Below are 47,893 nucleotides of genomic sequence, written 5' to 3'. Positions count from 1 at the left end.
AAATTTTATCTATTTCTACGTTCCAGTCGTATTACCACCACTATCTTTCGTCACTAGTTATTGCCACTGTTAGCATCAACATCCATATCAGTCACGTCAGTTGTTGAGTGTTTTTTACTAAGAGGAACAACACCCACGGCAGGAGCAATTAAACTACTAATAAACAAACCATGCTCGGTCTCTATGGCGCCCGTTACAAAAGGATAAGCACCGCTTGGGTCTTGAAAAGATTGTTGCACTTCTCCACTTTCACTTATCCTTAAAAGATGCCCGTACGCTTGACCTTGTGGTCGCAGGAACTGTGGTAAACGTTGAATCATTTTGCGAACAAAAGGTTTGTCTGATAGCTCATCAACTGGGGCTGAACGGGGTGAAGCAAGACCTAGATAATACCCGCCACTGACAGCCCGACTGATATTGTCAGGAAAACCGGGTAAGTTATCTATCACCACGTCTACTTGGCCTTGCTTTGGCCCAATTAGCCAATAGCGCAATACACGATATTTACCGGTTTCGTTTACCAATACTGAATTCTGATCATGGCTTATTGCAACGCCATTGGCAAAAACTAAACCGTCCATCAATACCTTGCTCGAAAACGTTGATGGGTCGTACTCAATTAGCCTGCCATTTCCTTTGTGCTCTAAAATTTCTAGCAGGCTTGCCGAAAGCGTTCCACCGTGATCTTTTGCGGCAAACTTAGTTGTCGCATCGGTAAAATAAACCTTTCCATTTTTGGCAATATCAACATCATCGGCGTATACCACGGCCGCATTCGCTACTTGATCGACCAACGTTTTCAATTCGCCTTTCGCATTTGCAATTAACAACCCTAAATGCGCATCGGCAATAAGTAAATTTCCTTCGTTATCATATTCAAGACCAAGGGGGCGTCCGTTGGTATTAATCCATGGCGTAAATGACGTTTGCCCCTTTTTCATCAACAACACTGCGCCAGAATGGGTTGCTGTGGCGATGGTTCCGTCTTTATTTACCGCAAAATCTTCTGGCCCTTCATCCCCCTTTAAATCGATAAGCGTAAGCTCTGACAACAGCTGATTTTCTGTAAACTCTTTGGTAAACCCGCTATTGGTGGGTGCTTTCCAACTTACCGGGTCGATAGGTACCGGCCATAATAATAAATAAGCAAAAGCTAAAATAAGTGAACCCCAAAAAATTTTCATTCTCGCACTCCTTATGTCGTCATCCTCATATTTTTTAATTACCTTAGCAAGTAAACGCGACTTACACTGCTTTCGTTTTTAAATAGAACACTATTAGTCAAAGCTTCAAAAATTCGAATCAATCTATTTGAAATACCCAAACTAACGAGTATTACAAATACGTTAGATGGCATCCATTTACACCGCTCAATCGTTTTTTAGTAAAACGCCGTTGGAGTACGTCATGCCATTTTACGCAAAGTCACTTGGGGCTAATAATGCAAAGCAGGTAGATAAGGAACTACGTGCAAGTCATGCTGGCGAAACCGGTGCTGTTTGGATCTACCGGGGAGCAATGGTTGCTGAATTTGTTTCTAGTCTGTTTCACATCAACAACAGCAGGCACGATACAAAACGCTTTATAAGAGAGCATCTCGAAACAGAACGCCGGCACCTGGCTATTTTTGAAAGTGAGATGCCGTGCTTTCGAGGTAGTTTCATACTGCCACTATGGATAGCCGCAGGCTTTGTGACCGGCTTTTTGCCGCGTCTTTTTGGCCGAAACTGGTTTTTCTATACTATTTATAGCGTAGAACAATTTGTTGATGCGCATTACGACAGTCAATGTAAAAGTATGCTGGCACTGCCTTTGCCACCATCGAACGTGATAGAACGATTTAAACATTGTCAGGAAGAAGAGCAGCATCTTAGAGATGAAGCCTTATCGTTAATGACACAAGAGCCATCGTTACCCATGAGGTTGTGGGGGCGGGCCGTTGAAAAAGGGTCTTCCATTGCGGTTGCCATCGTAAGGCTTATTTAGCTTAAGCCTTAATTTTGATTGGACAACCTATGGTAGCAACTTAAGTAAATTTTGTACGATAGCCGAGTGACAAAAGGAAGTTTGCAACGTGGGAAAGAAAGCCAGACTGAGACCACCAAAGCCATGTGACAGTTGCGGTGTTGAAGATGACACGCAATTTCGTGTTCGCCGTAGTGACAAAGAAGACTGGCGTATTGTGTGTAAGGCATGCCAAGCACTGGTAAAGAGTCATGAAGACTACATGTATGGCGGGACGTGGAAAAGAAAAAAGCGTAACTAGTCAAAACAAACTAAGGAGCTAGTTACAGCCCCTTATTAGTTATCTTAAAAATTATGCGTTAACCCTGGTTCCTTGAGCACCTTGATTCACGTCACTACGACCATCCTCTCCATTATGTGCGCCAACCTTCTCAGTGCGTTTAATTAACGCAATTGCGCGATATAAACTCCAGGCCACATATACAGCCATTGGGATATTTAATTGAAGTGAAGCGATAGACATTGCAGCATCTTGGTGTACGGCAGCATAAGTGACTAATAGCACAAGTACACTTAAGCCAGATAAAAGCAACCATACGGGTTTTGTCAATGACTTAACTGCCACCGTCACAGCCGTATTAAATAACATAAGGCACCAAAATACGGCGATAAGAGAACCGGCAAAAAACATATCAACGGCTGCGGTTAAGGCCAGAGCGCTAACACTGCCCCAGACTACGGCGTACCAAAGCCTGCTCGCTAAAGGTGGGTGGGCTTTTTTAGACAGCCAAATTTCCATGCCAGAAACACAAAGCATGGTTAGCATGATGCCTAATACTAAGTAGAACCACTTGCTGGTTAAGCCAGCAAAATCGCCAAAATGCAGTCGATACATGGCCCATACAAGCTGCTTGCCCCATTCTCCATCTTCATAGCCAGCATTACCGATATAATTTCCGGCGGTATCGAAACGATACCCTTCTGCGTAAATCATGCGGTTTGGCGCTTTGGCATAAATCTCAATGAACTGCTCAGGCTCACCAACTTCGTGCACTGTTAAGAATATTGGCGACTTTTCAGGCGCAAGAGTTTCCATTTGCGCGAAGGCTTTTCCAATAGCGGGTTTACCTTCTTGGGGTGTTAATACGGGGTCAGGTGTGAAGATTTGTTCGATAACGGCATCCCGGTCGCCTCCATAGTTGAGCGAAGCAACAACCACTAAAATAATGCCCGCCATGCCAAAATAGGCACCAGTAATCCCAATGATTAGATGAAACGGCGCAGCCCACAGACCAAACCGATTGTGCAAGTCAATCTGAGCTTGCTGGCCATTGCCGCCTCTTCTCAGTTTGAATGCATCTTTGCCAATCCGTTTATGAGCGACGATGCCTGTGATAACCAAGGTGCAAATGATAGCGCCTAAGGCACTGACTAAAATCATTCCCCAACTATGCGGCAGGTTTAAATATAAATGTAGGTCCACTAGCATTTGCGTAAAAGAAACACTTTCTTCTTCCAGCAAATTACCCTCGCTATCAGCAAAATACGCTACATGGTCGTTTTCAACCACCAACCGTGGAATATCTGATGTAGGAAATACAACAAAGAGGTGGTGAGATTCTTCGGTATGTTGAGCTAAGAAGCTATCCATAGCTTTTTCAATTGCCTGTGGAGAAACATTTTTCATCTCTTCAATATGAGGCTGTTCCCACCTTTCAAATTCTAGGTGGAATACGGCAACCGTTCCTGAAAGGCATACTAAAAAAAGCAGTACACTTAAAAAGACACCAACCCAAGTATGTGCATTTAATGCATTTTGTTTTGTAACTTTATCCATTGATATTCACCTACATGGGTAAGAAAACAAGTATTGGTACGCAAGCCGCCGACAACACCGCGTAAGTACCAATTACTTTCAATTTGTGGGCGGTGGCAAGATAGTGATAAACGATAAGCCCCCACAAAATTGGCAGTAGAACAGTACCAGTAGCTAACTGGCCTGCGATTGAAAATGGAAGCAGCGCGCATACGCATAGCGTTATTAGAACACTGACAACCAATAGAACAACCAGTACAACGAAATAGTTTGCTACATTTGCCAATACTGTGCCTCGTGCAAAGTCAAAGCCCCTGGGCTGAGGTACGTTTTTAGGCTGTGGCAAAAACGTTTGATTTAATGCAATGAATGGCCAGACTAGAATTGCAGGAATACACAAAGCATATAACACGCCAAACTCCCAACCCTGCGCACTAGACCAGCACACAGCTGAAACCAGCCATACGGCTAATCCTAAATAAAGATAAGTTGACGCTTGGTCACGCCAACTTTTATAAACAACCCCTAAGGCCGCGAGTGTTAAACCACCTGCTGCAACTGAAAGCATGATCATTCCTTAAAACGAGTAGGTAAGCGATGCGTTCACTGTTCTACGAACACCAGGGAAACAGTCTCCTCTAAACAAGCAAGAGGTAAGATATTTTTTATCAGTTACGTTTCGTACATTCAGCTGCAAGTTCACATTATTCGATAGCTCGTACGCCACCATTAAATCACCCAACGTATAGCTAGGTGTTACATAGCGAATCGCGCCATTTTCGGAGACCGTTTCGCCAACATAGCGAACACCTGCACCTATGGTTAGCGCTTCAAGCTCAAGTGGAGAGTAATTTACCCAAAGCGACGCATTGCTATCTGGCTGAGCCGACAACGACAAACCGTTTGGATCCTCTGCATCCATGACAGACGCCGCAAACTGTGCAGTTATCTCGCCAAGGTTCAAGCGCCCTTCCAGCTCTACACCTTCGATGGACGTAACGCCCTGCTGCTGTGCGGCTTCATCTGGCAAACCATTTGGATTAGGAAGGTTAGACACTTCAATATCGTAATAGGCTAGCGTTATAAAACCTGGCACTGCCGACAGTTCATACTTAACCCCGGCCTCGTATTGGCGGCCTTCTTCGGGCTTAAGCTGATTATTGTCGTTATCTAATCCCACCACAGTTTCGAATGACTCCGCATAGCTAAGGTAGGGGGAGATGCCGTTATCGAAGCGGTATAACACGCCAGCGGAGTAAGAGGTCTGCGTATCATCTTGATCTGTCACGCCAGTATCGTTGTCTACTCTATCGTGACGTAAACCCAATGTCATTCGCCAGTTTTTATAAGCAATCTGGTCTGATAAATACAACCCTGTATCTGTTACAGTTTGCTCTGGCGCATCATTATAAATAGCGTCGAAAATAGCTTGATCTGGCGCGCCCGTATACACAGGATTAGCCAAATCTAAAATGTATCTAAAGTCACCTTGTAAAACCCCGCCACCTGCATAGTAAGCAGAGTTGGCGTCAGTTTTAACATCTTGGTATTGAACACCTGCCAGCAACTCGTGTTCGAAAGAACCTGTTGCAAAGCGCTTGTTTACTCGAATATCAATAGCGTGTTGATTAAACGTATTGTCTGCCTGATAAAACGTTCTCGGCACAAAGGTATCGGTAGGCGCTACCGGCGCTCCAACAAAAGCGTTTAGATAGCGGGTTCCACCTGTAAAGGTTGGCCAAGCTTGATGGTAGTCTGCTTCGCCATCTCTCCATAAGGCGGTAAATGAAACTGACGTGGTATCGTTAATCAAATGCTCACCAAGTAAAGTAACTTGATTGGACTTAGTGTCAAATTTATTGAAACCCGGCTCGCCTGCATAAACATCTTGATCTGGCAAAAATGTACCATCGGCTAAAGGCAGCAGCGTACCTTCGACTGGAGTAAACTGTGCCGCCGTATCGCTATCTGTATCTTGAAATAATCCAATAAGCGTTAACGTTGTATCATCTGAAGGCATAAAAGAAAGTGAAGGCATGAGTACTTGCGTGTCATCACTCACATAATCCACCTGAGAGTCAGCATTTCTATAAATACCCACAAAGCGTCCTACCCATTTATTATCCTCAGATAGGCTACCGTTCACATCCAACCCAACCTGTGCCCGGTCAAAACTTCCGTAAGACAATACGACTTCACTTCCTTTACCTAGAGTGGGCGTCTTTGAAACATAGTTCATGATGCCGCCTGGTGAGCCTTGCCCGTAAAGCACAGAGGCTGGCCCTTTGAGCAGCTCAACCTGTTCCATTGTGTAAATTTCAGCGCGCGTCGAATTGTAGCTGCCAAACAACTCTTGAATAGAGTCGCGATAGCGAGGAATACTTAGTCCTCTTGAAGATATTGAATCGACTCGGGTAGCGTATCCGAAAGACTCTCCCGTCACACCCGCCATGTAAGTAGCAGACTGAGAAAGATTCAACACACCCTTTTGCTTTAAATCTAATGCCGTTTCAATTGATATGGTACGTGCAAGTTCAACGATTGGCGTATTAGATTTAGTTGCACCGAAGGGGGAACGCGTGCCGAGTACCTCTATCTTTTCAACTGCTGTTTGCTCTGTCGGTGTTACCTCGCTACCGCTACCTTGCAAAGCCTGTGCAGCGTTAGTGTCACTTTCCTGAGCATTGGCATAAGACACCAATACAGCCGTTACCGCTAAACTAAGTAATTTTTTGTTCATGTCGAGTGTTGTCTTCTGAATATTTTGTTGTGTTTTGTCCGCTCACCCACTCTGAAAATAACGAATGCTGAGTGACTAACCAATACTTTGGTTTAATTTAACAAAATATCATGCAAATGATAACCACTTTCATTACCATTATTGAATACAAGTTCTCAGACATAAAAATAACAAAGCATCCCTGACAGAAAACAATCTATAAAAAAGCCGAACTAACAGGGTTAGTTCGGCTTATTCATACTTTTAATTTACCAACTGCTTACTATGCAGCTTCGCTCTCGTCTTCAGTCTCAACTACTTCATGGCTAAGCAAATATTCAAAGGCGGCTAGTGACGCTTTAGCTCCCTCGCCCATCGAAATAACGATTTGCTTATAGGGCACAGTCGTTACATCACCGGCGGCGAAGATACCCTGCTCAGAAGTGTGACACTTAGCATCAACGATGATTTCACCATACTGCGTCATCTCTACCGTGTCTTTCATGAACTGGCTGTTAGGCACTAGACCAATTTGAACGAATACACCAGCAAGTTCGCGAGTGTGAACTTCATTGGTTGAACGGTCTTGATATTCAATCGCGTTCACTTTGCCATTTTCGGCCGTAATTTGACGCGTTGCCGCATTTTTAATAATGGTGATGTTATCGCGCTTTTCAGCCTGATTGATAAGTACTTGGTCCGCCTTAAGCTCTGGCATAAACTCAAATACCGTTACTGATTTCACGATACCAGCTAAATCTAACGCAGCTTCAATACCCGAGTTGCCACCACCGATTACCGCAACGTCTTTTCCTTTGAAAAAAGGACCATCGCAGTGCGGGCAATATGCTACGCCGTTACCTACGTTCTCTCTTTCGCCTGGAACACCTAGTTCTCTCCAGCGTGCACCGGTTGCAACGATAACCGTGCGGGTGCGAATTTGCTCGCCCGAAGAAAGCGTAATAGTTTTGATATTACCTTTCTCGATACTATCTACGCGTACGTGCTCTTTCAGCGTGATGTCGTAATCGCGAACATGCTCCATTAGGTTACCTACAAGCTCAGGCCCTGTCGTTTTAGGCACAGAGATAAGGTTCTCAATCCCCATAGTATCTTTAACCTGACCACCGAAAGTTTCAGCAACGATGGCTACTTTAAGGCCTTTACGAGCACAGTAAATTGCTGACGCAACACCTGCAGGGCCGCCGCCAATAACAGTAACGTCTTGAAGCGGTAATGCGTCGCCCTTATTTGCCTCTTTGAGGCTAGGGTCGCGCTCGATAAGTTTATTGATAAGTACTGAACCATCAACTTTACCGTTCGCGAATAGCTCGCCATTAAGATACACACTTGGTACACCTTGAATGTCGCGCTCTTGAATTAGGTTTTGATATAGCCCACCGTCGATCATTTCGGTCTTGATGTTAGGGTTAATCAACGCGAATTGATTAAGTGCCTGAACGACTTCCGGGCAGTTGTGACAGCTTAAGCTGATAAACACTTCAAAGTTAAGTGGTTCTTTAACGGCTTTAACCAATGTTTGAACGCTATCATCTAGCTTAAGTTCAGTGCCTGATGCATGCAGCATGGCAAGAACAAGTGAGTTAAACTCATGACCGCCTGGGATGCCAGAGAAACGTATTCCCGTATCTTCTCCGTCAGCTTCTACTAGGAAACTAATAGAGCTGCGTAATTCGCCATTCGTTTCACGCTCTTCAACATTAAGTTTTTCGCTTACTGAAGCAATGTCGGACAGAAACTTCACAAGCTCTTCGCGCTTGCTATGTTCACCGGTCTGTACGACAAAGGTTACGTTTTTCTGCATTGACTCAGCATATGATTTCAATGCTTGTAAAATTTCTTTAGTTAACACGGTTATTCTGCCTTATTTTCGACACGCCGATCCCCGCCAACCTTTTGAGAGGTTAACAACATAAGCGGAAACTGGAAATTAAAATCAGGGAGTGGAGACCCACTCCCTACAAACTGTCTGCCTAACTCTTTTACTTACAGCTTATCCTGCTGAATTAGGCACTAAGCGGTGCTGCTTAGATTTTGCCTACTAGGTCAAGTGAAGGTGCTAGTGTTGCTTCGCCTTCTTTCCATTTAGCAGGGCAAACTTCACCTGGGTTGTTTGCCACGTACTGAGCAGCTTTAACTTTACGTACTAGGTCGTCTGCATCACGGCCGATACCTTCAGAAGTGATTTCCATCGCTTGGATGATACCTTCTGGGTCAACTACGAAAGTTGCACGGTCGGCAAGACCCATAGTTTCACGCATACAATCGAAGTTACGCGTGATTTCACCAGTTGGGTCGCCAATCATTGCAAACTTGATCTTGTTGATCGTGTCTGAAGAATCGTGCCATGCTTTGTGGGTGAAGTGTGTGTCAGTAGATACTGAGAATACTTCTACGCCACGAGACTGAAGCTCTTCGTACTTATCAGCGATGTCGCCAAGCTCAGTTGGGCAAACAAATGTGAAGTCAGCTGGGTAAAATACGAAAACTGCCCATTTACCTTTGATGTCTTCGCTGCTTACGTCTACGAACTCGCCGTCTTTAAATGCAGTCGCTTTAAAAGGTTTGATAGCAGTATTGATCAATGCCATGTTTTATTCTCCATTTGGTTTAAATTTTCCGCACGCTAAATACATACGGATACAAACTTTACGTTTATTGTGTCGACATGGTTTTACGCTTTTGTGAAGATAGTCACGCAGTGCGAAAATTTATGTCTCTTGAAACTGGTGATAAGGATAGCGCGCATTGTAAAAAAAAACTAATTGGTAAAAATGAATCGCTTAATCAGGTTATTGAATTGAACGATGAAAATAGCGACAAATTGAAAAATTAAAGCGCTGAATACGAGCTTTATAAGGTTTAATAAGCGCAACGAATAGGTAGTTAACGCTATGCAACAAAATCGACTTCAATACATTATCGAAGAAATAAACCGGGTTGACGGGCAATCACCGACTGTGAAATTACCTAAACATTTAAAAATGACTGCTAGCCCTTTTGTATTTTTCCGAGGTAGCGCCCAATTATTTTATGCCGATATTGAAAGTGGCGTTATAGAATTTCCAGCAGCGTGCGCACATATTCCTCTTACGAGTATTATGGGTGATTGCCACACTTCTAATTTTGGTTTTCTTACCGAAGAAGGGTCTCATGGCGATACGGTTGTATTCTCACCTAATGACTTTGACGATGCGTGCGTTGGCAAAGCGCAGTGGGACATAATTCGCTTCCTCACTTCATTACACCTCGCTCAACGACACTGCCATGGTGTGGTTAAAGGAAACTATATAAGTGATGACGTTGACATTTCAAAACCAGTTGTCAGCCATCAGCAAGTTATAAATGCGCAATACGCCTTTATTGAGCAATATGTAGAAACTTGTAACCGAGTAGTAGAAAATGGCAAAGTGCTTAACGAAGCAATTGATTATTGCCCAGATGCCATACCAAGTAAGTTAATTAAACTTTATAAAAAAGCGCGCGCTCGCAGCGCCGGCGGAGAAGACTTCGCATCTAAAAGCGCACTGGCTAAAGCGGTGTTTTTTAATAACAAAACACTCGGCTTTAAACCCGACAATGAGAAGTTTGCAACGTTAAGCAAAAAAGAATACAAAACGCTACATGAAGCGTTTGCCCCTTACATGGACGATACAGTGGTCGATATCGTTAAACGCCTAAACGCTGGAACCGGGTCAGTAAATATGGCGCGCTATTACTTTTTAGTCGGACCATCTAAACCACATAATGAAACGAGCTTTGCACATTGTCATATTGTAGAAGTTAAGCAGCAGCGTGTGGCGGCTCCCATACACTACTTCCCTAGTATCAATCCGGTTAACCGGTTGAATGCAGCCCACCTTACCGCTCGCTGCCAACGAAGAATGCAAAGAAAACCTGATCTTGTTCTCGATGAGGTAAAGTTTGAAAATGCACATTACTTAATCCGTTCTAGGCACCACGCGAAAGTGGGTATCGACCCTCAAGATATTGCTATGGGTACTAAAGCTGTAAATGGCGGCTTTGAATACTTTGCGAAACTGTGCGGATATAGTCTTGCTCTAGCTCACTGTCGCGGAGACAGAAGAAGTACACGATATGCTTATTCAGCATCTCATAACTTATCCCAGATAAAGTGCTTGCTTATAAAGATAGCAAATCTCTATGCGGAACAAGTAGTTGAAGATCACGCTTTATTTTCTGAGCATATCCAACTGAAAAAACTTGGCGGCAATCGCATAGCAAAAAGCGAAGCATCCTAATAAAAAAGAAGTAGTATTATTTGATGGTTACATTCATATTTAATTAGAAGTTAAAGGTATGAGTAAGTTTACTTAATCCTATTATGGGTTTGTTTTTATTGATTTATTTTAAAAACAGCTTGAATAATATTAAGTCATTTCTACTATTCAAAAATTTCCCTACGGTAGAACAAGCAATATTAAAATTGCGCGTCACAGCGTGCTCTGCTCTGGCAGATCTGTAAAACAAAAATATTAGAGTCTGTGATTTAAAAATAATGAATACTACAAAGGGAAATGACGTGAGAACATCATTAACATTACTATCTGCAGGGATCATATCTGCACTTTCATCTACCGCCATTCATGCCAACGATTTAGTTATTAGTGGTGTCATCGATGGGCCTTTGAGCGGCGGTGTTCCAAAAGCTGTAGAAATTTTTGTGGTCAACGACATTGCAGATTTATCTGCATACGGCATTGGTGCAGCGAACAACGGTGGTGGAACAGATGGAGAGGAATTCACCTTCCCAGCTGGCACGTCTGCAAGCGCTGGCTCTTATATCTACGTAGCATCAGAAATTGATGGGTTTACCGCGTTTTTCGGTTCTGCACCAGACTACGATACATCTGAGTTAGGAATTAATGGTGACGATGCTATTGAGCTTTTCAAAGATGGTAGCGTTATCGATACGTTTGGTGATATTAACACCGACGGCAGCGGCACCGCATGGGAATATTTAGATGGTTGGGCATACCGCACGTCTGGTCAATCGGCTAATGGCGGCAGTTTTGAAGTATCTAACTGGACTTACAGTGGCGTTGACGCGCTTGACGGTTCAACTACAAACACAGATGCAGAGACTCCCTTCCCTGCCGGTACATTTACCACCGAAGGTGGCGGTGACGACGTTGTTGACGTACCAGAAGAGCCTGCTGTTGAGCTTGGTATTTGTGGCACAGATGCAACACTTATTAGTGCTATTCAAGGTAGTGAAAGCAGTTCTGCTGAAGTAGGCAATAGCGTTATTATCGAAGCTATTGTAACAGGCACTCGCACTGACGGTTTCTTTGTTCAAGAAGAGGAATCTGATTACGACGCTGACGATGAAACCTCTGAAGGTTTGTTCGTAGACGGCAGTGTTGATGTTGCCACCGGTAACATCATTCGCCTTTATGGTGAAGTAAAAGAAAACTATGGCATGACGACCCTTGCCATGGATAGCGATGTTGCTGCACTTGATTGCGGCACCGCAGATGCTGTTGCGGTGGTAGAGATTGCTATGCCGTACGAGCTTGACCTTGAAACCGTTGAAGGTATGGTTGTTAGCGTGACTAACGCAACAGTAACAAGTACAAACAACCTTTGGCGCTTCGGCGAAATCGTATTCAGCGACAAGATTAAGCGTCAGCCAAGCGATGTGGCAGCGCCGTTGTCAGATGCTTACACAGCCGCTATAGAAGCAAGCGAGACAAGCCTGCTTACTATCGAAGATAACAGCAGTTCTCAGTACCCAGATGCACTGAGTTTCTTCCCTACTTTCAGCTACGCTAATGCTATTCGCATTGGTGATTCGGTTTCTGCTGCTGGCCCACTAAACTATAGCTTTGGTACTTACAGAATTAACCCTAGCGACATTATTGAAGTAACATCGACCCGTGAAGCAAACCCAGTGGTTACAGAAGGCAACCTATCAATTGCCACCTTTAACGTGCTTAATTACTTTAATGGCGAAGTAAACGAAAACGGCGATGTAACGTTTGATTATGACCAAAACCGCGGTGCAGATGACGCAGTAGCGTTTGAATTGCAACAAGGTCGTATCGTTGAAGCTATTGTTAACCTTAACGCTGACGTTGTTGGCCTAATGGAAATCGAAAACGATGGTTTCGGTGATGATAGCGCCATTCAATCACTGGTAAATGCCATTAATGCTGAACTAGGTGAAACCGAGCAATACACATTTGTTGCCACAAGTGACGGTAGCGAAATTGGCACAGATGCTATCACTGTAGGCCTGCTTTACAAGGCTTCAGTAATAGCGCCAGAAGGCGACGCTACAATTGTTGCAATGCCAGTACAACAAATCGATGAAGATAGTCTTGCACGCATGCGCCCTAGCCTTCTTCAATCTTTTGTACACACAGAAAGTGGCAAGTCGTTCTTAGTAGCAGTTAACCACTTTAAGTCTAAAGGTTCGCAGTGCGCTGAAGACATTGCCGAAGAGCCGTCTGAAATCACAACAATTCAAGGCAGCTGTAACGCGTTTCGCGTATCGGCAGCAGTTACATTAGGCAATGCTTTAAGCGATGATAATCTGCCAGAACGCAAGGTAATCTTGGGCGACTTGAACGCGTACAGTGCTGAAGATCCCGTGGCAGTACTCACCGATTATACACCTGAATCTCGTGGCTACACTATTACCACTGCGGTAAATACAGCTATGAACGATGGAGCTTCGGTTGAAATTGAATCTAGCTTCGGCTATCACAATTTAGCTGAAGAGTTTGATGAAGAAGGCTTTTCATATTGGTTCTACGGTACCGAACAAGTAGGTAGTTTAGACCACGTTTTAGCAAGTGAAGCTATGCTTGCAGACGCTATTGATGGCTCTCATTGGAATATCAACTCTGTTGAGGCTTACCAATTGCAATACGACCAAGCGCTTCGTTTCTATCCAGATGAAGAAGGCTATGCATTCACTGACGTTGGTCCCTTTAGAAGCTCTGACCATGACCCATTCATCGCGACATTCAATCTGCAAGCGGACGTAGTTGACGAGGAAGTGGGTAACAAAAGCTCAGGCGGAGCTATGGGAGGAATTTTTGCACTGCTAGCCGCAGTGATTGGCTTTCGCCGTCGTGCTACTGCTGTTAAAAAATAACAGAAGAAAGGATTAAACCCTTCTTAAAATAAAAAAGCTGCCTTGAATTCAAGGCAGCTTTTTTCGGTTTCCATTTTGACGTTGTGTATGCACGAGCAGCAGTATCTGCACTACCCTTAGCCCCTTTTTAGCCCGCTTTTTCAGCGCACCAAATAGTCCAAGTCACAAATCACACTTTAGCGACGACGACACCGACTAAGTCAGCAGCATTAGTAACATCCACTTCAATGCCAATTCTAGCGATATACTGGTCCCGCTTTTCCGCTTGGGTCGCCGATAACTCTTCAGCGCATAGCAATTTGGCAGCACGCTGCGCCGAATTCATTTGTTCTTCACTTAGTCCATTGTCTAGATGCATTTGAGTAATGACTTTGAGCAGACTTAACGCGATTTGCTTGTCTTTCGGTGATAGTGTCAACGCCTGTCGTAAGTTGTTATACGCTGGAATAAGACGGTTTTCCTTGTAGTTCACTGCCGCCATTTGTTTAAGTTCTTTTGTGGTAAATTGAATTTCGGTACGTTCAATCGACTCTTGATTGAGGTACTCGTTAACCACTTGAGAAGTAAAAGTATCACCTTCTATTTGTTTTCTAAGTTTATCTAGAATACTGACACAGTGCTCGCGCATGCCAAGTTCATGAAAGGCTTTCATTTTATCTAGGCTATCTTCCATAGACAGTCCTTCTGTAGAAGCAGAACAACCCTCCATCAACTTTTCTGCCTCGCGCTTGTCGTCTCTTAGGCATAGCACCCGAGACTTAACAACGTCTATCTGCTCTGAAAATTGGCTCTGCATGCCTTTCTGTTGTCTGAGTTCATCAAGCTCATGTTCTGCTCGCTTCAGGTATTTTTCCCCATCTGAATTACCTAAGCTTGTCGCCAAATCAATGGTAGAACGAATGACATTTAACGTGAGCTGCGGCGAGTCATGAATTGAGTTTTTGGCATACTTTGCCATATTTTGCACTGCAGATAATTGCCCGGCTTTGTCGTGATTAAGTCTCGCCAAATCCCATAGTCGTTTGTTGCGCTCAATATTGCGAGGCGCAAGACGACTTGCTTCTTTCATTTGTTCGTAAGCAATATCAAACTGCTCTTTCTCTATGAAGTACTGTGCGAGCAAGTCAAAGGTGAGAAACCGTGTATCAGGTCGCTGCAGCAAATCATCAACCAACAGCTGCGCTTCTTCTAGTTCATCTTGACGCAGTAACGAACGAGTTAAGCCAATATGAACCCAAGCATGATCCATACTCTGCAATAACTTTCTAAAGTAATCTTCGGCAGTTTCATAGTCGCGCAGTTGCAATAAACAATCGCCTATAAGACGTTTTATTTTAGTGTGATACTCACAAAGCGATGGGTCTTTTAACTGCCTCTCTGCATAATACATAGCGGTTGAATAGTCGCAAATTTGCATACAATGGAGCATTTTATGCAGCTTCAAACGAACTTGTATTAGGTATTCTAAGCGCGTTTCAATCTTATTAGCTGTAACGGCTTAACCCAGAAGTCGTCAGGCTGTAACTCAACAATACAGTTGACAAGTTCGGGGGAGGTTTCAGCACTTAAAAATATTACTGTCGTCGTGTCGTTGATGTGATTTAGATGCTTTAACTCTTCAAAAAGATGAAAGCCATCTTTGTCGTGACTTACGTTGAAAGCCAGCAATACAAAGTCATACTGCTTTGCCTCACATAACCTTTTGGCATGAAATGCATTAAAGGCACTGCTAACGTTTTCAATTCCAATTTGGTGTAATGCTGATGAGACAACATCGTGAACTAGCCCCTGATTATCGATAACCAGCACATGTAGCTCTTCTCTAGGGGTGGGGGCAGGTATTTTTTCCAGCATTAGTCAATCACTTCTTACTTCTTTTCCCTAAGCGGCACAATAGACGTCGACGTTTACTGTGAACAACTCACTATGCTATCGCTATGGCAATACTCAAACAGTAAAACTTTTACGCTTAAACTAGCGTTTCAGTCAGCTTACGTTCAAAGCATAGCGTTATTACATCAGATATATAGCACAATCGCATTATACATAAGTATAGCCTTTTAGATACTAACGTGGAGGGTCAATACTGTCATTCACGCTACCATTCACTCTAAACCAGCCTGCAACAGAATGGCGCGTTCGCGCAGCGGGTAATACTTCATGTGGGAAAGCTTCGCTAAGAAACACAACAAATGTTCCTTTCGCTGGTAGCACCCTTGTACCAATATGATCATTTTCATTGGCGTAAAGAACAAGTTCACCTCCGTCAGCTTTTTGCCAGTCGCTGTTTAAATACGCAACAAGCGATAGCACCCGATTGCCCTGGCCTTTAAACGCATCTACATGGCGTTTGTAAAATTTACCTTGCTCATAGCATGCGAAGTGACTTTCAAATGAAAATAGCGCCATAAATAACGCGCGATTAATGTACTGCTGCATTGTTTCGCACCAATTAAGCCACAAGGCACCTTCTTTCGACGTGCCCGTGATCCAGCAAATTTCATCACCTCTTATTTTGTCAGCTTTATGATAATTTTCTGCTCTGCCAATACCAGCCGTTTTATATTCAGTTTCAGAAATTGAACGCTGGCAAGCAAGAAGCGCTTGTGTAATAAAACCAGGTAGCCCATTCTCTGAATAGAAAAACCACTGGTGACTAAGTCGTCGACGATATTTTCAAATATGGCCTCGTCAAATACTCGAAGAGGCTGGTACAACGCAAGTTGGTCTCTATTCATTGGTGCATTGATGCTTTGTAAGCCCATAGCAAATTGTTCATCGCGACGAGCTTTTTACGTTAAGAAATTAGCGCACTTATACGCGGGGTTTGAAGTTGTTGCAATTGCCTCACGCTTAAAATTACGCGTTATTTTTTTATCGAGAGAAGAAAAAAACACTATCGTTTAGCATTTAATAGTTCGTCGATGTATTTCACGTGCATATGTCGCACGTTTCTTGCTTACTTATTGATTAATAAACGGTAAATCTTACGACCATTTATCTATAATAAAATAATGTGCAAACCCAAATTCTTAGCAAAAAGAGTAACCCATGAGTCAAGATCAAACACAAATAGAAGAAACGGAGCATCATCTAGACTTAAGAAACTTAAGACTGGACGACTACAACGACGTAAAAGCGTTAATGGATAAGGTGTATGCCAACGTTGGCGGCGCGTGGCCTTACTCTAATTACAAAGCACAGGTGACCACGTTTCCCGAAGGACAAATATGTATTGAAGATAAAGGCAAAGTGGTCGCCTTCGCGATATCTGTCATTGTTGATTACGACCAGTTTGGTGACAAGCATAGCTACGACGAAATAACTGGTGATGCTTATTTAACCACTCATGATCCAAACGGCGATGTGCTCTACGGCGTAGAAGTTATTGTTTGTCCTGAGTATCGCGGCCTTCGCTTGGGCCGTCGCCTTTACGAAGCTCGCAAGGAACTTTGCCGAAACTTAAATCTAAAATCGATAATGGCTGGGGGCCGCATCCCCAACTATAAAAATTATGCGAATGAGCTGTCGCCTTATGAATACATCGAACAGGTAAAACTAAAAGATATTTACGACCCAATACTGACGTTTCAATTGTCAAACGGCTTTGAAGTTAAGCAGGTAATGACAGCATACCTACCTGAAGATGAAGCTTCAAAAGGTTATGCCACATTACTTCAATGGCATAATATTTATTATGAGCCAGGTACTCCGTCGCTAATCGCTAGTCGAAAATTAAGCGCTCGGATAGGGTGTATCCAGTGGCAGATGCGCTATTTTAATAATGTAGAAGAACTCCTTCAGCAAGTTGAGTATTTTGTTGATGCACTATCGGACTACTCCTGCGATGTAGCTTTGTTCCCAGAATTTTTTAATGCGCCACTAATGGGTCTTAGCCCTTCAGAATCTTCCATTGACGCGATTTGGCATCTGGCTACCTATACCGACGAGATCTTGACCGCAGTGTCTCACTTAGCCGTGTCGTACAATATTACGATTATCGCGGGTTCTATGCCCGTGGTAGAGGAAGAAGAACTGTATAACGTAAGCTATATCTGCAAGCGAGACGGAACTATCGAGAGCCAGTATAAACTTCACCCAACGCCTCATGAAAAAGAGGATTGGATAATGAAAGGCGGAAACAGTCTCAAAACATTTGATACTGATTTTGGAAAAATTGGCGTTTTAATCTGTTATGACGTGGAATTCCCTGAGTTAGCACGAATTCTTTCTGACCAAGAAATGCAGATTTTATTTGTCCCGTTTTGGACTGACACAAAAAATGGCTACTTGCGGGTTCGCCGCTGTGCACAAGCAAGAGCAATTGAAAACGAGTGCTACGTTGCTATAGCAGGAAGTGTAGGAAACCTTCCTAAGGTAGATAACGTGGATATTCAATATGGACAGACTGCAGTGTTTTCACCCAGTGATTTCGCGTTCCCCCACGACGCTATCGTGTCTGAGACTACACCAAACACTGAAATGACGCTGATAGTTGATTTAGACCTAGACAAACTAACTAAGCTACAAAACGAGGGTTCTGTTCGAAACTATCTCGACCGGCGCCGTGATTTGTATCGTGTAGAGTGGATTGGCGATAAAAGCTAGCTCCATATTTTGTCGTGAAACGAATGACGAAATTGCTCAAAATTCAGGTTCTTTGGCTTATGGTTTATTGGCATTCTACATAAGCCATAGAATTTCCTTTAATTTAGCGATAACATGAATTCGTGCGCAAAGATAAATGTGCTCTTTTGAACTGACACAGAAGATGTCGACACCGTGAAGAGAGCACTACATAAAGAGATTACTAATTTACTATGGCAAATAATTCAAAAAACGATGAGTTTCCAACCATAAGATTGGATGAAGAAGACCGTCGAGACTACCAGACGAAAAGACAAGCTGCTCCAACTAAGACGACTACGCCCCCCTCCTCCTCTTCGGCTAACCGTCAGACATCAAATGGTGGAAGCAGCAACGGAATTTGGGTTGTATTAGTTGCTCTAATTGCTTTAGCGGCATGTGGCGGATGCTACTACTTGTACACCATGCTTGAGCAGCAGAAAGCTGTTGCTGAGCAAGCCGAGAAGCGCATTTTGCAGTTGGAAAACAAGCTATCAGCAACTGGCGAAGAAATTGGCGAATCTACCGTAGCACTTCAAGTTAAAGTCACAGAGTTGACGAATAAGACAAATGAGTTATGGGAACAAATGGACAAGTTATGGGCATCAGCATGGCGCCGTAATCAACAAGAGCTTGCTGATCTTGGAGATCGCGTAGGTAATGTTCAAACCGCAATAAACAAAAATGTAAGTGCGGTTTCTGACGACGTAAAAACGCAGGCTGCGGCTATTGGCTCAGTGAAAAATCAATTAGCTTCATTGGCTGATGAGCTGCTATCAGTTAATGTTCAATTAGAGCAATCTGCAAGCGACAAACAAAGCGCACAACAAAGTGTTCGCAACCTAACTGATAAGTTATCAGTGTTAGAACAGCGCAATACGACCTTGTCAGGACGTATTACCAGCTTGGAAAATGAGATCCGAGAAATAGCCACCAAAGTCGTTTCAAGCGGTTCGTCAACAGGCGGCAGTGGTTCCGCTCCCTCTCCTACTGGCAACTAATCATGCATAGGGTGCTTGTTGTGAAAGTATACGACCAAGTACATTAAGCAATAATTAACATATAAAAAAGAAAGGGGCGAATCGCCCCTTTCTTGTTGCCGTGATAGAATTACACTCTTTTTAGAAGCAATAGGATTTAATGCGCAATGAGTGACCAAGCGCCCAAACGTTTAAATAAATACATCAGCGACACTGGCCTGTGTTCTCGCCGTGAAGCTGATAAACTCATTGAGCAAAATCGCGTTACCGTTAATAACCAACCGCCTGAGCTGGGTACAAAGGTAGGATCCGGCGATACAGTAAAAGTAGACGGCAAGGTAGTGGGCGCGGTCGCAACAGACAAATCAGACCGCGTATATATTGTTTATAATAAGCCTATCGGTATCACCTGCACCACCGAACGTCATGTTAAAGGCAACATTATCGACGCCATACGTCACAGAGAACGTATATTCCCTGTAGGCCGACTAGATAAGCCTTCTGAAGGTCTGATTATTCTTACCAGCGATGGCGATATCGTGAACAAGATTCTTCGCGCTGAAAACGCACATGACAAAGAGTATGAAGTTACCGTAAACCAACCAATTAGTGAACGCTTTGTAAAACGAATGGCGCGTGGCGTTCCCATTTTAGGAACGGTGACAAAACCTTGCGTCGTTAAGCCTACCGGTAAGAACAAGTTTACTATCATTCTAACCCAAGGACTTAATCGTCAAATACGCAGAATGTGTGAATTTTTGGGGTATGAGGTTACTAAACTAAAACGCACGCGAATAATGCATCTACAGCTTGACTCATTAAAGCCGGGACAATGGCGAAACTTGAGCCAACGGGAGCTAGCCACTTTACAAAACGCGGTAAAAACTTCCTCTAAAACCGCAGCGTCAAGCTCATAGTTCAATGTAGGCTATTACTTTAAAAGCGCAAGACAAAACGTAGTTAAAAATGTTAGAGATTTTCAGCCTTTCTAAGCGCTTATCAACAGGAGGGATGCGCCACTTCAAGGCGTATTCATATACAGTCAGAAAACGAGCACAAAAAAAGCGCCCGTTGGGCGCTTTTCTTGAAACCTAGTCTTATCGACGTAGACCTAGACGCTTAATAAGGTCAAGGTAACGCTCAGCGTTCTTGCCTTTAAGGTAATCTAGAAGCTTACGACGTTGGCTAACCATACGTAGAAGACCACGACGAGAGTGGTGATCTTTCTTATGATCAGCAAAGTGACCTTGAAGCTTGTTGATGTTGTGAGTAAGCAAAGCTACTTGAACTTCTGGTGAACCAGTGTCGCCTTCTTTAACGCCGTACTCAGCAATGATTTTTGCGGTTTCTTCTTTAGTTAGTGACATGTCATTCTCCTAATATTAATGCTTCGCCGATCACTAATTCAGCAAAGCGGAATGAGCGCAGTATTATAATGACCTTTGTACAGTTAGCAAGGACCGAACAAGGTAATTTCATCAATTAGTCCGTTTAAGGCTCGATTCCACTTTTTTAATACGTTTAGCTAACTCGTTTTTGTATTCGAAACCGTTCAGAAAATCCTCTGCCCGCCGTTCACTTTTGTATCCGTAAGCGGAATACACCGAGTGAGCTAGGTTAATCTTAGCGTCACGATCTACGAGTAAGTCCAAATTTTCTTCTACAAATTCCGGTGATCTGTAAGCAGCACCTTGTAATAAGGTAGCCACGGCTTGCTCAGTATCGATATTTGTTTGACGTTGCGCCCAATTTAGCGCGGTGTCGGGTTCAAAAAATGCGATAGTTCTCGCAGCGTGTTCAACATCAGATTGATAGCTTTCACTACTACTATGTTTAACAAACCAAGAAGCAGCTTCACTGGGTGATTGGTTTACATAACTTTCAAAGACAGCGCGCTTTATCTCTTTTATTTGCTCATTGTCATCTAGCGTATCGAACCAAGATTTAGTACTTTCAACGTCTTTGCGTACCCACATACTTATTAAATCAGTTTCTAACTGCTTGTCATCCGAACGTTTTACTAACGATAAGGTGTCTCGAAACTGCTCTGGTGTTTCTAGGACACTAAAAATGCCGCTATAAGCCGCACTTTTTAAATTCTCTGACTTAACAAGAGCGATAGACTGAAAGGCGCTATCAATGTCCTGACTTGCCATTTCTCTAAAAATGAGCACAGGGTAAATGCTGTTTTCCAGCCTGCCTGAGGTAAGTGAAGCATTATCTATATACCAATCAAGGACCTCAAAAGGCGCTTGATTAGCCCAATTAACTATGACTGATAAGCGTAACTGCCGCTTCGTATCCAAGTTAACAATCATATTGTCAACAAGGTCCCATGCTTTTTGGGGGTTCAGTTCTACTAAACGAGAGACCATTGATGACAAAATTATGGCTGAATCTGGATCGTCAATAGATGTATCCACATTTGATAGCGAATCAATAATTGCTTGCTCGCCCATCGTGCTTATCGAGATAATGAAGGCGCCTATCTGTTTTAAACTAAGCTTGGGCTTGTCGGATAACCACAATTCTAGGCTAATATTGTTAGGTACACTTGCTGAATCTTTAGGTAACTGATCACGCTTATTATCCCCTTGCTGAGGGGGTGGCGCTCCTTGTAAGACGTCTTCATCTTTACCTTCGCCGACATTGGCTACGTGAACAGAAGTTGTTGACGACAATGTAGGGCGCTTATCACTGGCATAGTAGCCCGCAGCGAATACCACGCATAGTGAACAAAGCCATAAACCAATCCATTTGATCATCGAGTAATCCCTTAAATGAAACAATTCGCCCGTTTAGGACGTTTCGAAGAAAGTAAAAATCAGTATGAGTGATAAATAACCTATCACTAAATAGTGCGCCTTTTATACAACTTTATTTCTCAATAAAAAAAGCCTTGCGTTAACCGCAAGGCTTTAAACGAGTATTATCTGTTTGGTATAGAATTGCAAAGAACTAACTGTAAACAACTCGACGCTTTGGGTTAACGAAGAGTTCTTGCTTGGGTACACCCTGGTCTTTGGGGTCGAGTACACCTTCCCCTACACCTAAAAAAAGACCTCTGGTATCTTTGCCATGATAAACACGGTAAGACACGCCTTCGCGAAGCACTTCACTGCATGTACCTTTAACCGATTGGCCATTGTCGAAGCGATTTCTTTCGGCATCGTTAATTGTCACAAACGGAAGACGACTCACTGCTGTATCCATAGGAATGAGTAGGTCATCAAGGGCTTTAAAGTCACCCTCTTCCAGTGACTCCTGAATTGCAATCAACCTGTCTAGTGATACCATTTTATCCGTAGGGTAGTCAGCGACTTCCGTGCGATGTAAGCGGGTCACATACGCGCCGCAGCCGAGGTTCTGACCCAAGTCATCTACGATAGAGCGAATATAAGTACCTTTACTGCACTTAATACGCATATCGACAAAAGGCAGTTCGATTCGCAACACGTCCAGTTCATACACTTCAATATCACGTGGTTCACGCTCAATCTCTATACCTTGACGGGCATAGTGGTAAAGGGGCTTCCCCTGATGCTTAAGCGCTGAAAACATAGACGGAATTTGTTTGCTTTTACCTAAAAACGCTAAACATGCATCTCGTACTTGTTCTTCATTGACTTCAACAGGCTTTTCTTCAACCACTTCACCGTCGGCGTCAGAGGTGGTTGTGCGAACGCCAAGTTGCGCTGTTACCTCGTAGGTCTTTTCCGCGTCCAGAAGAAACTGAGAAAACTTGGTAGCTTCCCCCAAACACAACGGCAGCATACCGCTGGCAAGTGGGTCTAGCGCGCCCGTATGGCCAGCTTTGGCTGCCTTATACAGCCAGCGTACTTTCTGTAGTAGTTGATTTGACGAACCACCTAGCGGTTTATCAAGCAATACTATGCCGTTAATATCACGGCCTTTACGACGTCTCGCCATTTACTCCTGCTCTTGTGAATCGTCTTCATCGCGCTTTGACTCATCTTTAGCGATGGTCTGTGACACAAGATTAGAAATACGCATGCCCTCTATAATCGATTTATCTTCAAAGAAGTGAAGATCCGGCACTGAGCGCATGCGAAGGCGTTTAGCTAGAATACTACGAATAAATTTTTTGTATTCAGCTAACTGTTTAATTTGTATTTTGCCTTCTTCTTCAGTGCTGTTGTAGATAGTCACAAAGATTTTCGCGTGAGCTAGGTCGCGCGATACGTCTACATCAGAAACCGTGATTAAAGGCATATCACCTATGCGGTGTTTGTATTCGTTTTGCAGAATGCTCGCTACTTCTTTATGAACTTGCTGAGCCACTCTGTCGGTACGTGAAAATTCACGAGCCATTGTACTCTCCTTTCCTTATTTAACGTAGGGCATGCTTGAGGCCGTTTGCTTTACACAGACAAAAACGGGAGCACTCGGCCCCCGTTTTTCACATGCCGAATTAACTAAGGCAATTAAATTTCGCGTTTAACCTCAACGATTTCGAAGACCTCGATTTGGTCGCCTACTTTCACATCGTTATAGTTTTTAACGCCGATACCACATTCCATACCGTTACGTACTTCTTGTACGTCGTCTTTAAAGCGACGCAGTGATTCTAGCTCACCTTCGTAAATTACTACGTTTTCGCGAAGTACACGGATTGGGTTGCTACGCTTAACATTACCTTCTGTAACCATACAGCCTGCAATTGCACCCAGTTTCGGTGACTTGAACACATCACGTACTTCAGCAAGACCAATGATTTCCTGCTTGAACTCTGGCGCAAGCATACCACTCATGGCCGCTTTCACTTCGTCAATTAGGTGGTAGATAACACTGTAGTAACGCAGGTCGATTTCTTCAGCTTCCAATACGCGACGTGCTGTTGCATCGGCACGAACGTTAAAGCCTAGTACGATAGCACCTGATGCAGCCGCAAGGGTTGCGTCAGTTTCGGTAATTCCACCTACACCACTACCTACAATATTCACTTTAACTTCAGAAGTAGAAAGCTTAACCAGTGACTCAGAAATCGCTTCAACAGAGCCCTGTACGTCAGCCTTAAGAACGATGTTAAGTTCACTAACGTCGCCTGATTCCATGTTCGCAAACATGTTTTCAAGTTTCGCTTTTTGCTGACGAGCAAGTTTAAGTTCACGTTTCTTCTGATGGCGCTTAGCTGCTACTTCACGCGCTTTACGCTCGTCTTTAACAACTGCTGCATCTTCACCCGCTACTGGAACACCTGAAAGACCAAGTACTTCCACCGGCGTTGAAGGTCCTGCAACCTTAATCTCGTTGCCATTTTCGTCGCGCATTGCACGAACACGTCCGTACTCTTCACCACAAAGTAGGATGTCACCAGCAAGTAGTTGGCCTTCCTGAACGAGTACTGACGCTACCGGACCACGACCTTTATCAAGACGAGATTCGATAACAATACCGCGACCAGAGCCTTCAGCTACCGCTTTAAGATCAAGTAGTTCTGCTTGAAGAACGATAGCATCAAGAAGCTCATCTACGCCCATACCCGTTTTAGCAGAAACGTTACAGAACTGGTGTTCACCGCCCCACTCTTCTGAGATAACTTCTAGTTGAGATAACTCAGTTTTAACGCGGTCTGGATCAGCAGATTCTTTATCCATTTTATTCACTGCAACGATAAGAGGTACACCAGCAGCACGGGCGTGCTGTACCGCTTCTTTCGTTTGCGGCATTACGCCGTCATCTGCAGCAACTACAAGGATAACGATATCCGTCGCCGTAGCACCACGAGCACGCATTGCAGTAAACGCGGCGTGTCCTGGTGTATCTAGGAAGGTGATTTCGCCATTACCCGTTTGTACTTTGTAAGCACCGATGTGCTGAGTAATACCACCGGCTTCACCGTCCGCAACCTTCGCGCGACGAATGTAGTCAAGTAATGATGTTTTACCGTGGTCAACGTGACCCATAATGGTTACAACAGGTGCACGTGTTGATTTCTCACCACCCATGCCGTCTGCTAGCAATTCATCTTCAAGGGCGTTGTCGTTAACAAGCTCGTACTTATGACCCATTTCTTCAATTACTAGTACCGCAGTGTCTTGGTCTAGTACTTGATTGATAGTCGCCATTTCGCCCATCTTCATCATCGTTTTGATAACTTCGTTAGACTTGATTGCAAGCTTACTTGCAAGTTCGCCTACTGTGATGGTTGCGCCAAGCTTAACAACGCGCTCTACTGGAGCTGCAGGCTTGTTAAAGCCTTGCTTAAGATGCTCACCGGCGTTTTTCTTAGACTTGCGACGACGGCGTGAAGAACGCTCAACCTGCATGTCTTCTTCGTCTTCTGCTTCTTGAGCATAACGGTTAGAGTGCAAGTGAACTTCTTCAGCTTCTGCTTTCTTACGACGCTCTTCTTCTTCTTTCCAGCGACGCTCGTTTTCTTCAGCCAATTTACGCGCTTCGTCAGCCGCCTTTTTGGCGTCTTCTTCAAGTTTCTTCTGCGCTTCTTCTTCCTGCGCTTTACGCAGACGCTCTTCTTCTTGACGCGCCGCTTCTGCTTCTGCTTTTTCAGCATCAGTCAGCTCTGGTTCGTCTTTCTTACGAGCTTCAGCTTCTTTCTTGGCTTGTTCCGCACGACGTGCACGCTCTTCATCAGCGGCCTTCTTCGCTTCTTCGGCTTTACGTGCTTTTTCTTCAGCAGCTTTCTTAGCTTCAGCTGCTGCTTTCTCTTCTGCTTCGCGCTTCAAACGAGCCTCTTCTTCAAGACGCTTCGCTTCTTCTTCCGCTTGACGCTGTTGTTCTTCAACGTCGCTGCGCTTAACGTATGTGCGCTTCTTGCGTACTTCCACCTTCACTTCTTTAGACTTACCAACACTTAACGTGCTAGTTGTCTTACGTTTAAGTGTCATACGCGTTGGTTCAGCTGCGCTGCCGTGTTGCTTACTTAAATGATCCAATAGTTTTTGTTTCTCATCTTCGTTTACCTGATCGCCGGCATTCTTAGTAATACCCGCGTCTTTAAACTGGCCAACCAATCGGTCAACGGTTGTACCAATGTCGCTGGCGAGCTTTTCAATAGATACATCTGCCATTACGTAATTATCCCCCTGTTGACCTTACTCTTCTTCACTGAACCATACGATATTACGAGCCGCCATGATTAATGCACCGGCTTTCTCTTCGTCTAGTTCATCGATATCACTGATATCATCGGTACCTTGTTCTGCTAATTCTTCTAGGTCGGTAACGCCGCGGCTGGCCAACACATAAGCCACGTGTTTACTCATACCTTCAAGATTTAATAAGGCTTCTGTAGGTTCTGCACCTTCAAGCGACTCTTCGTTCGCCAGTGCACGCGTGGTTAGGAAAGCGCGCGCTCTGTTGCGCAGCTCTTCAACCATTTCTTCATCTAACCCTTCAACTGCTAAAAGTTCACTTGCAGGCACGTATGCCACTTCTTCCAGAGTTGTAAAGCCTTCATCTACCAAGACAGACGCAAACTCTTCGTCAATGTCCAAACCAGCAGTAAATAGATTAAGTACCTTCGCGTTTTCTTCTTCGTGCTTCTTGTTGAGGTCGTCAACCGTCATCACGTTAAGTTCCCAGCCTGAAAGCTGGCTTGCTAAGCGAACGTTTTGACCACTACGGCCAATCGCTTGTGCTAAGTTATCTGCTTCAACAGCTACGTCCATTGTGTTGCTATCTTCATCAACAACAATTGACGCAACTTCAGCAGGTGCCATTGCGTTGATAACGAATTGCGCTGGGTTTTCATCCCAAAGCACAATATCAACACGCTCGCCGCCAAGTTCACCCGATACCGCTTGTACACGTGAACCACGCATACCCACACACGCACCGACTGGGTCTAAGCGTTTGTCGTTAGTTTTAACGGCAATCTTTGCGCGAGAACCTGGGTCGCGAGCTGCAGATTTGATTTCTAGTGTTTCTTCCGCAATTTCTGGTACTTCCAGACGGAATAGTTCAACTAGCATGTCTGGGTGAGTACGGCTGATAAATAGCTGTGCACCACGAGCTTCTGGACGGATAACGTAAAGAAGACCACGTACACGGTCACCTGGGCGGAAAGTTTCACGAGGAAGCATGTCATCGCGGTAGATAACACCTTCAGCATTATTACCCAAATCGATGATGATGTTGTCGCGGTTAACTTTCTTAACCGTACCAGTAACCAACTCACCCACTTTGTCTTCGTACTCAGCAATCATTTGCTGACGCTCAGCTTCACGTACTTTTTGTACAATCACTTGCTTAGCGGTTTGCGTAGTTATGCGGTCGAATTTAATAGATTCAATCTGTTCTTCCACATAATCGCCAAGTTGTATCTCTGGCTCGTCGATTTGCGCAGCAGAAATCGTAATTTCAGCGAATGGATTTTCCTGCTCTTGATCATCAGGAATAACCATCCAGCGACGGAATGTATCAAAGTCACCAGACGTTCTGTCAATGCTTACACGAACTTCAATTTCGCCTTCGTTTTTCTTTTTTGTTGCACTAGCGATCGCAAACTCTAGCGCTTCAAAAATTTTCTCTCTAGGCACTTGTTTTTCATTTGAAACGGCTTCCGCCACTAACAAAATTTCTTTATTCATTTTCGCCTCTCTTATGCTTTCGTCGATGAAAGCAGAGCTGTTCCGTTAATCGAACGTGGGAACAACGTTACCTTTTTCGATATTCGCCACAGCTAACTGGAACTGCTGGCCATCCACTTCAATACTTACAATGCCGTTATCGCACGCAAGTACTTTGCCTTTAAAATTACGTCGGTCGTCCATTGGCATAGACAAACGAACTTGAACCACTTCACCCACAGACTCAATGTAATGCTTTTCTTTGAAAAGCGGTCTGTCCATACCTGGTGATGACACTTCAAGGTTATACTCAGTGCTAATTGGATCTTCAACGTCCAAAATTGCGCTAACCTGATGACTTACATCTGCACAATCATCTACGGTAATACCGTTCTCATGATCAATAAAAACGCGAAGAATCGAATGTTTCCCCGCTCGTACAAACTCGATACCAACCAGTTCAAAACCCAGTGCTTCTACACCTGGCTCTAGCATTTCGGTTAGTTTCTCTTCAAGTTTTGCCAATGCAAACCTCCAAAAACGAAAAAAGGGCCTAAAGCCCACCTGTCATCACCCGGCTCAGCGAGGCTGACTCCAGGTTTTAATACAACAAAAAGCCCCGGACTAGCGGGGCTTTTATTAAAATTCTGAACCCATACCTGCCAACGTGGGCAGTTGCAAACTTATGGGTAAAACACCGATAGGTGATAGCTTGCTAATGATAAGTGCGTTACTTTCCTTTAATGAGGGAGCCCGCTCTCATCACTTAATCCGCACATTATACGTATAGGCGGCGCATTAAGCAACAGCCAATAGACGTAGACTCTAGTCTTCGTCTTTAAATGTTGCCTTTATATCGAGAATTTTAGGCATAATTTCTATCATTAAATCGACAAGCCTAGGTTCAAAATGCTTTCCCTTTTGGCTTTGAAGAAATTCTACGGTTTTTTCAATACTCCACGCATCCTTGTAGGGACGTTTACTGGTGAGCGCATCAAATACATCAGCAATTGCACAAATACGTCCTTCAATCGGGATATCTTCCCCCACCAACCCTTTAGGATACCCCGTTCCATCCCATTTCTCGTGGTGAGTAAGTGACACCGACTTCGCCACTTTCAACAATAAAGAATCGCCGCAATCGCCGATTATCTCTGCACCTATTTCTGGATGATGCTTCATGGTCGCAAATTCTTCATCGGTAAGCTTACCTGGCTTAAGCATGATGCTATCAGCAATACCAATTTTGCCAATATCATGCATTGGTGCAGCGTGAAGCAGTATTTCTGCCTGCTTGGCTGACAGACCATAAGCCAATGCTAATTCTCTAGCAAAATGACTCATGCGCATGACGTGCATGCCCGTCTCATTGTCCTTGTACTCTGCCGCTCTACCCAAGCGCTGAACGATTTGTAATCGGCTATCGAGTAATTCGTCAGCCTGCACTAAACTAAGGTGAGTTTTTACTCGTGCTTTTACAATAGCAGGGGATATTGGCTTAGTTATGTAATCTACGGCGCCAGCATCAAACCCTTCGGTTTCCTCGTGTTCATCGGTCAAGGCCGTAACAAATATAACGGGAATCTGTTTGGTACTCGCTTTTTGCTTAAGTTGCCGACAGACTTCAAACCCTGTGAGTCCGGGCATCATGACATCGAGTAATATTAAGTTTGGCTGCCTTGTCTCGGCAAGTTTTAGTGCTTCTTCGCCGTTTCTTGCAAAAATAAGCTGGTAGTCCGACGATAATAGTTGCTTCAAAACCCTCAAATTTACAGGCTCATCATCAACGACTAGTAAAGTAGGTTTGTTTATTTCAATCTCTAACATGCCCTGTCTCTGGCTACTTTAATTCTTTGATCAGTGTAGAAATACGCTCATGCGCCAGTTCAAACTCAAAATCATCAATATCCAAGAGGATTTGGCTAATTTGCTCATTATGACTTGAACACCCTACTTCTCTTAAAAATGATAGCTCTGTTTCATCAACCATATTTTGGTTTACGCTTTCCAGCATAGCTTCAAGATGACTAAGCAGCAATGCATTATCAATACTTTCATTAATCGCATTTTCCGCATACAGGGGCGATTCATTCAACATTAATTCTATTTTGTCCAGCGCTTCGCGAAGACTGTTAATCTCTTCGATGTTAACAATTGATTTTTGCGCCTTCGCTTCTATCTCTTTGGTTGTATGGTAAAAGGTGGTCAAACAAAGGTTGCCCGACGTACCTTTCAAACCATGTGAAAACGATGTAACGGCTTCATAGTCTTCTCTAATAGCAGCCCCCATTAATTCATCGAGTTTTTCTCGGCATGCCATAGCGAACTTATCAACTTCCTGTAACACCGCATCTTCACTACCCCACAAATTCACTGCTTTACTTAAATCTAAAATGTTTTTATCAACCTTAAACGCAGTTTCTAGTTTAGTTTGAATTGTTGAGCCATGAGCCGCATTTACCACTTGCGCATCAAGATTGAGCACCCGCGCAACTTCTTCCATTAGCAACCGGAAGTCCACCGGCTTGTTGGCGAAGCCCTCCATACCCGCTCGCTGAGCAGCGTGCTTATCCTGAACTAATACGCTTGCCGTTAAAGCGATAATAGGCGTTGGAGGCAATCCGTGCTCTTTTTCATAATCACGGCGTTGTTTCGCTGCCTCCAAGCCGTCTAATTTGGGCATTTGTAAATCCATTAAAACAATGTCAAATGACCGTGACTGCATTTTTTCTAATGCCAGTAAGCCATCAGTTGCAGTATCTACCTGATGCCCCGCCCGTGTAAGAAGAAGAGACAGTAATTCTATATTCTGTTGTACATCATCAACCACTAATACGCTAAGCTTTGAGTCGATTAAAATTGACGCAGACTCCATACTATCTGTAACGTCTTCACTGACTTCAACGACCTCCAACGGCAGCCTGAAGGTAAACATGGTACCCTTGTCTTTCTCACTACTGACGCAAATATTTCCCCCCATTAACTCAACCAGCTGTTTAGAGATAGTGGTACCAAGGCCAGTGCCGCCATACTTCCTGCTCATCGATGCATCTGCTTGTGAGAAAGAGTCGAATACCCGCCCTACTTGCTCAGGCGTCATACCAATACCAGTATCTGACACTTCAAAATATACAAACCGCCCGTCACTTTTTACGTTAACTGTCACCTCACCCTCGTGGGTAAATTTAACGGCATTGCTAATAAGGTTGTTGAGAACTTGTCGCATGCGCTCTGGTACGCCTCGATAGCCATTGGCCACAGAAGAATCAACATTAAGCGCTAACCCAACCTTTTTGCGTTTTGCTTCTAACCAAAACGTAGAGATGACCAAGTCCAATTCTTCACGAATAAGAAAGTCCCGATAATCTAAATCGAGCTTGCCTTTATCCAACTTTGCACTGTCGAGAATATCGTTGAGAAGGTGTAACAAGGACCGTGCAGAACGGTTTATTGTAGTAAGGTGAGATTTCTGCTCTTCGCGTAGCGATTCTCCTAACATAAGATCGCTAAAGCCTATTATTGCATTCATAGGCGTACGAATTTCATGACTCATATTAGCAAGAAATGCAGTACGCGCAGCAGCGGCTTGTTCGGCTTTTTCTTTTGCCGCTTTTAACTCATTCTCCATAACCCGTCTTTGAGTTATATCGGAGATAAAACCGTCTACGTAGAGGATATTGCCTTCATCGTCTTTGACATGTACACCATGTTCAGTGACCCATTTCACATCCCCAGATTTTGCTATAATGCGGTATTCATACGAGAATGTACCTTCATCCGCGATAAGACTCGAAAGTCGCTCAACATCATCTGGATGGTAGAGATCAGCAAAAGAACGTTTTGGGTCTGGTAAAACAAACTCACTTGGAGTGTAGCCTGTAATTTCCAACACAGCATCGCTAATAAACACCATGGGCCACCCTGGCATGTTCAAACACCGATAAGCCATACCAGGTATATTGGAAATCAAACTTCTAAACTTGGCTTCACTTTCGCGCAAAGCATCTTCCATTTCTTTTCGCTTTCTAAGATCAGAAGCGAAAGTTACAAATACAGGCTTTCCGTCTATTTTGGTATAGCCAACACCTAAGCGAACAGGAATTCGTTCGCCACCTTTCCTAAGCACCTCAACTTCCCTGCCGGTGCCGATTATTTGTTCAGTTGGAACAACGCGCTGACTAAAAAAGTCATCACCATATAGGTGTCGTCTTTCTTGAGGGATTAGTTCTGCAGCGCGGATACCTACTATCTCTTGCTGGGTATAGCCATAAATTTGGTTTACAGCGGGGTTGGCGGTTTTAATAATGCCTTTATCGTCTACGGTGAGAATGGCGTCGACGGCTGTATCAGTGATTGCACTTTGAATTCGCTCGCTCTCTATAGCACGCATCATCACGTCGCGATATTTAAATAAAAGACTGACCCCCAACACCATGGTAATAAGCACAAGTGTCACTATAGCAATAGAAATAGCTAGATAGACGGCGATATTTGACGACTGGCCGGACGTTTCCATACCCGGTGGTAAAACAAATCTTGCCGCAGCCATGCCAATATAATGCATACCCGCAATGGCCAGCCCCATAACAATACTTGCAAGTAATGCATGTTTGCCCAGCATTTTTCTGCTTTTAGTTGCGGCAGCAATACCAAACTTTATCCATAGCGATAGCATTGCCAAACAAACAGCAACTAGGATAGAAAGAGCGAATACACCAAGGTCATAGCGAAGAAGCGGTGCCATCTCCATTGCTGCCATACCACTATAGTGCATGGTGCCTATCCCAGCTCCCATCAACACTCCGCCCAAGACTACTTCGGTAACGCTTATACGGGTTTTAATCAAAAGATTCAAAGCTACCCAAGCTGCGGCCACACCTGGAATAGCAGAAAGTGCAGTTATCAAGGGGTCGTAATTGACAGGTAAACACAAGTCAAAGGCAGTCATGCCCAGAAAATGCATTGACCAAATACCGCCCCCTAGCGCTATGCTACCTGTAATCAATAAAGTATTTCGTCTTAATTTGTCTTGCGTGACAGCTGCTTGTCCTGCAACGTTAAACGCCATAAATGAAGCGAAAACAGCGACTAGTAAAGACAGAGCAACAAGGGGAAAATGATAAGCGCCTTCAATTAATGTGGCGTGTCCTTCGTACGTGAAAAAGCGAGCAATCATGGCGCGGCCAAACTACCTGTAAGTTTAATTATTCAATGGTGGCATGACTTTAACTTAGCATACTAGGCTATGCTGTGCGGCAATTATTTCTTAGAAACAACCTTAATGTCCGCCAGTTAAATCGAGAGGATGTTTACGGACTGCACAAACAGAAAAGAAAAAACCCAGCAAAAGCTGGGTTTCTAATGTGGTTGCGGGAGCAGGATTTGAACCTACGACCTTCGGGTTATGAGCCCGACGAGCTACCAGACTGCTCCATCCCGCGACTGTACGGTAAATATTGCTTACGCAATATTATTTAGTTCTGGTTTTACAAATTGGTTGCGGGAGCAGGATTTGAACCTACGACCTTCGGGTTATGAGCCCGACGAGCTACCAGACTGCTCCATCCCGCGATTGTACGGTAAAGCTTGCTTTTGCAACGCTTTGAAATTCTGGTTATTTTCTGTGGTTGCGGGAGCAGGATTTGAACCTACGACCTTCGGGTTATGAGCCCGACGAGCTACCAGACTGCTCCATCCCGCGCCAGAAAATTATCGTTGTAGCTGCGGCGTTTTGTGCCTCGCTTCAACGTGGGGCGTATTATACATAGAGACTTACTCAACACAAGGGGCATGGCACGAAATATTTCATTTTTCTGACTGTTAGCAGCTTAATTAACCAATATGCGCAAAGTTAATACAAAACCCGCAGTTTACAGCCCCCTTTTATGGCCAAATACTCGGCCTACTTAAATTTTTCCATTTTTTCAGCAAGTGAAAAATCGAGTTCACTCAAACCATCGGCGTCATGAGTGGTCAATGTCACCTCTACTTTGTTATATACATTAAACCATTCAGGGTGATGTTTTAGTTTTTCTGCCCAAATCGCTATTTGAGACATCCATCCAAATGCACGAATAAAGCTTTTAAACATGAAGGTCTTTTTGATGGTGTCACCACTTCGTTCCCAAAGTGCACCATCTGAGACTAACTCGTTTAAAGCATCCAACTTTTCACTAATTTCTTCTTCCGATAGCTTCATCGCCATTCTTTTCTCCCTATACATTACAATTGCGTAGACAAGTCTTTGAGCTTTATACCCAATACTTTAATCAATCGGTTCAAGAATAGAAAATCAGGCAGTTAAAAAGGGAGTAAAAAGTGGAGGCTATAGTTTACAAAAAAGCCTACCTTTAACATTGAGTGTCAAAGGCAGGCTACACGTTTTTTTGAACTAACTAAAACTCAACTGCAAAGCGAGCGTAAATTTGACGCCCTCTTGGATCATGAACTTTAGAATCAAAACCACTGTTAGTGAATAATTGTGGCGGTTCTTCATCGAACAAGTTAATTGCGCCTATCGTTAACACATAACTTTGCTCGGTGTCATACAAACCACCCAAATCAATATTGTACTGAGCATCTACCGTTAAGTGGCTATCAACTTCATAAAAGCCAGTTGAGCAACCACCCACGTTCGCTGTGCCATCAGCACAGTTTTGATCGTCGTCATAGGAAGAAATATAACGCAGGAAGATATTCGCAGCATGAATGTCGTTACTCCAAGCTAATCCTAAGTTCGCACGTAGCTCTGGTGAAGACACACCAATGTTATTGAAATTACGACGTCCAGCTCCGTCTATGTTACCCGCTTGAGGGTCCATCAAGTCATATTTAGTAATGTAAGTCGCATTTAACGTAGGCGTAAAGTTACCAAAATCTGTTTCTATTTTATAACTGGTAACAAAATCGAGCCCTGACGTTTCTAAAGAACTCGCGTTAACATAAGTGTTATTCACCTGAAGTACTGGTCCTGTTAGCGGGTCGCCAGCTCGGACAACACGATCTTGGTTTGTTGGATCTTGATTTAAAACCGCCTGGGCGTTCTCTTGAATAATCAAGTCTTCAAACTCAAAGTTCCAATAATCTACTTCAATAGAGAAGTCTCTGAAAGGCTCATATGAGAAGCCAATATTGTATGCTGTCGACTCTTCTGGTTTTAAATCTTCATTACCTGATGTTCTTACAGCGACGAATGCAGTTGCACCTTGAACAGGGTCAATAAGTTGCTGCAAGGATGTAGCACCACCTTGAGCTAAGAATACCGTTGGCGCTCTAAATGACGTCGATATTGAGCCGCGCAGTGAAAATTCATCAGTGGCTCTCCATGACACCGCTAGTTTCGGGTCAACCGTGCTACCAATAGTACCGCCGTAATCTTCATAACGTACGGCCAATTGAACATCTAATTCATCATTAATTGGTAATGCTAGCTCGCCAAAGGCCGCCCATACATCCTGGCTTCCATCAATATCTGGGTTACCGATTACAAAGGTAAAACTGTCTTGGTTGGCTAGGTCATCGTAATCTTGGCTAAGCTGATTTTCACGGTATTGCACGCCTAATGCTAAAGCTGCAAAGCCACCGCCCATTTCAAACACATCAAACGATGTGAACGCTTCAAACACTTCAAGGTCCGCTTTTGAGTCAATAACCTCTGTACCGGTAAAGGAACTTACCACGTAATCTGAGTTCGGTGCGTTTGTATAAGAATTTGCAAATGGGTTGAAGAATTGGCAATCACCAACACCAGGCGAACCAGCAATTGGGTCACAATTAGAACCACCATATCCGTAGAGCGCAAGTTGGAACTCGGTATTTAGTACATCAGGTACTTGAAATACGAAATCATTTACCGCTCGCGTATAGCTTACTTCCCAAAACCCTGTATCTGTCACGCCCTGCAAACTTGTACTGAAACGAAGAGTATCTGATTCAGTATTCGCTGGATCACCATCAAAACCGTTTCCTTCCGCTCTTCCAAAGAAGGCGACTGATTGCCCAAACGGATTTTGCGGGTGATAGTCAGGCACGATAGGTGAAGTGAGTATAGGGAAGCTCGGCGCACCGCCTCGCTCTGCGCGGTTTCTTGCCATACTGAATTCCGCTGTCCAGGTTATGTCATTATCGAATTCATAATCTGCACGAACATAAGCATTGGTTCGACTTTCATCAGCTACATATGAGTAGAACTTACCAAAATCAAAGCCACAGAAGCCGACTTCTAAACCAGGAATAGTGCCGCTAGGGGCAAGTAAGTTTGGCGCCCCGCCAAAGTCTTCACACCCGTATGGATCAATAATTGGCAAAGCCCCTACGCCGGGAACATTTAAAAAGAAAGAACCAGGGTTACCTAATGCACTCGTGTCATCCTGAGGACGACTTAAACGTCTATCGCTTAAGAATAGTGGTGAACGATTAGTGTAGCTGATAGCAGCTAAGACACTCCCGTTATCGCCGGTTGCGCCCCACAATCCTTGTAAAATGTATTCTTTATTATCACCGTGCGCGCCGTCTTGGTAATCAGCAGTGACCATTGCACCGTCATAATTACGTTTTGTAATAAAGTTAACTACACCAGCAACCGCATCAGAACCGTAAAGGGCTGATGCTCCGTCCTTAACAACTTCCATACGGTCGATGGCAATCATAGGCACTAACGAGCTGGTATCTACAAAATTGAGACCTTCGTTTGTCGGCTGAGCGGTAACCACTTGGCGCTTATTGTTAAGAAGCACTAAAGTAGACGCTACGCCTAGGCCACGGAGGTTAATATTAGAAGTCCCTGCCGTCGCGTTTTGTGTAAACGCATCTGGGTTATTCTCTGCGCCCGTATTAATCGTAAGTGTCTGGGTGATATCGGCAATATTCTTCGCACCGATTGCGTCGATGGCAACGCTATCTACAACAGCTAGAGGAGATGGTGATTCAAAGTTTTCGCTTCTGCGAACAAAACTTCCGGTAACAAGTATAAGTTCTACGTCTTTCTTAGCTTCTTGCTCGGATTCAACGTCAGATTCTTGGGCTGATGCGATATACGGTGAGCAAAATAAAGCAGTACCGACCATTGCGGCCACTGCAGTCTTACGCGTTTTAAATTTCATAGTGTGATTCCAAATCTGGGCTTATCACTACCGGCACTACTACCCACACTTTCCGCTAGTAACAGGCTATTCGATTTTATGTTGTTATTGTGATACGTCACTTAAAAATAGCGACCTACAAGATTGATACTATGTGTGATTTCCCACTTTGTAAATTTATTGTGAATAATATGTTTACATTAATTTTACACATGGTCAGACCAGATATACTTAAGGCTAAAACAAGAGCACTTAGAGGGAAAGATAGTGAGCGTTAATGAGAAGATGTTTCTCTAAGTGCGTAATTTATTCACTGGCATAGCGTATGCCACGAAAGCAAAAACACACAAAAACCAATTATATCAACAGCTTGAACAATAAAAATTACCGGAACAGTTTTTGATACATTCAATGTCATCACGTATAAACGGTAATGAGGTCTATGGATTTTCCCAAAATAGATGAAGTGTATAAGCTTCTAAGTGAAAAACTAGAAACGTGGATTGAAGGCGCAATTACGTTATTACCTAACATCGTCGTTGCATTTGTCATCGCAATTGTTTTTGGTCTTATTGCCAAGATGATAGGCAATGTCGCCGGTAAACTTATGCGACGAACTTTTGAGTCTCGTCAAATAGCCGGTCTTCTCACATCTATTATTAAAGCCATTGTTCTTATTGCCGGTATATTTATCGCCCTTGATTTTGTGGGGCTTAAAGGCACGGTCACATCACTTCTTGCTGGCGCGGGTATTGTTGGCCTAGCCATTGGTTTCGCTTTCCAAGACATGACCGAAAACTTCATTGCTGGCGTAGCTATGGGAATTAGAAAGCCCTTTGACATTGGTGACGTTATAGAAGCTGAAGGGGTGTTTGGCAATGTGAAGGAAATTAATCTTAGAAATACACTCGTTGAGACCTTTTACGGTCAACTGGAAGTTATTCCAAATAAGATCCTGTTTCGCAATATCTTGACCAATTATTCGTATTTAGGTTACCGAAGAATAGAGGTACCCGTTGGCATATCTTACGCTGATGATATCGAAAAAGCAGCACAAGTTATCACCGAGGCTATGAATGACAAAGACTATGTTATTAAGAAGGATGAAACTGCGGTTTACGCAGAATCATTCGGCGACTCGAGTATTAATTTATTGCTGTGGTTTTGGATCCGATACCCGGGCGACCCAGGCTTCATGGTAGTGCGCCACGACGCGATTAACACAGTAAAAACCGTACTTGAGAATAACGATATCTTAATTCCGTTCCCCATTAGAACACTAGATTTTAATGCTAAAGGTGGCGATAAGCTAAATGCCATGCTTAAGCAGCGAGATGAGCACAGTTCATCTAACAATGATTCTTCGTCACAACCAAAAGGTGGCGAAAGAGCGGCTGACAATGCAAATCATGCCGATGATGAGTAAAACCAAAGGAGAAACAAATGGAAATGTTAAATTCAACAACACGCAAACATACGTTTTTAGCACTAATTTTTGCAGCGAGTATAGGGAGCTTGGGTGGTTGCGCTACTATTGAGGGCGCGGGCGAAGATATTCAAAGTGCCGGTGAAGCCGTTGAAGAAGGTGCACAAGAAGCGTCAAATTAAGTTTGTCACATCAATTGTAAGGCCAGATAACGTTGTTTTTATCTGGCCTTTTTTGCTTACGTTACCTTATTTAGCATAATTATATGAACGCTTTATAAACGCTAAGTATGGCGTCTAGTAAAGAAATTTAGTTTCACGTTTATGGCTTCATAACGGCTAGCATTAAAAAGCTACCGACTAGTGCAGGATTTCCGCTCGACTTTAAAATGCAGCTGGCCTCTACCTTATAGAGCTTACCTTGAGGCTTATCACTCACATCAACAAGTTTAAATTGATATTTTAAAGCGTCGTTGCATTTAACGGGCTCTAAAAAACGAAGTTTGTCGATACCGTAATTTATCATTGAGGCTATTTTGTCACTGGGAGCGAGTACTTCGCCGAATGCCTTAGGCATAAGACTTGCGCTTAAAAAGCCGTGCGCGATGGTTGTTTTAAACGGGCTTTCTTTCTCACACCGCGCCCTGTCTAAATGAATCCATTGGTGGTCGCCTGTTGCATCAGCAAATTGATTAATCATGTCTTGTGTTACTGTTAAAAAATCAGCCTGTTCAAGCGCATCCCCAACCGACAAATCTAAAAGCGTTTTCATTTTTAAGTCCAATCTCCATTTATTAACGACAAAACTACTATTATTCACTTGAATGTTTCAATTAACTTTTAATAATAGGTATTTATAAGTAATTTTGTTACACTAACGTAAATTAATCGTAGATGCTATGTAGCAACAGACTCTAAAGTTGCTTTATTCTCGCTGCGAAAATAGCAGCGATTCTTCATCTGTTGGCTTTTTATCAGGGCACTCGCCCTTAAAGGACTTGTTATGAATCTCAATAGAATTGATTTAAACCTATTTGCCGTATTCGACGCTATTTATACGGCAGGTAGTTTAACCAAGGCCGCTGATGTTTTGTGTATCACCCAGCCTGCAGTAAGTAACTCGTTAGCCAGGTTAAGAGAAATGCTGAACGACCCATTATTTGTGCGAACAGGCCACAGCATGACACCGACACCAGTGGCACAAAACATAATAGTACCGGCCCGACAGGCACTCGCTTTGCTGCGCAAAAGCGTACAAGAAAGTCACACGTTCGACCCTCTTACGGCAGAGAAGTCGTTTAACTTCGCCAGCCGAGATTTATTAGAAGTAAGTATTATGCCTCGGTTGGTGTCTCGTTTACAAAATCTAGCGCCTAATATAACCTTGACGAATTACGAAATTCCTCGCAGCCAAGTGGTATCAGCAATGGCAGCGGGTACGCTAGATTTCTTCGCCGATGCGTCTACCTTTACCGACCCTCATCTGTGCAAAGAGAAAATTGCACAAGACCGATTTGTAGTGCTTGCTCGCAAAAACCACCCTGCCCTTAAAAATGGATTGGATTTAGATACGTTTTTGCGTTTAGGTCATATCAACGTTTCCCAGCGTAAATCGGGCGCGGGTCCTATTGATGTTGCACTCGACAAAATGGGTAAAAGAAGAAAAGAGGTCATGCGCGGGCAGCACTTTTTAACTGTACCGAGTACCATAGTGAAAACTGACTTAATAGCCTGCTTACCATTTCATTTGGCGAAGCACTATGACTTAGCTATTTACGAACTTCCCTTTGACCTCCCCCCAGTTGAATACTATTTGTATTGGCATGTTAGCGCAGACCACGATTACGCCCATATGTGGATGCGTGAGCAAATTATGGAAGTGGCAAGTAACTTCAAGCAACACTAGTTTAAATATTTGTGCTTAATGATAACAAAGCCCTGTTTTTCACAGGGCTTTTTCTTGAGCTAAAATAGCTATAGCGTTTTGAAGTGAATAGCGCTTTGATGATCTTTGTCGTGATAAATTGTGTGGATCGCCTTAGTGAAATCACTCTCTTTTGCCTCAAAGATATTTTCTACATAGTTTTGAGGGTTCATATCGATAAAGGGAAACATACTACTTTGAATTTGAATCTGCAGTTTGTGCCCGCGCTTAAACGTATGCAGAAGGTCGTATAATTCAAATTCTACCTTAGTGGGTGTATTGGGTAAGAATGCTTTAGGTTCGCTCATGCTCTCCCGAAAGCGCCCACGCAATACGCCCCAGCGAACCAGTTCATGACGATTTCCGCGATTCATATCCACCTTGTTATTGTTTTCATCGATAGAAGGGAAAACATCGACAACCTTTACAACAATGTCAGCCGCTGATTTATTTGTAGAAAACCACAAATCTAGGTCGATAGCACCCGCAATGGTTAAGTCACTATCAAGAGTATCGGTTTCGAAAACTAAGACGTCAGGTCTTCGGGCAGCAAAACGTTGGTCTTCTACCATATAGGGTCTATCCCAGCCGCGGCTAATCTTAGCTGAGTGAGGAACCGGCTTGTTAGGGTCGCTTATATATTCACTATTGCCACTATCGCTTTTCGTAGTAACAAGCTTTTCATTTTTTGCTAAATACATGGTTTGCTGTGACCCAGCTTTAGGAGGCCATACATCAAACTTACGCCAGCGATTGCTGCCTGTTTCAAACATAGTTGCGGTAGCTATTTCTGCTTCTTTCGCCCCCTTTAAATGGGTTTTGAAAAACGGTAGCAACACGTCTTTTTGAAACCAAGCACTGGTATCAAAGCCAAACTGTGCCTCGCCAAGTTCGGCTCCGCCTTTTTCACTTTGCCATTGGCCGTGATACCAAGGCCCCATTACTAGCTTAACATGGTCTTTTTTATTCTTTTTAGACATAGTTTGGTAAGTGTACAGTGGGCCGTATAGATCTTCTGTATCGTACCAACCACCTACAACTAAGGTAGCAGGCTTGGTGTTTGTCAAATGCTGCAATACATCGCGAGACTGCCAATACTCGTCATAGTTGGGGTGTTGAATGACTTCGTTCCAAAACGGTCGCTCTTTATGAAAGTATTTGTCATTAACGTTAGTTAGCGGACCTAAATTTCTAAAGAACTGGTAGCCATCTGGCGTTTCTGACTTCATTCCTTCAGGCCAATAAGAGAACTCTCCCTCTCGCTGTTTATCGAAGGTATCAAAGAAGATAAATGCCATCGGGGTTACGAAAGCGCCATTTCTATGAAAGTCGTCAAAAAACCAATCTGCAATAGGTGCTTGTGGTGAAATAGCTTTTAACGCAGGGTGGCTATTAATTGAGGCAACCGACGTATAGTAGCCTGGGTATGATGTTCCCCACATCCCTACTTTGCCGTTATTTCCTTTTACGTTTTTTACCAGCCAATCGATGGTATCGTAAGTATCAGTAGCGTCATCTGTCGCTTTTTTTCCGCGCTTATAAGCATCCTGCGGACGCATATTAACGAATTCGCCTTCTGAGCGAAATTTTCCCCGCACATCTTGAAAAACAAATATAAACCCTTCTTGCTCGAATGCTTCGCTTGGCCCTAATTTAGCTTTGTATTTGTCCGCTCCGTACGGCGCGACGCGATACGGCGTTCGCTGCATCATGATTGGGTACTTTTGAGTATCATCAATAGGAATATAGACCGACGTAAACAGTTTTACGCCATCACGCATTGGAATTTGGTACTCATACTTGGTGAAGTTAGCCCGTATGTATGCCTCACGAGGGTTTTCATCATTTTGTTGTGCAAAGACATTATCAGTCGTAAACAAAATCATCAGCAGCATCACGCTGCGCATTACCATTTTCATTATCTGTCCTTTTGTTATTAGATTAATTCATTTACCACTTCTATAGGATGGCGTGGCTTTTTTCCTTCAAAGCGCGCCACTTGGCTACGACAGGAAAAACCAGTTACAAGTACTTCTGCAAACTTCTTGTTTTGTTCAAAAACAGGCGCCCAGCTGAGCGCATAAAGTGCTTTAGATGTTTCTAAATGCGAGGTTTCATGGCCATATGTCCCCGCCATACCGCAACAGCCTACGGGTTTATGGGTTAGGTTGACTCCTAGCTGTTGAAATACACGTTGCCAGCGCTTTGTGGTATCTGGCATAGCGGTTTTTTCACTGCAATGCGCAAGCAGAGAAAACTGTTTTTCACTAGCGTTGTTATTTGCAGTATCCGTGTTTAGGCTGTGTGGCAGCGCGTTTGCCAGCCATTCATCAATGGTATGAACGAAAAAGTCCCCGCGCTTATCTTTTAAAAATTTGTGGTATTCATCACGGTAGCACAATACCAATGAAGCGTCGGTTCCCACCATAGTAATATCTAACTCATGTATACTATTGAGGCGTCTTGCAGAATCTAACGCTTGTTTTTCAAACTTCCCTAAAAAACCTTTTACATGAGCAGGTTTACCGTTTGGGGTAAAAGGCACGAGTAAAGGCTTTAAGCCCATCTTACTAATAACGTTTATTAGGCTTTCTACGCTGTTTGCATCATAAAAACTGGTAAAAGGGTCTTGTACCACTGCAATATATTTTTTTCTTTCATTTTCATCAACGTATTTTAGTTTCTCTATATCAACGTCTGTGACAATCGGACTCACTCTGTCGATTAGGGTTGGATACGACAGCAACGGCGTGTCTACATAACCCACCTTCTTCTCTAAAAGCCATTTCACCCATTTTTGCCGAAGAAGCATGTTATGGAGCCTAGCTACTTTTGAACTTAAAGGCGCTAGCGTTTCTACGTTTGCCACCAGCAAGTCTTTTAGTGGGCGCATGTAGCGTTGGTAGTAAATAGATAAAAAGATAGATTTAAAGTGAGGAACATCAATGTTTACCGGGCACTGGTGAGTACATGACTTACACGACAGGCAACCATCCATAACAGCTTTTACTTCATGGGAAAAATCTGGTTCCTTGGTTAGTAGCGAGTTTTTGAAGCGAGAAAACACATTGCTTTTAAAGTGCTTGTAGGAGAAAGCATCTCCGTTTTGTTCGTTTATCTTCCCGCTTAAAGATAGCAGCCGCGCCCATTCCCTTAACATACTCGCTCTGCCTTTTGGCGTATGGCGTCTGTCTGACGTTACTTTACTTGAAGGACACATGGGGGAAGCTGGTTCGTAGTTAAAACAAAGGCCATTTCCATTGCATTCAAAGGCTGGCGCAAGCTCGCGTTTTACAGATACTGGAATAACTCTTTCGATACTCGCCCTTTTGAGCGCTTTAACAGAGACTAACTCATCCTTACTGCCTAATGGTGTACATATTTTTCCAGGGTTCATCTGGTTGTAAGGGTCGAACGCCGCTTTTATTTTGCGCATTTCATTAAACAGTGTTTCACCGAAAAACTCGGGGCCATACTCGCTACGAAAGCCTTTGCCGTGTTCCCCCCACATTAGACCGCCATATTTAGACACAAGCTTCACCACATTATCTGAAAGATTATGCATAAGCGTCTCTTGCTCAGGGTCAGCCAAATTAAGAGCGGGTCTTACATGTAGAACGCCGGCATCAACATGTCCGAACATGCCATAGTTAAGGTTGTGACTGTCGAGCAACTCGCGAAACTCAGCGATAAAATCCGCTAAGTGCTCAGGGGGAACCGCCGTATCTTCAACAAAAGCGATGGGCTTCTGGTCTCCCTTGACTTTGCCTAATAATCCTACTGCCTTTTTTCGCATTGCATAAATGCGTTGAATATCGGCTTTGTCATAGGTAACACTGTAGCCTGAAATATTGCCCTCACCTCGCTTAATCGCATCTTCAATAGCAGTTTTGAGGCAGTCAATATGCCCCTTCATTTCCTCTATCGAGTTGGCGTTATATTCCACTAAATTTAAGCCTAGCAGCTCTTCATCTGGAACGTCGGTAATCAAGTGTTGTATGTCGTGCCACACTATGTCCGTTTTAGCAAAATTGAGTACCGTACTATCAATCGTTTCCACACTTGTCGCTTTCGCTTCAAGTAGTTTTGGAGCGTGACGCAGTGCCGCATCGAATGAGCGGTAGGAAATATTTATTAATGCCTTAACCGGCGATATTTTATCTAGAGTTAATACCGCTTCTGTTACAAACGCTAAAGACCCTTCTGCACCTGTTATCAACCTACCGATATCGATATAGTTGTTATCGTATACGTGGGCTAAGTCATACCCGGTTAAAAAGCGATTTAGCTTTGGGAAAGTCCGGTCCACTTCACTTTTATAATTAACACACGTGTTTATAGCTTGTCTGTAGATAGCGCCTTCAACGGTATCCTCGCTGGCTTTTCGCTTTGCCTTTTCCATGGGCAATTTTGCAGTTTCAATTACCTCACCATTAGCTAACACCGCTTTAAGTCCGATAACGTGATCGCTTGTCTTACCGTATACGAGCGACCCCTGCCCTGATGCATCAGTGCTGATCATCCCGCCTAATGTGGCTCGGTTGCTAGTAGAAAGATCCGGTGAAAAAAATAAGCCATGGGGGCGCAAAATATCATTAAGCGCATCTTTAACTATCCCTGTCTGTACTCTTATCCAGCCCTCTTCCACATTTAACTCAATAACGTTGTTTAAATAACGGCGAATATCTACAACAATACCATCGGTTAGGCTTTGCCCGTTGGTACCTGTACCGCCTCCCCGAGGAGCAAACGACACGTCAGGGTACTTAGCCGCTAACTGCCCAATACGTTGGCAGTCTTCACTACTTTTTGGATAAATTACGGCTTGTGGCAGTTTATAGTAAACAGAATTATCAGTGGCTTGAGCTATGCGAGCGCTATAGCTAGTTTCTATATCGCCAGTAAACTCGCTTGCGCGTAGGCTCTCAATAAATTCACTGTACTGGGCGATTAGCGTTGAGTCAGTTAATATGGCAGGAAGAGTCACGACCTTCTTTTCCTTTTAATAATTGGCAGGCCAACGTCATAATGGCATGCATTACCAGCTATTGTTATAATATAACATTTCACACGTGCATCATAGGGCTAACCACAGTGGTGTGATAGCCTATACCTTAAATTTTAGTAACTCATCGCATAGTAAGAGCGCATATAACTATGATTAAAGCAGTACCAACTAATATTATCACGGGCTTCTTAGGGGTGGGTAAAACATCTGCTCTCCTACACCTGCTAGAACAAAAACCTTCAAATGAATGCTGGGCAATCTTAATTAACGAGTTCGGCGAAATAGGCATTGATGGCGCTCTCGTGAAGGGTACGTATAGTAACAACAAGTCCAATCCAGATAATGTTCAGAAGATATTCATCAAAGAGGTACCGGGCGGGTGCATGTGTTGTTCGGCAGGCTTACCTATGCAAATAGCATTAAATCAGTTGCTCGCCCAATCAAAACCCGATCGATTACTTATTGAACCTACTGGACTAGGCCACCCTGTGGAAGTTATGCAAACCTTGAGCGCTGAACATTATCAAGACGTGTTAGATATTCAACGTACTATCACGTTAGTTGATGCGAGAAAGTTATCAGACCCAAGGTATACCTCTCACGCTACTTTCAATCAACAAATTGATATTGGCGATGTCATTGTAGGAAATAAGTGCGATCTTTACGGCGAGAATGAGGAAGAGAATTTAAAGCGCTATGTTGTTAAAAGAGGTAAACCGACTACGCCAGTAATACTTTGCGAGCATGGCGTATTGCCGTTTGCAATATTGCAGGGGAAATCGGAAGCCCTAGTAGAAATGAAAGCGCATGCGCATCATCACCACAACAGTGAGCCCTCTCCTTCAATCAACGAACAAGCATTCCCAGATTCAGGTTTTTTAAAAATTGAAAATGAAGGCGAAGGCTTTAAAGCTGTAGGTTGGCGCTTTTCCCCTTCTATAGAATTCAATAGGTATGCACTTTTAGCGTGGATAAATAAGCTAGAAGTGGAACGGTTAAAAGCGGTTATGATCACGAGTGCGGGCATTTTTAGCTACAACCTCGCAGACGGAAACTTAGTTGAAAGGGAGCTAAGTGAATGTGCTGAAAGTAAGATTGAAATTATTGCAGCTAACGTCAATACCAAGTGGGATGCCGAATTAGCTGACTGTGTTATCACTAACTAAACATGTACCGTCAGGCTACTACTAACTAAATTCATATTGGCTTAATTGGTCTGCGCTGACTCGCACCCGAAACTTCGGCGTGTCTGACAGCGCGTTTAAATTAAAGTTAATGCAAATTGCTAACGGCTTAAATTCTCAAGGTCTTGCATATTTAATTTCTCCATTAACCAGCGTGTAGTGTGTTTCGCCATACAAGGTTTCGTTGATAAAAGGAGAGTTTTGAGACTTAGAGGCGAAAAATGAAGGGGTTACCGTAAACGGCGTATTCAAATCAAATAGCGCTAAGTCCGCATCTTCCCCTTTTTCAATTCTTCCACAGTTAATATTAAATATTGCACCAGCTTGCTTACTCATAAGGTCAATAGCGGTACTTAAATTTAGCTTTTCTGTTTTGACAAAATGCGTGTAAATAAGCGCAAATGCGGTCTCTAATCCTATAATTCCAAACGGCGCTTTTTCGATATGCAAAGCTTTTTCATGAGGAGCGTGAGGAGCATGGTCAGTAGCAATAGCATCAATTATCCCCTCTGTTAACGCTTTTCGACACGCAAGCATATCGCGCCTGGAACGAAGGGGCGGGTTCATTTTCCAGTTCGCGTCAAGTGTACCATCAGCTTTAACAGGGATATCCTCATCACACAGCAGTAAATGATGTGGCGACACCTCTACCGTGACTTTAGCTCCTTTAGCTTTAGCCTGTCTGATAGCGTCTATTGAGTCTGCGGTAGAAACGTGCAGGACGTGATAATGACCACCAGTCTCTTCACTGTAGTTACATCCCCGTTTTACATGTACCGACTCAGAGGATGCTTTAATTCCCTTTATACAATGCTTTTGAGACACCTCTCCTTCATGAATGGCACCGCCATTTGACAAGCTTTCATCTTCGCTATGATCAAGTACAGGCATATCAAGTGTCTTAGCATTAATGAGTGCCTGCTTAAACAAGCCATCATTTTGAACGCCTTTACCATCGTCAGTAATGGCTACAGCACCAGCACCTTGAAGGGCTTTAAAATCTGTTATCTCTTTGCCTTCAAGACCCTTCGACAGCGCCCCTGTAGGATAGACTTTACACAGACCCGACACCCTAGCTTTTTCTACCATAAAAGCGACTACATCTGCATTATCAGCGGTGGGCATTGTATTTGGCATCGATACCACAGATGCAAAACCGCCTTTTACTGCCGCTCGGCTTCCCGACGCGATATCTTCTTTGTACTCCATACCTGGCTCTCTAAAGTGTACCTGAGGGTCGAGCAATGCCGGGGACAGAAATAGACCGGTAGCATCTATCACTTTTTCGAAAGCGTTTTCTTTGGGGTGTGTTTGTGATGTTGGTAGTGGATGTTCTGAAATCTGAGTAATTTTACCCTTTTCTATAGCGAGTGAAATAGTAACAAGGTCATCGGTATCTCTACCCAAAAGATGAGACGTGGTGGTAGCGTTATTAATTGTGATTTTCATAGGTTTATTCGTATAAAA

General features: G+C 43.6%; 32 protein-coding genes, 3 tRNA genes and 2 pseudogenes. 11 read left to right on the top strand and 26 right to left on the bottom strand.

All coding sequences use genetic code 11. The features are described from left to right. Nucleotides 1–53: 53 nt before the first annotated feature. Entirely contained in the window at nucleotides 54–1,184 is a 1,131-nt protein-coding gene (locus tag KL866_RS17075) for a strictosidine synthase family protein (RefSeq protein WP_214996144.1), read from the bottom strand. Between the two features lie 223 nt (nucleotides 1,185–1,407). Between KL866_RS17075 and KL866_RS17070 the strand changes: the two genes are divergently transcribed. Both KL866_RS17070 and KL866_RS17065 read left to right on the top strand, forming a co-directional pair. Beyond that, a complete protein-coding gene (locus tag KL866_RS17070; protein WP_214996143.1) occupies nucleotides 1,408–1,986 on the top strand; it encodes a demethoxyubiquinone hydroxylase family protein in 579 nt (192 codons plus the stop codon). 88 nt (nucleotides 1,987–2,074) lie between these two features. Then, complete coding sequence (locus KL866_RS17065; RefSeq protein WP_025255030.1) at nucleotides 2,075–2,266, top strand: hypothetical protein; 192 nt, start codon at nucleotides 2,075–2,077, stop codon at nucleotides 2,264–2,266. Between the two features lie 51 nt (nucleotides 2,267–2,317). On the opposite strand, the gene KL866_RS17060 is transcribed toward KL866_RS17065, so the two are convergent. The 5 genes from KL866_RS17060 to ahpC all read right to left on the bottom strand — a co-directional run bounded on the left by KL866_RS17060 (nucleotide 2,318) and on the right by ahpC (nucleotide 9,112). Continuing rightward, the gene (locus KL866_RS17060; protein ID WP_025255029.1) at nucleotides 2,318–3,802 is read right to left on the bottom strand and encodes a PepSY domain-containing protein; all 1,485 of its coding nucleotides are present in this window, start codon (nucleotides 3,800–3,802) and stop codon (nucleotides 2,318–2,320) included. 10 nt (nucleotides 3,803–3,812) lie between these two features. After that, nucleotides 3,813–4,349 (bottom strand): hypothetical protein, encoded by a 537-nt coding sequence (locus KL866_RS17055; RefSeq protein ID WP_214996141.1) that lies wholly within the window; start codon nucleotides 4,347–4,349, stop codon nucleotides 3,813–3,815. A gap of 9 nt (nucleotides 4,350–4,358) precedes the next feature. Continuing rightward, complete coding sequence (locus KL866_RS17050; RefSeq protein ID WP_214996139.1) at nucleotides 4,359–6,521, bottom strand: TonB-dependent siderophore receptor; 2,163 nt, start codon at nucleotides 6,519–6,521, stop codon at nucleotides 4,359–4,361. Nucleotides 6,522–6,783: 262 nt separating this feature from the next. Continuing rightward, on the bottom strand, nucleotides 6,784–8,373 hold the full coding sequence (gene ahpF, locus KL866_RS17045; RefSeq protein ID WP_214996137.1) for an alkyl hydroperoxide reductase subunit F: 1,590 nt from the start codon (nucleotides 8,371–8,373) through the stop codon (nucleotides 6,784–6,786). A gap of 175 nt (nucleotides 8,374–8,548) precedes the next feature. Then, nucleotides 8,549–9,112 carry an alkyl hydroperoxide reductase subunit C gene (gene ahpC / locus KL866_RS17040; protein WP_014949268.1) on the bottom strand — a complete coding sequence of 188 codons (564 nt, stop codon included), beginning with the start codon at nucleotides 9,110–9,112 and terminating at the stop codon, nucleotides 8,549–8,551. 303 nt (nucleotides 9,113–9,415) lie between these two features. On the opposite strand from ahpC, the gene KL866_RS17035 reads away from it, so the two are divergent. Then, nucleotides 9,416–10,783 carry a DUF2252 family protein gene (locus KL866_RS17035; protein ID WP_214996134.1) on the top strand — a complete coding sequence of 456 codons (1,368 nt, stop codon included), beginning with the start codon at nucleotides 9,416–9,418 and terminating at the stop codon, nucleotides 10,781–10,783. 281 nt (nucleotides 10,784–11,064) lie between these two features. Then, nucleotides 11,065–13,647 (top strand): ExeM/NucH family extracellular endonuclease, encoded by a 2,583-nt coding sequence (locus tag KL866_RS17030; RefSeq protein WP_214996132.1) that lies wholly within the window; start codon nucleotides 11,065–11,067, stop codon nucleotides 13,645–13,647. A gap of 169 nt (nucleotides 13,648–13,816) precedes the next feature. Here the strand turns inward: KL866_RS17030 and KL866_RS17025 are convergent. Further along, nucleotides 13,817–15,501: pseudogene (locus tag KL866_RS17025) on the bottom strand (response regulator). A gap of 213 nt (nucleotides 15,502–15,714) precedes the next feature. After that, nucleotides 15,715–16,385, bottom strand: a pseudogene (locus tag KL866_RS17020) (2OG-Fe(II) oxygenase). 313 nt (nucleotides 16,386–16,698) lie between these two features. On the opposite strand from KL866_RS17020, the gene KL866_RS17015 reads away from it, so the two are divergent. The 3 genes from KL866_RS17015 to rluF all read left to right on the top strand — a co-directional run bounded on the left by KL866_RS17015 (nucleotide 16,699) and on the right by rluF (nucleotide 20,170). After that, nucleotides 16,699–18,255 carry a bifunctional GNAT family N-acetyltransferase/carbon-nitrogen hydrolase family protein gene (locus KL866_RS17015; protein ID WP_025255022.1) on the top strand — a complete coding sequence of 519 codons (1,557 nt, stop codon included), beginning with the start codon at nucleotides 16,699–16,701 and terminating at the stop codon, nucleotides 18,253–18,255. A 212-nt stretch (nucleotides 18,256–18,467) separates the two neighbouring features. After that, complete coding sequence (locus KL866_RS17010; protein WP_025255021.1) at nucleotides 18,468–19,274, top strand: hypothetical protein; 807 nt, start codon at nucleotides 18,468–18,470, stop codon at nucleotides 19,272–19,274. 146 nt (nucleotides 19,275–19,420) lie between these two features. Then, nucleotides 19,421–20,170 carry a 23S rRNA pseudouridine(2604) synthase RluF gene (rluF, locus tag KL866_RS17005; RefSeq protein WP_025255020.1) on the top strand — a complete coding sequence of 250 codons (750 nt, stop codon included), beginning with the start codon at nucleotides 19,421–19,423 and terminating at the stop codon, nucleotides 20,168–20,170. A gap of 180 nt (nucleotides 20,171–20,350) precedes the next feature. Here rluF and rpsO read toward each other — a convergent pair whose 3' ends face one another. The 14 genes from rpsO to KL866_RS16935 form a co-directional block, all read right to left on the bottom strand. Then, nucleotides 20,351–20,620, bottom strand: a complete 270-nt coding sequence (rpsO, locus tag KL866_RS17000; RefSeq protein WP_025255019.1) for a 30S ribosomal protein S15 — start codon at nucleotides 20,618–20,620, stop codon at nucleotides 20,351–20,353. A 111-nt stretch (nucleotides 20,621–20,731) separates the two neighbouring features. Beyond that, entirely contained in the window at nucleotides 20,732–22,018 is a 1,287-nt protein-coding gene (locus KL866_RS16995) for a hypothetical protein (RefSeq protein ID WP_214996130.1), read from the bottom strand. A 193-nt stretch (nucleotides 22,019–22,211) separates the two neighbouring features. After that, nucleotides 22,212–23,183: a tRNA pseudouridine(55) synthase TruB gene (truB, locus tag KL866_RS16990; protein ID WP_025255017.1), complete on the bottom strand. Its 972-nt coding sequence runs from the start codon at nucleotides 23,181–23,183 to the stop codon at nucleotides 22,212–22,214. Next, a complete protein-coding gene (rbfA, locus tag KL866_RS16985; protein WP_025255016.1) occupies nucleotides 23,184–23,585 on the bottom strand; it encodes a 30S ribosome-binding factor RbfA in 402 nt (133 codons plus the stop codon). A 113-nt stretch (nucleotides 23,586–23,698) separates the two neighbouring features. Beyond that, complete coding sequence (gene infB / locus KL866_RS16980; protein ID WP_025255015.1) at nucleotides 23,699–26,305, bottom strand: translation initiation factor IF-2; 2,607 nt, start codon at nucleotides 26,303–26,305, stop codon at nucleotides 23,699–23,701. 24 nt (nucleotides 26,306–26,329) lie between these two features. Continuing rightward, nucleotides 26,330–27,826, bottom strand: coding sequence for a transcription termination factor NusA (nusA, locus tag KL866_RS16975; protein WP_025255014.1), 1,497 nt, complete (start codon nucleotides 27,824–27,826; stop codon nucleotides 26,330–26,332). Between the two features lie 45 nt (nucleotides 27,827–27,871). Continuing rightward, nucleotides 27,872–28,330 (bottom strand): ribosome maturation factor RimP, encoded by a 459-nt coding sequence (gene rimP / locus KL866_RS16970; RefSeq protein ID WP_025255013.1) that lies wholly within the window; start codon nucleotides 28,328–28,330, stop codon nucleotides 27,872–27,874. Between the two features lie 300 nt (nucleotides 28,331–28,630). Beyond that, on the bottom strand, nucleotides 28,631–29,632 hold the full coding sequence (locus KL866_RS16965; protein WP_025255012.1) for a two-component system response regulator: 1,002 nt from the start codon (nucleotides 29,630–29,632) through the stop codon (nucleotides 28,631–28,633). A gap of 13 nt (nucleotides 29,633–29,645) precedes the next feature. Next, the gene (locus KL866_RS16960) at nucleotides 29,646–32,981 is read right to left on the bottom strand and encodes an MHYT domain-containing protein (RefSeq protein WP_025255011.1); all 3,336 of its coding nucleotides are present in this window, start codon (nucleotides 32,979–32,981) and stop codon (nucleotides 29,646–29,648) included. A 188-nt stretch (nucleotides 32,982–33,169) separates the two neighbouring features. Beyond that, nucleotides 33,170–33,246: transfer RNA gene (locus tag KL866_RS16955), tRNA-Met, on the bottom strand. A gap of 53 nt (nucleotides 33,247–33,299) precedes the next feature. Next, a tRNA-Met gene (locus KL866_RS16950) sits at nucleotides 33,300–33,376 on the bottom strand. A 53-nt stretch (nucleotides 33,377–33,429) separates the two neighbouring features. Next, nucleotides 33,430–33,506 (bottom strand) — tRNA-Met (locus KL866_RS16945). 201 nt (nucleotides 33,507–33,707) lie between these two features. Beyond that, the gene (locus KL866_RS16940) at nucleotides 33,708–34,010 is read right to left on the bottom strand and encodes a 4a-hydroxytetrahydrobiopterin dehydratase (RefSeq protein ID WP_025255010.1); all 303 of its coding nucleotides are present in this window, start codon (nucleotides 34,008–34,010) and stop codon (nucleotides 33,708–33,710) included. 190 nt (nucleotides 34,011–34,200) lie between these two features. Further along, complete coding sequence (locus tag KL866_RS16935; RefSeq protein WP_025255009.1) at nucleotides 34,201–36,906, bottom strand: TonB-dependent receptor; 2,706 nt, start codon at nucleotides 36,904–36,906, stop codon at nucleotides 34,201–34,203. 421 nt (nucleotides 36,907–37,327) lie between these two features. Between KL866_RS16935 and KL866_RS16930 the strand changes: the two genes are divergently transcribed. Further along, nucleotides 37,328–38,311, top strand: a complete 984-nt coding sequence (locus KL866_RS16930; RefSeq protein ID WP_025255008.1) for a mechanosensitive ion channel family protein — start codon at nucleotides 37,328–37,330, stop codon at nucleotides 38,309–38,311. A gap of 17 nt (nucleotides 38,312–38,328) precedes the next feature. Next, nucleotides 38,329–38,493 carry an entericidin A/B family lipoprotein gene (locus KL866_RS16925; protein ID WP_081765829.1) on the top strand — a complete coding sequence of 55 codons (165 nt, stop codon included), beginning with the start codon at nucleotides 38,329–38,331 and terminating at the stop codon, nucleotides 38,491–38,493. 139 nt (nucleotides 38,494–38,632) lie between these two features. Here KL866_RS16925 and KL866_RS16920 read toward each other — a convergent pair whose 3' ends face one another. Beyond that, complete coding sequence (locus KL866_RS16920) at nucleotides 38,633–39,082, bottom strand: MaoC/PaaZ C-terminal domain-containing protein (protein WP_025255007.1); 450 nt, start codon at nucleotides 39,080–39,082, stop codon at nucleotides 38,633–38,635. A 231-nt stretch (nucleotides 39,083–39,313) separates the two neighbouring features. Between KL866_RS16920 and KL866_RS16915 the strand changes: the two genes are divergently transcribed. After that, the gene (locus KL866_RS16915; protein WP_025255006.1) at nucleotides 39,314–40,216 is read left to right on the top strand and encodes a LysR family transcriptional regulator; all 903 of its coding nucleotides are present in this window, start codon (nucleotides 39,314–39,316) and stop codon (nucleotides 40,214–40,216) included. Nucleotides 40,217–40,284: 68 nt separating this feature from the next. Here KL866_RS16915 and KL866_RS16910 read toward each other — a convergent pair whose 3' ends face one another. Both KL866_RS16910 and KL866_RS16905 read right to left on the bottom strand, forming a co-directional pair. Then, nucleotides 40,285–42,153, bottom strand: coding sequence for a CocE/NonD family hydrolase (locus KL866_RS16910; RefSeq protein ID WP_214996128.1), 1,869 nt, complete (start codon nucleotides 42,151–42,153; stop codon nucleotides 40,285–40,287). 17 nt (nucleotides 42,154–42,170) lie between these two features. Beyond that, the gene (locus tag KL866_RS16905; RefSeq protein ID WP_214996126.1) at nucleotides 42,171–45,221 is read right to left on the bottom strand and encodes an FAD-binding and (Fe-S)-binding domain-containing protein; all 3,051 of its coding nucleotides are present in this window, start codon (nucleotides 45,219–45,221) and stop codon (nucleotides 42,171–42,173) included. A gap of 170 nt (nucleotides 45,222–45,391) precedes the next feature. On the opposite strand from KL866_RS16905, the gene KL866_RS16900 reads away from it, so the two are divergent. Beyond that, complete coding sequence (locus tag KL866_RS16900) at nucleotides 45,392–46,408, top strand: GTP-binding protein (RefSeq protein ID WP_025255003.1); 1,017 nt, start codon at nucleotides 45,392–45,394, stop codon at nucleotides 46,406–46,408. Nucleotides 46,409–46,543: 135 nt separating this feature from the next. Here KL866_RS16900 and KL866_RS16895 read toward each other — a convergent pair. Next, on the bottom strand, nucleotides 46,544–47,893 hold a 1,350-nt coding region (locus KL866_RS16895), incomplete at its 5' end, for a dihydroorotase (protein ID WP_251140125.1).

This window comes from Alteromonas sp. ALT199 (assembly GCF_018619335.1).
In the GTDB taxonomy this organism is placed as follows: domain Bacteria; phylum Pseudomonadota; class Gammaproteobacteria; order Enterobacterales; family Alteromonadaceae; genus Alteromonas.
This window is presented reverse-complemented; position numbering and strand designations above follow the sequence as displayed.

Bases quoted from the DNA above. Each gene is read 5' to 3' on its own strand.
- rbfA (WP_025255016.1), bottom strand. From the start codon at position 23,585: ATGGCTCGTGAATTTTCACGTACCGACAGAGTGGCTCAGCAAGTTCAT.
- truB (WP_025255017.1), bottom strand. From the start codon at position 23,183: ATGGCGAGACGTCGTAAAGGCCGTGATATTAACGGCATAGTATTGCTT.
- KL866_RS16920 (WP_025255007.1), bottom strand. From the start codon at position 39,082: ATGAAAACGCTTTTAGATTTGTCGGTTGGGGATGCGCTTGAACAGGCT.
- KL866_RS16940 (WP_025255010.1), bottom strand. From the start codon at position 34,010: ATGGCGATGAAGCTATCGGAAGAAGAAATTAGTGAAAAGTTGGATGCT.
- KL866_RS17055 (WP_214996141.1), bottom strand. From the start codon at position 4,349: ATGCTTTCAGTTGCAGCAGGTGGTTTAACACTCGCGGCCTTAGGGGTT.
- ahpC (WP_014949268.1), bottom strand. From the start codon at position 9,112: ATGGCATTGATCAATACTGCTATCAAACCTTTTAAAGCGACTGCATTT.
- KL866_RS16915 (WP_025255006.1), top strand. From the start codon at position 39,314: ATGAATCTCAATAGAATTGATTTAAACCTATTTGCCGTATTCGACGCT.
- KL866_RS16900 (WP_025255003.1), top strand. From the start codon at position 45,392: ATGATTAAAGCAGTACCAACTAATATTATCACGGGCTTCTTAGGGGTG.
- KL866_RS16930 (WP_025255008.1), top strand. From the start codon at position 37,328: ATGGATTTTCCCAAAATAGATGAAGTGTATAAGCTTCTAAGTGAAAAA.
- KL866_RS16910 (WP_214996128.1), bottom strand. From the start codon at position 42,153: ATGAAAATGGTAATGCGCAGCGTGATGCTGCTGATGATTTTGTTTACG.
- infB (WP_025255015.1), bottom strand. From the start codon at position 26,305: ATGGCAGATGTATCTATTGAAAAGCTCGCCAGCGACATTGGTACAACC.
- rluF (WP_025255020.1), top strand. From the start codon at position 19,421: ATGAGTGACCAAGCGCCCAAACGTTTAAATAAATACATCAGCGACACT.
- KL866_RS17060 (WP_025255029.1), bottom strand. From the start codon at position 3,802: ATGGATAAAGTTACAAAACAAAATGCATTAAATGCACATACTTGGGTT.
- KL866_RS16935 (WP_025255009.1), bottom strand. From the start codon at position 36,906: ATGAAATTTAAAACGCGTAAGACTGCAGTGGCCGCAATGGTCGGTACT.
- KL866_RS17010 (WP_025255021.1), top strand. From the start codon at position 18,468: ATGGCAAATAATTCAAAAAACGATGAGTTTCCAACCATAAGATTGGAT.
- KL866_RS16965 (WP_025255012.1), bottom strand. From the start codon at position 29,632: ATGTTAGAGATTGAAATAAACAAACCTACTTTACTAGTCGTTGATGAT.
- rpsO (WP_025255019.1), bottom strand. From the start codon at position 20,620: ATGTCACTAACTAAAGAAGAAACCGCAAAAATCATTGCTGAGTACGGC.
- KL866_RS17015 (WP_025255022.1), top strand. From the start codon at position 16,699: ATGAGTCAAGATCAAACACAAATAGAAGAAACGGAGCATCATCTAGAC.
- KL866_RS16960 (WP_025255011.1), bottom strand. From the start codon at position 32,981: ATGATTGCTCGCTTTTTCACGTACGAAGGACACGCCACATTAATTGAA.
- KL866_RS16925 (WP_081765829.1), top strand. From the start codon at position 38,329: ATGGAAATGTTAAATTCAACAACACGCAAACATACGTTTTTAGCACTA.
- nusA (WP_025255014.1), bottom strand. From the start codon at position 27,826: ATGAATAAAGAAATTTTGTTAGTGGCGGAAGCCGTTTCAAATGAAAAA.
- KL866_RS17075 (WP_214996144.1), bottom strand. From the start codon at position 1,184: ATGAAAATTTTTTGGGGTTCACTTATTTTAGCTTTTGCTTATTTATTA.
- KL866_RS16995 (WP_214996130.1), bottom strand. From the start codon at position 22,018: ATGATCAAATGGATTGGTTTATGGCTTTGTTCACTATGCGTGGTATTC.
- KL866_RS17070 (WP_214996143.1), top strand. From the start codon at position 1,408: ATGCCATTTTACGCAAAGTCACTTGGGGCTAATAATGCAAAGCAGGTA.
- KL866_RS17035 (WP_214996134.1), top strand. From the start codon at position 9,416: ATGCAACAAAATCGACTTCAATACATTATCGAAGAAATAAACCGGGTT.
- KL866_RS17050 (WP_214996139.1), bottom strand. From the start codon at position 6,521: ATGAACAAAAAATTACTTAGTTTAGCGGTAACGGCTGTATTGGTGTCT.